The organism is Streptomyces sp. NPDC002574, assembly GCF_042889545.1.
Taxonomy (GTDB): domain Bacteria; phylum Actinomycetota; class Actinomycetes; order Streptomycetales; family Streptomycetaceae; genus Actinacidiphila.
The window spans coordinates 56,541-112,072 of sequence record NZ_JBIARB010000014.1; the positions used below are offsets into that span (position 1 = coordinate 56,541).

A 55,532-nucleotide genomic window follows, 5' to 3' on the forward strand; every position below is an offset into this window, starting at 1 on the left:
CCTGATCCTGGACCGGCAGGGGAAGATCGCGGTGCGCGCCCTGAAGGAGCTGAGCGCCGGGGAGCTGCACAAGGCGCTCGACCCGGTGGTCGCGGAGAAGTGACGTGAGCGCACTCGCCGCAGGCGACGTCAACCAGACCGTGCTCAACGGCGCCTTGCTCGCCGCCGTGCCGGTCGCGCTGCTCGGGGGCCTGGTCTCCTTCTTCTCCCCCTGTGTGCTGCCGCTCGTCCCCGGCTACCTGTCGTACGTGACCGGTGTCACCGGCAGCGACCTCGCCGAGGCGCGGCGCGGGCGCATGCTCGCCGGGGCCTCGCTGTTCGTCATCGGCTTCACCGCCGTCTTCGTCTCCGGCGGCGCGCTGTTCGGCAACTTCGGCTGGACGCTGCAGGAGCACAAGGGCGTCATCACCAAGGTGCTCGGCGCGCTCACCATCGTCCTCGGACTGGCCTTCATGGGCCTGGTCGGCGGCATCACCCAGCGCGAGTTCCGCTTCCACCGCAGGCCGACGATGGGGCTGGCGGGCGCGCCGCTGCTCGGCGTGCTCTTCGGCATCGGCTGGACCCCCTGCATCGGCCCGACGCTGGCCGCGGTCAACGCGCTCGCCTTCAACGAGGCCAGCGCCGGGCGCGGCGCGCTGCTCACCGCCGCCTACTGTGTGGGCCTCGGGCTGCCGTTCATAGTGGCGGCCGTCGCCTTCCGCCGCGCCCTCGGTGCCTTCGGCTGGGTCAAGCGCCACTATGTGTGGGTCATGCGGGCCGGCGGCGCGATGCTCGTCGCGGTCGGCGTCCTGCTCGTCACCGGCGTGTGGGACCACATCGTCTACCAGATGCAGATCTGGTCGTCCGGCTTCACCCCAGGGATCTGATCCATGAGCTCCAAAGACACCACCGACGCGGGCGCGGACCTCGCGGCCGCCGGCGCCCAGCTGTCCACCGCGCCCGTCGAGGAGTTCGGCGAGATCGTGCCGGGCTCGTTCGGCGGTGTGCGCAGACCCGGCCTCACCGGCGGGCTCGGCTGGACCGTCCGCGAGGTGTGGGGCTGGCTGCGCTGGATGTGGCGGCAGCTGACCTCGATGCGGGTCGCGCTGATCCTGCTCTTCCTGCTGTCGCTGGCCGCGATCCCCGGCTCCCTGGTCCCGCAGACCAGCGTCGACGCGGTCAAGGCCCAGGACTTCAAGGACGCGCACACCGCGGTGACGCCGCTGTACGAGAAGCTCGGGCTGTTCCACGTCTACAGCTCGGTGTGGTTCTCGGCGATCTACATCCTGCTGTTCGTCTCGCTCGCCGGCTGCATCGTGCCGCGCAGCTGGCAGTTCGTCGGACAGCTGCGGGCCAAGCCCCCGCTCCCGCCGCGCAACCTCACCCGGCTCCCGGCGTACGCCACCTGGCGCACCGAGGCCGACCCGGACGAGGTGCTCGCGGCGGCGCGGCAGGTGCTGCGCGGCCGGCGCTTCCGGACCCGGGCGGCGGACTCCGCGGTCGCCTCCGAGAAGGGCTACTCGCGCGAGGCCGGCAACCTGCTCTTCCACGTCGCCCTGTTCGGGCTGCTGATCGCCTTCGCGGTGGGCGGGCTGTTCAAGGCCGAGGGCGGCAAGCTGATCGTCGAGGGCGACGGCTTCAACAACACCCTCACCCAGTACGACGACTTCAAGCCCGGCACCTTCTACAACGCCGACGACCTGGCGACCTTCGGCTTCAAGCTGGACGGTTTCACCGCCTCGTACGCCCGCAGCGGCCCCGAGAAGGGCACCCCGCGCACCTTCCGCGCCAACATCCACTACTGGACGGACGCGGACGGCAAGCGGACCCCGTCGGCGATCGAGGTCAACGAGCCGCTGGAGATCGGCGGCTCGAAGGTCTACCTCATCGGCCACGGCTACGCGCCCTCCGTCACCGTCAAGGACGGCAAGGGCAACGTGGTCTTCCAGGGCCCGGTGCCCTTCCTGCCGCAGGACGGCAACCTCACGTCGTCCGGCGTGATCAAGGTGATGGACGCCCGCAACCACGCGGACAAGCGGATCCAGTACGGCTTCAGCGGCCTGTTCACCCCGACCTTCGGGCTGAACGCCACACAGGGCCCGCACTCCACGTTCCCCGCCCTGGACTACCCGGCGCTCGTCCTCACCGCCTACTACGGCGACCTGGGCGTGGACGCCGGCCTGCCGCAGAACGTGTACCAGCTCGACACGACCAACATGAAGCAGTTCAAGGACGCGGGCGGCGAGATCGTCCGCAAGGCCATGAAGACGGGCGACACCCTGACCCTGCCGAACGGCGACGGCACGCTCACCTTCGACGGCGTCAAGACCTGGGCCAGCTTCCAGGTCTCCCACCAGGTCGGCAACGGCTGGGCGCTGGTGAGCGCCGTCGGCGCCATCCTTGGTCTGGCCGGATCGCTGTTCATCCAGCGCCGCCGCGTCTGGGTGCGGGCGGTGCGCGGCGCGGACGGTGTCACCGTCGTCGAGCTGGCCGGACTCGGCCGCAGCGAGTCGGTGCGGATCGCCGACGAACTCGGCGACCTCGCCGCCGACCTCACGACCACGGCACCGTTGCTGCCCGCGGCGGACCCGGAATCCTCAGAAGAACCCCTGCCCGATGACGAAGGAGCGCGCGCGTGACCATCGCTGCCGCGGTCAACGAGAACGTCGCCCATATCAGCAACTACCTGATCTACTCGGCGATGGCGGTCTACACGCTGGCCTTCCTGGCGTACATCGCGGAGTGGGTCTTCGGCAGCCGCAGCAAGGTCGCCAGGACCTCCGCCGCGCTCGCCGCCGAACCCGCCGAGGCCCGGCCCGCGGTCACCGTCACCGTCAAGGGCGGCGGCACCGCCACCCTGCAGCGGCCGACGGTCGTCACCCGCGCCTCCAGCAGTGACCGCGGCTTCGCCGACGGTCCCGGCGCCGCCGGAGGCGACCAGCAGGGGGACTCCTACGGCCGGATGGCGATCTCCCTCACCGCGCTGGCCTGGCTGCTGCACGTGGGCAGTGTCGTCGCCCGCGCGGTGTCGGTGCAGCGCGCCCCCTGGGGCAACATGTACGAGTTCTCCACGACCTTCGGCGCCGTCGCGGTCACCGCGTACCTCGTGCTGCTCGCGCTGGGCAAGAAGGTCCGCTGGATCGGGCTCATCCTGACCACCTCGGTCCTGCTCGACCTGGGCCTGGCCGTCTCCGTCCTCTACACGGACAGCGACCAGTTGGTGCCCGCCCTGCACTCGTACTGGCTGTGGATCCACGTCTCCTGCGCGATCATCTCCGGAGCGGTGTTCTACCTGGGCGCGGTCGCCACGCTGCTCTACCTGCTCCGGGACCACTACGAGACGTCCCTCGCGGCCTCGGGCAAGGCCGAGGGCACCTGGGCGGGCATCATGTACCGGCTGCCCGCCGCCGCGAGCCTGGACAAGTTCGCGTACCGGGTCAACGCGATGGTCTTCCCGCTGTGGACCTTCACGATCATCGCGGGCGCGATCTGGGCCGAGGCCGCCTGGGGCCGCTACTGGGGCTGGGACCCCAAGGAGACCTGGTCCTTCATCACCTGGGTCGTCTACGCGTGCTACCTGCACGCCCGCGCCACCGCCGGCTGGAAGGGCCGCAAGGCCGCCTACCTGGCGCTGCTCGCCTTCGCGTGCTTCCTGTTCAACTACTACGGCGTGAACATCTTCATCACCGGCAAGCACTCCTACGCCGGCGTCTGAGCCGCCGGGCCCGCCCCCGCGGGCTCAGTCGGCGCCGTCCACGCCGATCGCGTCCAGCTTGGCCCTCAGGTACGCGTGCGAGTCCACCGGCTCGTACGCGACTCGGCCGGCGGGCGCGGGCAGCGGGGCGACCCGGGTGCCCGGGTCGCACTCGTAGAACCACACCAGCGACATCAGCTCCTCCGCCGGCGCGTCGGCCGGCGGAGGGAGCACGCGGTGCCGCCCGGAGCGCCAGCGGTCACCGGTCCAGCGGGCCATCAGATCACCGATGTTGACGGTGAGGGCGTCCGGGTGCCACGGGGCGTCCTGCCAGCCGCCGGCGTCGGTGTGGACCTGCAGGCCGCCCTTGCCCCGCTGGCGGTCGAGCACGGTGACCGTGCCGAAGTCGGTGTGCGGGCCGATCCGGAACTGGCCGGGCGCGGGGGCGCCGACGACCTCCGTACCGGGGTACCAGTTGAGGTTCAGGCCCCAGGTGGGATGTCCGGTGTGCCGGGTGAAGAAGTCCCGCGGCGCGCCCAGCGCGGTGGCCAGCAGTTCCAGCAGCCGGTCCGACAGCTCGCGCATCCGCGTCATGTAGTCCGTCACCAGCGGCCGCAGTCCCGGCACCTGGGACGGCCAGACATTGGGCAGGAACCACTCGGCGTCCACGACCGGATCGCCGGTGGGCTCCTCGGCCGCGAAGGACCAGGACTCCTTCAGGTCCGGCGGGGTCGCGGTGCCCTCCGCGTAGCCGTTGGCCTCGGCGCCCGGGCCCAGCCAGCCGCGGCCGCCGACCCGCACCGCGTACGCCTGCTTGGCGGCGGCGGGCAGCAGGAAGAAGCCGCGCGCCGACTCCCGGATGGCGGCGCGCAGTCCCGGATCCACGCCGTGCCCGGTGACCAGCAGGAAGCCGGCGGTGCACAGGGCCTCGTCGACGGTCGCGGCGAGGCGGGCGCGGTCGGCGCCGTCGCCGGTGAGCCAGGGGCCGAGGTCGATGGTGGGGATCACGCGCCGATGTCCTCGTTCCACAGCTCGGGGCGGGCCCCGATGAAGTCCGTCATCAGCCCCACGCACGCGGGGTCGTCCAGCAGGACGATCTCCACTCCGTGCTCGGCCAGCCAGTCGTGGCCGCCGTGGAAGGTGCGGGCCTCGCCGATGACCACCCGGGAGATCCCGAACTGCCGCACCAGGCCGCTGCAGTACCAGCACGGCGACAGCGTGGTCACCATGGTCGTGCCCCGGTAGGTGCGCTGCCGGCCGGCCGCGCGGAAGGCGGCCGTCTCGCCGTGCGCCGACGGGTCGCCGTCCTGCACGCGGCGGTTGTGGCCGCGGCCCAGGACCGTCCGGCCGTCCGCGGCGTACAGCGCGGCGCCGATGGGGATACCGCCCTCCGCGAGGCCGGCCCGGGCCTCGGCCACGGCCGTCGCGAGCATCGCCTGTGCGTTGTCCATGACGGCCAGTGTCCCGCGCGGATCAGCCGCGGGGCGGGGTTTCGTCGTGCGTGCCGCCGGGGCCGTTGTCGCGGCGCCGCAGTTCCTCCTCGCGGCGGCGCAGGTCGGCCTCCCAGCTCTTGAGCAGTTCCTCGTCCCGCTTGTTCTCCTCGCGGAGCGAGTGGAGGAACGCCGGGTTGTCGTCGGGGGCGACCCACTGCGTGCGGTGGTTGCGGTGCCACTCCGCGGGGGTGCTGCCGCCGCCCGGCGCGGTGCGGTGCTTGCCGGCGACCAGCCAGACGATCGGGCCGACCAGGATCTCGCCGAAGAGCAGGATGATGATGATCCACACGACCTTGGGAAGGCCGCGGACCTGCTCCTCGGGGGTGTTGAGGCAGTCGATGAAGGCGTAGATCATCAACGCCAGCACCAGCAGGAACGGGAGAAGCCGGATCATCGCGGGAATGCCCCCCAGGCAGCGACGGCGGGGCATGACAGGGCCCCGGTGACGGGTCAAGAGTAGTGCGTACCGGATACTGGACAGCATGGCTTACGACGATCTTCGCTCGCTGCTGAGGGCCCTGGAGAAGGAGGGCGACCTCAGACGCGTCACCGCCGAGGTCGACCCGTACCTGGAGGTCGGGGAGATCGTCGACCGGGTGAACAAGGCGGGCGGCCCCGCGCTGCTGTTCGAGAACGTCAAGGGCTCCTCGATGCCCCTGGCGATGAACGTGTACGGCACCGACCGCCGGCTGCTGAAGTCGCTCGGCCTCACGTCCTACGCCGACATCAGCGACCGCATCGGCGGGCTGCTGAAGCCGGAACTGCCGCAGGGCTTCGTCGGGGTGCGCGAGGCGTTCGGCAAGCTCGCCGGGATGACCCACGTCCCGCCGAAGAAGGTCAAGGACGCGCCGGTCCAGGAGGTCGTCCTCACCGGCGACGACGTGGACCTCGACGCGCTGCCCGCGCTGTTCACCTGGCCCGAGGACGGCGGCTCCTTCTTCAACCTGGGCCTGACGCACACCAAGGACCCCGGGACCGGCGTCCGCAACCTCGGCCTGTACCGGCTCCAGCGGCACGACCGCCGCACCATCGGCATGCACTGGCAGATCCACAAGGACAGCCGCAACCACTACCAGGTGGCGCAGCGGCGCGGTGAGCGGCTGCCGGTCGCCATCGCCTTCGGCTGCCCGCCGGCCGTGACCTACGCCTCCACCGCCCCGCTGCCCGGCGACATCGACGAGTACCTTTTCGCGGGCTTCGTCGGGGGTAAGCGTGTCGAGATGGTCGACTGCAAGACGGTCCCGCTCCAGGTGCCCGCCCACGCCGAGGTGGTGCTGGAGGGCTGGCTGGAGCCCGGGAAGACGCTGCCCGAGGGGCCGTTCGGCGACCACACCGGCTTCTACACCCCGCAGGAGCCCTTCCCCGCGCTGACCGTCGACTGCGTCACGATGCGCAAGCGGCCGCTGCTGCAGTCCATCGTGGTCGGCCGGCCGCCGACCGAGGACGGCCCGCTGGGCCGGGCCACCGAGCGGTTCTTCCTGCCGCTGCTGAAGATCATCGTGCCGGACATCGTGGACTACCACCTGCCCGAGGCGGGCGGCTTCCACAACTGCGCGATCGTCTCCATCGACAAGAAGTACCCCAAGCACGCCCAGAAGGTGATGCACGCCGTCTGGGGCGCGCACATGATGTCGCTGACCAAGCTGATCGTCGTCGTCGACGCCGACTGCGATGTGCACGACCTGCACGAGGTCGCCTGGCGGGCGCTGGGCAACACCGACTACGCCCGCGACCTGTCGGTCGTCGAAGGTCCTGTGGACCATCTCGACCACGCCTCCTACCAGCAGTTCTGGGGCGGCAAGGCGGGCATCGACGCGACCCGGAAGCTGCCCGAGGAGGGCTACACCCGCGACGGTGGCTGGCCCGAGATGGTGCTCTCCGACCCGGAGACCGCCGCGAAGGTCGACCGCCGCTGGAAGGAGTACGGCCTGTGAGCGCGGAATCCGCGACCCCGGACCTTTTCGGCCCCTCGCCCCGGCCCGACGGCAAAGTCCGCGCGTTCCTGCGGCTGGTGATGATCGAGCACTCGGTCTTCGCGCTGCCCTTCGCCTACATCGCCGCGCTCAGCGCGATGTTCGCGCAGGACCGGAGCGTGCACTGGTGGAAGCTCCTCCTGATCACGGTCGCGATGGTGGGCCTGCGCACCTTCGCGATGGCCTGCAACCGGATCATCGACCGTGAGATCGACGCCCGCAATCCGCGCACCGCGGGGCGCGAACTGGTCACCGGCGCCGTCTCCGTGCGTTCGGCGTGGACCGGCGCGCTGATCGCCGTGGTGTTCTTCCTCGGCGCGGCCGCGCTGCTCAACCCGCTGTGCCTGGCACTCGCGCCGATCGCGGTGGTCCCGATGGTGGTCTACCCCTACGGCAAGCGGTTCACGGACTACCCGCACGCGATCCTCGGACTCGCGCAGGCCATGGGCCCGATCGGCGCCTGGCTCGCGGTCAGCGGGACCTGGTCGTGGGACGCGGTCGTCCTCGGTCTCGCGGTCGGCGTGTGGATCGGCGGCTTCGACCTGATCTTCGCCTGCCAGGACGTCGCCGCCGACCGGGCCCACGGCGTGCGCTCGGTGCCGGCCCGGTTCGGCATCGACGGCGCGCTGTACGGCGCGCGCGTCAGCCACGTGGTGACCACCGTGCTGCTGGTCTGGTACGGACTGGCCGTCGGCGCGGGCGCGTTCTGGTGGGTCGGCATGCTGATCGTCGGCGGCGCCTTCGTCTACGAGCACAGCATCGTCAAGCCCGGCGACCTCAGCCGGCTCAACCGCGCGTTCTTCACGGTCAACGGCTTCATCGGCATGGCGCTGTTCGTGTGCGCGCTGCTGGACCTGACGGTCCGGGGGCTCGGCGTCTGAGCGCCGCCGGGGCCCCCGGCCTCCGGGAAGTCCCGGCCCTGCTCAGATCCGCTCAGCCCTGCTCGGACTTGAGGAAGGGCAGCGCGACGAACCGCGGATAGCGCCACCACTGGCCGCTGTTGGCCTTGGTACTGGCGATGGCGCAGAAGATGATCCCGAGCAGCATGTGGAGCGCGCAGAGCGCGAGCAGGCCGAAGCCGACGATGGCCAGGGCGATCGGGCCGCCGTCCTCGCCGTGCCAGATCACCCCACCGAAGCCGGCGAGGTAACCGACGCCGCCCAGCAGGACGGTGATGGCGGCGGTGATGCCGTAGTTCATCGCCTGCGCGGCGTGGTGGCGGATGAACGGGTCGTACTTGTTCTGCTCGTTGTTGCGGATGATCAGCGGCGGGATCCAGCCCAGCGCCCAGCCGAGGCAGCAGATGCTGGAGCCCACGAGGACCGTGATCAGGGCGCTCAGGTGGGCCCACATCGCCGGACCGGTCGGCGGCCGCATCGGCGGCGGCGGGAACGGCGGCGGGTAACCGGGGGCGCCCGCCCAGCCGGGACCGGGGTGGCCGTACGGCGGGGGCGACGGCGGGTACGGTCCCGCGCCGGGGCCGGGAGCGGCGTACGGGCCGGGTCCGGGCGGCGGCGGGTCCTGCGGGGCTGCCTGCGGCGGCCCTTGCGGCGGTTGCTGAGGTGCCGCGTCCTGCGGCGGTATGCCTTCGTGCTTGCTGAAATCGGTCATGCGCGACCGCCCCCCGTGATCGTGTTTCCCGGATCCTACGGCCTCAGCGGATCAAGCCGTCGGCGGGTCGGTCCCGGAACAGGAACGCCGCCGCCACACCGCCCGCCAGGCCGAAGAGATGGCCCTGCCAGGACACGCCCTGCGCGGTGGGCAGCACGCCCCACAGGATCGAGCCGTACAGCACCGCGACGACCAGTCCGACCGCGATGTCGATCAGCCGCCGGTCCACGAAGCCGCGCACCAGCAGATAGCCGAAGAGGCCGAAGACCAGACCGGACGCGCCCGCGGTGTTGGTGTGCGGCGGCGCGACCAGCCAGACGCCCAGGCCGCTGCACAGGATGATGACGAAGGCCACGCTCAGGAAGCGGCGGGTGCCGCGCAGCGCCGCCAGGAACCCGAGGACCAGCAACGGGAGGCTGTTGGCGGCGACGTGGTCGAAGCCGAAGTGGATGAAGGCCGCCGGCACGATGTCCCGCAGCTCCCCGGGCTCGCGCGGCACGATGCCGAAGGTGTCCAGCGCGTGGTGGGTCATCAGGTCGATCGACTCGATCAGCCAGAGCAGCCCGACCCAGGTGAGCATGAGCGCCCCGGCCGTGCGGGCGCGGACGCCCGGGCCCGGCACCGCGCCGTAGCGGGCGCCGTGCCGGGCGTCACCGGCATCGTGGCCGGCGATGGGTTCGTACGCCACAGGATCCCCCCTCGTGGTGGTCCACCGTCCGTGTGTCCGGCCGGACTTCCCCGGACTTCCCACGGTAGACAACGACATGGGGGTTTGTGGCGGTTCCGCGTCTCAGGCGTCCATTCCACCCGCCATGAGCTGCATCACGGCACCCATGATGTCCTGGGGGTCGAGCGGGGTGGCGCCGGCCGGGGCGGAGACGGGCCGGGCGTCGGGCGCGAAGCCGACGGTCAGCGGCAGCGCGCCGTGGATCTCGTCGCCGGTGTCGAACTGGTCGAGGTCCAGGCTGACTCCCGACAGCGTGCCGTCCTTGATGGCGACGTCCACGCTGACGTCCTTGTCCGGCACCTTCTTCAGGTCGGCGGGCGAGAACCCGTCCGGCAGCTGGTCCGCCAGCGGTTCGAGGGCGCCGGCGAGCGCGTCGGCCGTCTTCCCCGCGGGCACGGTGACCTTGACGTGGTCGGCGCCGTCCTTGCTGCCGGCGTCGGTGAACTTCGCGTTGTGCTCAAGGGCGTCGCGCAGCGCCTTGGTGATCCGCTCCTGCGTCTTGGCGTCCAGCGCCGAGGTGTCCGGCAGCGGCGAGCCGGCCGGGTTGTCCTTGGCCATGCTCTTGAAGAACTCCTCGTAGCCCTTGGGGTCGACGGAGACCCACTTGCCGCCGAGCGCGTCCTTCACGGACTTGAGCGAGGAGGGCAGGTCGTCGGCGGCGTCGAGCATCTGCCGGAAGCCCTGCAGATCGGCCTTGTCCTGCTGGGTGGCGAGATCGTCGGCGAGCGACAGGAACTGCCGCAGGTCCGCCCGGAGATAGGCCTGCTTCCCCGCGAGGCTGCGGATCTCCAGCAGGTCCTTGCCCCGGCCGAGCGAGACCTGCAGCGCGACCGAGGTCTCGTCGCCTTCGTCGCCCTTGACGTCCTTCAGCGGCTTGGCGGCGCTCATGGACAGCGAGACGTCGAGCCCGGCGAGCATCTTCGCGTTGTCCTGGGTGAAACCGTCCGAGCCCTTCAGCGCGGACCAGATCTGCTGCTCGCTGCCGCCGAAGCCGACGGACAGCGTGACGGCCTTCTGCTCTCCGAGCCGGTCCAGCGCCTGCTGGACCTTGGCGCCGGCACTCAGGTTCCCGGCGGTGCCGCACGCGGTGGCGGTGGTGGCGATGAAGGCGGCGCAGCCGGCGGCGGCGATGCCCTTGCGCATGGCGTTGATGGTGTTCTCCCCAACCCCTTGGTCGTTACATGAACACCTCACTGACATGTGAGCCGGCCGGAAGGTTGTACGAGCGGCCGGTTAGGCTCGCCACATGGACGACAGCGGGCATGGGACGCCCTGGGTGGTCGGGGTCTCCGGGGCCTCCGGGACGCCGTACGCGGCCGCCGTGATCCGGTCGCTGCTGGACGCGGGCGAGGCCGTCGACCTGGTGGTCAGCCGGGCCGCGCGGCTCACGGTGCTGGACGAGACCGGGGCCCCCTTCCGGGACGGCCACTGGCGCGAGGACCTGTCCCGCTGGCTGGCCCGCGGCGCCGACGGCACCCCGGACCGCTTCGGGGCCGACGTCACCCGGGTGCGTCACTGGGCCGCCGGGGATCTGGCGGCCGGGCCGAGCTCGGGCTCGTACCCCGTCAAGGGCATGCTGATCGTCCCGGCGAGCACCGCCTGTGTGGCCGGGGTGGCGCTGGGGCTCTCCAAGGACCTGCTGCAGCGCGCCGCCAGTGTCACCCTGAAGGAGCGGCGGCCGCTGGTCGTCGCCGTGCGGGAGACCCCGCTCGGCGGGCAGACGCTCCGGCACCTGGTCGCGCTGGACGACGCGGGCGCCGTGGTGCTGCCCGCGTCCCCGGCGTTCTACGCGGGCGCCCGGCACATCCAGGACCTGGTCGACTTCGTCGCCGGGCGGGTGCTGGACGCCGCCGGGGTGCCGCACAAGCTCTACCACCGCTGGGAGGGGGAGCTGGGGGCCGCGCAAGCTGCTGCCGGGACCGCCGTGACGAGGGACACGGACGAAATGCGCGGGATGGCCGGGATGACCGGGACTGCCGAGGCGGATGACGGCGGATGAGGCTGCGGCCGCTCACTGCGCAAGGCACATGCCCGCCGATGCCTTAGATTCTTGTCCCGACAGCGCAATCACGGCATGAATGAAGGGGTCCAGTCTGATGGACGCGGTGGACAGGCAGCTCATCCAGGCCCTCCGTGAGAACGGCCGGGCCTCGTACGCCGAGCTGGGCCGGCTGGTGGGCCTGTCGGGTCCCAGCGTCACCGACCGGATCAACCGTCTGGAGCAGGCCGGTGTGATCACCGGCTACCGGGCCACCATCCACCCCGCCGCCCTCGGCCTCGGCGTCACCGCCCTGGTCGGCCTGCAGCTCAGCGACGCCGCCGACCACGAGGACGTGGCCACCCGGCTGCGCGATCTCGACGAGATCGAGGACTGCTGGTTCATCGCCGGGGACGACTCCTACATGCTCAAGGTCCGCGTCCCCGACGTGGACGGCCTGGAGCACACGATCCGCCGGCTGTCCGGCACCAAGGGCGTCGCGCGCACCCGCACCACCATCGTGCTGTCCACGAAGTGGGAGAACCGGGTCGGGGAACTGCCCGAGACCATGTAGGCGTAAGGTCGATCGGGTTGTCTGCCGGTCAAGGACAGTATGGAGGCGAGGCGAGGCATGGACGCTGGGCTCAAGCGGGAGCTGGAGGAGAAGGTCCGGGCGGGTGAGCGGCTGACCCGTGAGGACGGCATCGCCCTCTACGAGTCCGACGACCTCGCCTGGCTGGGCGGCCTCGCCCACCACGTGCGGACGCGGAAGAACGGTGACGTCGTCCACTTCAACGTCAACCGTCACCTCAACATGACCAACGTGTGCACGGCCTCCTGCGCCTACTGCTCCTTCCAGCGCAAGCCGGGGGAGAAGGACGCGTACACGATGCGCATCGAGGAGGCCGTGCGGCTGGCCAAGGAGATGGAGGGGGACAACCTCACCGAGCTCCACATCGTCAACGGCCTGCACCCCACGCTCCCGTGGCGCTACTACCCGCGCTCGCTCAAGGCGCTCAAGGAGGCGCTGCCGCACGTCTCCCTCAAGGCGTTCACCGCCACCGAGATCCACCACTTCGAGACGATCTCCGGACTGAGCGCGAGCGAGATCCTGGACGAGCTGATCGAGGCCGGCCTGGAGTCGCTGACCGGCGGCGGCGCCGAGATCTTCGACTGGGAGGTGCGGCAGCACATCGTCGACCACCGCACCCACTGGGAGGACTGGTCGCGCATCCACCGCCTGGCGCACGAGAAGGGCCTCAAGACCCCGTGCACCATGCTGTACGGGCACATCGAGGAGCCCCGGCACCGGGTGGACCACGTACTGCGGCTGCGCGAGCTGCAGGACGAGACCGGCGGCTTCCAGGTCTTCATCCCGCTGCGCTACCAGCACGACTTCGTCGACCTGAAGGACGGCAAGGTCCGCAACACGCTCCAGGCGCGCACCACCATGGCCTCCGGCGCCGACGCGCTGAAGACCTTCGCCGTCTCCCGGCTGCTGTTCGACAACGTCCCCCACGTGAAGGTCTTCTGGGTCATGCACGGTGTGCAGACCGCCCAGCTGGCGCTCCAGCACGGCGCGGACGACATGGACGGCTCGGTCGTCGAGTACAAGATCACTCACGACGCCGACAACTACGGCACGCCCAACAAGCTCACCCGCGACGACCTGCTGGAGCTCATCACGGACGCGGGCTTCCGTCCGGTCGAGCGCAACACCCGCTACGAGATCATCCGCGAGTACCCGGGCCCGGACGCCGCGCGCCGCGAGGCGCCGCAGCCGATGCGCTTCTGACCCGCACCGCGCACCGCGGGGCGGGCCGCGGGCCCCGGGAATCCCGGGGCCCGCGCTTCACGTGAATGTCGCCCGCAGTCCGGACCGGCTTCAGATGCCGTCAGTGCGTGTCCTTACAGTTTTCGCCATGGCACTGCGCTTCACCCTCGACCCCGAGCTCACCGCCGACCTGCGGAACCAGCTCGTGACCCTCTGGACGGACGTCACCAACGCCGGTGGCGCCGTAGGCTTCGTGCCGCCCGTCACCGCCGCCGACGTGGCCCCGCAGGCGCAGGGCCGTTGCGAGGCGATAGCCGAGGGCAGGGCGCATCTGATCGCCGGATTCGAGGACGGGCGCCTGGCCGCGACGGCCTTCATAGCCCTCAACAACCACCGCCTGATGGGCCATTGGGCCTGGCTCTACACCGTCATGGTCGACCCCGCCCACCAGGGCCGCGGTCACGGCGCGGAGTTGCTGCGCGAGGCCGAGAACGCGGCACGCGAGCTCGGCCTGGAAGGACTGCGGCTCACCTGCCGCAGCGGCATGGGCCTGGACCGCTTCTACGCCTCCGTCGGCTACAAGGAGGTCGGCAGGACGCCCGGCGCGATCCGTGTCGCCGCAGGTGACGACCGGGACGAGCTCACGATGTGGCTCCCGCTGCTCTGAGCCCGAAAGCCGCGTGCTTCACTGGTGGGGGAGTACGTCCGGTACGTCCCGCGGACCGGACCGCCGAACACACCGAAGGAAGTGGCATCGCCGTGAGCTGGAAGCCGAGTCCCATGCTGCGCTACTCCCTGATGCGCCTTGGCCTCTTCGCGGCCTGCTTCCTCGTCATCTGGGGGCTGGTCTACGTCCACGTGCTGCCGGCCGGCCTCGGCGACTCCAACCTGCTGTGGGTCATGCTGCTGGCGCTGGTGATCAGCGCGCCGCTCAGCTTCGTCGTGCTGCGCGGTCTGCGCGAGCAGGCCTCCGTGCAGGTCTCGACCCGGGTGGAGCGCACGAGGGCCAACCTCGCCGCCAGCGCCGCCCAGGAGGACGAGGCGGACGACGCCTCGCGCGCGGCGACCGGTAGCTGACCCCGCGGCCCGGGGGCCGGGTTCACAGGAGCCGCACCGAGCCCGTCAGGTGCACACGGGACGGTTCGTCGGCCGAGCGGAGCTCGAACGCACCGGCGTCCACGGCGTGCACGACGGTGGTGGGCAGCAGGACGGGCGCCTTGAACTGCGCGCGCAGGACGACGCCCCGGGCCGTGCCCGGGACCGCCTCGGCCGCGCACCGGGCGACGGTCCACATGCCGTGGGCGATGGCCCGGGGGAAGCCGAGCGGCCGGGCGGTGAGCGGATGCACGTGGATGGGGTTCCAGTCGCCCGAGACCGCCGCGTGCCGGCGCCCCAGGTCGGCGGCGAGCCGCCATCGCGCCACCTCCGGCAGCGGCCGCCGTGCCTCCGGCGGGGCGGCGGTGCGGGCGGGCCCGCCGGTCCGGGCCAGATACGTGCTGCGGTCCTCCCAGACCACCGTGCCGTCGATCCGGGCCTCCGTGACGACGACGACCTCCACCCCGCGGCGGTGGGCGCGCAGCTCCAGCGCGTGGACGGTGATGCCGGGCGTCTCCGCGGGCAGCAGCGGCCGGTGCTGCGTGATCTCGATCGCGGTGTGCACCAGCCCGAGCAGCGGGAGCGGGAAGCGGCGTCGCGCCATCAGCCGCGCCGCGAGCGGGAACCCGAGGATGTGCGGGTAGGTCACCGGCACGGCTGTCTCCGGCGCGGGGAACCCGCACACACGGGCGTAGGCGGCGGCGCGGCCGGGGTCGATCCGGACGGCCGGCGCGGTGAGACGCTCCGGGGGCAGCGGGGAGCCGGCCGCAGGACGCTTGCCGACGCCGGTCAGTACCCCCTTGGCGAGGGTCAGCAGCAGTGGCACGGAACTCCCCCTGGCGAAGGCCGCGGCGCGTTTCAGGTGTGCGTGATGTTACCCGAAGTAACGCTCACCCCTCTGAAATGCCGCGCATCGCCCGCGGCACACGGTCCACGGCCCGCCGACCGTCGCCGGAAAAGGCAGGAGCCCCGCACACAGCGCGGGGCTCCTTGGGTACTGCTAATCGGGTACTACACGTCTGTCCGCAATTAGGCGGGGACGACGTTCTCCGCCTGCGGGCCCTTCGGACCCTGCGTGACGTCGAAGGTCACCGCCTGGTTCTCCTCCAGCGAGCGGAAGCCGCTGGCGTTGATCGCGGAGTAGTGGACGAAGACATCGGGGCCGCCGCCGTCCTGGGCGATGAAGCCGAAGCCCTTCTCGGCGTTGAACCACTTGACGGTTCCGGTAGCCATAAGCCCTCCTTGGGCCAAAGGGTTGCCCTGCTCCAGAACCTGCCCTGCTAACCGCAAGAAGTCTGAAAACTACAAAAGCCCGCGGTCACATGCTCCGCAGGCTTTGTACTGCAAGGGAAACCAAACTGCAACTTGCGACGACAGTAGCACGGAGCATCCTCACCGGGGAAGAGCAACAAGATCCCCATTCACCCGGACCGCCTAAAGCTCGAACACGGGGTGAACCCGTGGCCTCCGGGCAGTGTCCGCCGCGACCCCCCGGCGGGCCCCGGCGAAAGATCGCCGGAGCGGGGGTCTAGCCTCCTGATGTGGACAAATCTGCGCCTCTTCCCTCCGCCGGTGGTGAGCGCCGGACCCGGCCTCGCGTCGGGCACATCCAGTTCCTGAATTGCGTCCCTCTTTACTGGGGGTTGGCCCGAACGGGTGCCCTTCTGGACCTGGAACTCACCAAGGACACCCCCGAGAAGCTGAGCGCCCAGCTCGTGTCCGGCCACCTCGACGTGGGCCCGATCACGCTCATGGAGTACCTGCGCCACTCCGACGAGCTCGTCGCCCTCCCGGACATCGCCGTCGGCTGCGACGGGCCCGTCATGTCCTGCGTGATCGTGAGCCAGGTCCCGCTCGGCAACCTGGACGGCGCCCGGGTCGCCCTGGGTTCCACGAGTCGTACGTCCGTGCGACTCGCGGAGCTGCTGCTGGCCGAGCAGTACAAGGTCGAGCCCGACTACTACACGTGCCCGCCGGATCTGTCGCTGATGATGCAGGAGGCGCAGGCCGCCGTCCTGATCGGCGACGCCGCGCTGCGCGCCTCGCTGCACGACGCGCCGCGGCTCGGCCTGGAGGTCCACGACCTCGGCCTGATGTGGAAGGAGTGGACCGGGCTGCCCTTCGTCTTCGCCGTCTGGGCCGCCCGCCGGGACTACCTGGCCGCGCACCCCGAGGCGGTGCACGAGGTGCACCGGGCCTTCCTCGCCTCCCGCGACCTGAGCATGGAGGAGGTGGAGAAGGTCGCGGAACAGGCCGCCCGCTGGGAGTCCTTCGACGCGGACACCCTGCAGCGCTACTTCACCACGCTGGACTTCTCCCTCGGCCGGGACCAGTTGACGGGTATCGCCGAGTTCGCCCGCCGCGTGGGGTTCCCGTCCGGGGCGCGCGTGCACCTTCTCTGATTTCACCGGCTTCCCGTAGGTTGCCCGGCATATCCGGGGAACTCCCGTTGTTCTTCGACCTTCCGCACCGCGAGAGGCGCGCAGATGCAACCGCTGCAGGCGAACGACCCCACGGCGATCGGTCCCTACCGGCTGCTCGGCCGGCTCGGGGCCGGCGGCATGGGCCGGGTCTACCTCGGGCGCAGCCCGGGCGGCCGGACGGTGGCCGTGAAGGTGGTGCGCTCGGAACTCGCCGACGACCTGGAGTTCCGCACCCGCTTCCAGCGCGAGGTGGACGCGGCGCGCCGGGTCGGCGGCGCGTGGAGCGCCCCGGTGCTCGACGCGGACACCGACTCGCCGGTGCCGTGGGTGGCCACCCGCTACGTCGCCGGGCCCGCGCTGTCCGACGCCGTGAAGACCTTCGGGCCGCTGCCGGAGGACGGCGTGCGGGCGCTGGGCGCCGGGCTCGCCGAGGCATTGGAGGAGGTGCACGGACGGGGCCTGGTGCACCGCGACATCAAGCCCTCCAACGTGCTGCTCTCGCTGGACGGGCCGGTGCTGATCGACTTCGGCATCGCCCGTGCCATGGACGCCACCGCGGCGCTCACCAGCAAGGGCGTGGTGGTCGGCTCGCCCGGCTACATGGCGCCCGAGCAGGTCACCGGCCGGCCGACCGGGCCGGCCGCCGATGTCTTCGCCCTCGGCGCCGTGATCGTGTTCGCCGCGACCGGACAGGGCCCGTTCCCCGGCGACAGCGCGGCCGTGCTGCTGTACAAGGTCGCCCACGAGGAGCCCGAGTTCGACGGCATGCCCGCCGGGCTGCGCGAGGTCGCCGAGTCCTGTCTGGCCAAGGACCCCGCGGCGCGGCCCACGCCCCGTCAGCTCGCCGGCCTGCTCGCGCCGGACGGCGGGGCCGCCTCCCTGGTGCGCGGCGGCTGGCTGCCCGCGGCGCTGACCGAGCGGCTCGGCCGCCAGGCGGTGGAACTGCTGGACCTGGAGCCGACACCGCCGCCCGGGGCGCTGGGCCACGGCACGGACAGCGGTACCGGCGGCACGGGTTCCTCGTACGGCTCCCACCCCTCGTACGGCACCTTCGGCCCGCCGCCGCGGCTGACCGAGCCGCACGACGCGGTGCCGTCCTCGTTCGCCGCCACGCCGCCGCCGGTCAGCACCCCGGCCGTGCCCCGCCGGGGGCGGGCGGCGTCGCTGGCGGGCGCCGGCATCGTGCTGGTCGCGGCGGCGGTGACGCTGGGGCTCGTGCTCCACAGCGGTGGCGCGGACGACGACCAGGGCAAGGGCGGCGGGAACCCGACGACCTCGCGGACCACCTCGTCGTCGGAGGCGTCGGATTCGGGGTCGGGGTCGCCGTCGCACGGCTCGGCGACCCCCTCCGCGCCGCGGCTGGCGTCGCTGCCCGCGGCCTTCGCCGGCACATGGAAGGGCGACACCGTCACCGCCCACGGCCTTCCCGGCACCTTCGAGATCACCATCACCCCCGGCAAGGTCGGCGCGGTCGTCGGCCACGACAAGAGCGTGCTGTCGCTGCTCGGGCAGACCTACGACTGCGGCGGGCAGTGGAAGCTCGCCACGGCCACCGAGCGGTGGATCGTGCTGGACACCAGCGGGGGCACCAACCCGCATCCCGGGGTGTGTTCGGACGGCTCGGCGGACGAGCGTTTCACCCTCGACGACGACGGCTCGCTGCACTACCAATCGGGCGACTCGCTGGCCGGGAACCCCGAAGGCGACCTCAGGAGGCAGGGCGGCTGAACCCCTGGCGTAGGCTGAGCGGGTCCGTCACAACCCCTCGGAAGGGATGCCCGGTGCGCGAGAACGCCGACCTGCAGTCCGTCCTCGACCGTGCCGCCGACGGTGGCCGCATCACCCCCGAGGAGGCGCTCGACCTCTACCGCTCCGCACCCCTGCACGCACTCGGCGCCGCCGCGGACGCGGTGCGCCGCCGTCGCTACGCGGGCGTCGAGCACATCGCGACGTACATCATCGAGCGCAACATCAACTACACCAACGTCTGCGTGACGGCCTGCAAGTTCTGCGCCTTCTACGCCGCGCCCAAGGACACCGCCAAGGGCTGGACCCGCGACCTGGACGACATCCTGCGCCGCTGCGCGGAGACCGTCGAACTCGGCGGCACCCAGATCATGTTCCAGGGCGGCCACCACCCGGACTACGGCGTCGAGTACTACGAGAAGCACTTCAGCGCCATCAAGCAGGCCTACCCCCAGCTGGTCATCCACTCCCTCGGGGCCTCCGAGGTCGAGCACATGGCCCGCATCTCCAAGGTGTCGGTGGACGAGGCCATCACCCGCATCCACGCGGCCGGCCTGGACTCCTTCGCGGGCGCCGGCGCCGAGCTGCTGCCGGCGCGGCCGCGCAAGGTGATCGCCCCGCTGAAGGAGAGCGGCGAGCGCTGGCTGGAGATCATGGAGACCGCGCACAACCTGGGCGTGGAGTCCACCTCCACCATGCTCATGGGCACCGGCGAGACCAACGCCGAGCGCATCGAGCACCTGCGGATGATCCGCGACGTCCAGGACCGTACGGGCGGCTTCCGCGCCTTCATCCCGTACACCTACCAGCCCGAGAACAACCACTTGAAGGGCCGCACGCAGGCGACGCTCTTCGAGTACCTGCGGATCATCGCGATCGCCCGGCTCTTCCTGGACAACGTCGCCCACATCCAGGGCTCCTGGCTGACCACCGGCAAGGAGGTCGGCCAGCTGTCGCTGCACTACGGCGCCGACGACCTCGGCTCGGTGATGCTGGAGGAGAACGTCGTGTCCTCGGCCGGTGCCAAGCACCGCTCGAACCGCATGGAGCTGATCCACCTGATCCGGGCCGCGGGCCGCGTCCCGGCCCAGCGCGCCACCACGTACGAGCACCTCGTGGTGCACGACGACCCGGCGAACGACCCGGTCGACGACCACGTCGTCTCGCACCTGTCGTCGACCGCCATCGAGGGCGGCACGGCGCACCCCGAGCTCAAGCTGATCAGCACCTCCTGACCGGCGCGGGCGGTCCGCGATGCTGACGATCCACGCCGGCGCGGACGGCGCGGCCCTGGTGGTCGACGGCGGCACCATCGCCGCCGTCGGCCCGCTGGACGTGCTGCGCGCGAGCCGTCCCGGAGCCCGCGTCAGGTCCTGGCCCGGCACACTGCGGCCCGGCCTGACCCACGAGGGCGCCCTGCCCCCGGCGCCGAGTCCGCGCGAGCGGGTGCACGCCCTGCTGGGCCGCGGTGTCACGGCCGTGGCGACCGTTCCCGACGACCCCGCGCTGCGCTCCGCGCTGGACCGCAGCGGGCTGCTGCCCGCGCGCCGGGCACCCGAGCCCGCCCCGGGCGCGCGGGCGGACTTCGCCGTCGTCGACGGGAGCGGCGCGTGCCTGGCGACGGTCGTCGGGGGACGGCTGCTGTACCGCAGGGCGTGAGGAGATCACCCGGCCGCCGTACACCGGTGGCCGGCTGACAGGCCGTCGCTTAGGTTCCGGTCATGCCGGACATATCCATACCCCGCGTCATATCCGGCCGCCTCGCGGCCCCGGTGGTCGCCGTGCTCACGGCGATCGCCCTCGTGGCCCTCCCCGCGGCCGCCACCGGTGAGGCGCCCTCAGCGGGGGCGGCGGTGTGCTTCGGCCGCGTGCCGACGATCACCGGCTCCGGCGGCATCCAGGGCACCCCGGGCGACGACGTCATCGTCGGCTCCGCCGGGCCGGACCGCATCGACGGCGGGGGCGGTGACGACCGCATCTGTTCCCTCGCCGGGAACGACCGGGTCAGCGGCGGCCCGGGGAACGACAGCATCGCCACCGGCGCAGGCGACGACCTGGCGGCCGGCGACCTGTTCACCGACAGCGGCGACGCCGTCGGCCAGGGCGACGACCTGCTGATCCTGGGGGAGGGCAACGACCGTGCGGCGGGCGACAACAGCGCCACCGCGGGCGACGCCTTCGGCGGCGGCGACGACCGCATGGACGGCGGTCCCGGCGACGACCTCATGACCGGCGACTCCGCCTCCGACACCGGCAACGCCTTCGGCGCGGGCGACGACGTCCTCAACGGCGGGCCCGGCGCCGACCGCCTGGTCGGCGACAGCTTCGCCTTCCTGAACGCCGTCGGCGGCGGCGGGGACGACCTCCTCGACCTCGGCGCCGACGGCGGCTTCGAGGTCGTCGGCGACAACTTCTCGGTCAGCCGGGGCCGTACCGCCGCGGGTTCCGGCGACGACCGGATCATCGGCGGCTCCGCCGACGAGACGCTCATCGGGGACAACTCGGGCGACCACGTCACCTCGGCGGGCGACGACGTGATCACCGGGCACCGCGGCCGCGACACGATCTTCGGCGACAACACGAACGTCGCCCGGGACGCGAGCAACGGCGCGGCGGGCGGCCGCGATCTGCTGGTGGCCGGTCCCGGTGACGACGTCGTCCGCGCGGGACCGGGCCAGGACCGGATCGACGGCGGCGCGGACCGCGACCTCTGCGACGGCGAGGCCGGCAGCCGCGACCGCGCCGACCACTGCGAGACGTCGCTCGGCATCCCGTGACGGCTCCCCCGGGCCCCTGCGCGGGACCCGGGGCCGCCGGGTGAACAATGGGGGCGTGACCCGAGCCTCCCTGGACAAGCAGCCGCACGAAGTCGCCGCGATGTTCGACGACGTCGCCGCCAACTACGACCTGACCAACGACGTGCTCTCGCTCGGGCAGGACCGGCGCTGGCGCAAGGCCGTCGCGCAGGCCCTGGACGTGCGGCCCGGCGAGCGGGTGCTGGACCTCGGCGCCGGCACGGGCACCTCTTCGCTGCCCTTCCTGCGGGCCGGGGCGAGCGTCGTGCCGTGCGACTTCTCACTCGGCATGCTGCGCGAGGGCAAGCGCCGGCACCCCTCGCTGCCGCTCACCGCGGGCGACGCGACCCGGCTGCCGTTCGCCGACGGGGTCTTCGACGCCGTCACCATCTCCTTCGCGCTGCGCAACGTCCACGACACCGACGCCGCGCTGCGCGAGATGCTGCGCGTCACCCGGCCCGGCGGGCGCGTGGTCATCTGCGAGTTCAGCCACCCCACCTGGGCGCCGTTCCGCACCGTCTACACGGAGTACCTGATGCGGGCGCTGCCGCCGGTGGCCCGCGCGGTCAGCAGCAACCCCGACGCGTACGTCTACCTCGCCGAGTCGATCCGCTCCTGGCCCGACCAGCCCGCGCTGGCCGGACGGATGTCCGGGGCCGGCTGGTCGAAGGTCGCGTGGCGCAACCTGTCGGCCGGGATCGTGGCACTGCACCGGGCGGTGCGCTGACCCGGGGCGCCGCCTCATAGACTCTCAACGCCGATGACCCATACCGACGGGAGATCCCGACCGTGACTGACACGACCGTCGCCTCCGAGCGCAGTGCCGATGTGATCGTCGTCGGGGCCGGTCCCGCCGGTTCGACGACCGCGTACTACCTGGCGAAGGCCGGTCTGGACGTCCTGCTGCTGGAGAAGACCGCGTTCCCCCGCGAGAAGGTGTGCGGCGACGGTCTCACCCCGCGGGCGACCAAGCAGCTCGTCGCGATGGGCATCGACATCTCCGAGGAGGCGGGCTGGCTGCGCAACAAGGGCCTGCGCATCATCGGCGGCGGTGTCCGGCTCCAGCTCGACTGGCCCGACCTGGCCTCGTACCCCGACTACGGACTCGTCCGCAAGCGCGAGGACTTCGACGAGGTCCTGGCCCGCCAGGCCGAGAAGGCCGGTGCGCGGCTGTACGAGCGCTGCAACGTCTCCGGCCCGATCCGCGACGAGCGCACCGGCCGCATCACCGGGGTCGAGGCGAAGCTCGGCGAGGAGAAGACCCCGGTCACCTTCCACGCCCCGCTGGTCGTGGCCGCCGACGGCAACTCCACCCGGCTCTCGCTGGGGATGGGCCTGCACCGCCGCGAGGACCGTCCGATGGGCGTCGCGGTCCGCACGTACTTCACCTCGCCCCGCCACGACGACGACTACCTGGAGTCCTGGCTGGAGCTGTGGGACCGGCGCGTCCCCGGCGACCCCCGGCTGCTGCCCGGCTACGGCTGGATCTTCGGCATGGGCGACGGGACGTCCAACGTCGGTCTCGGGGTGCTCAACACCTCCGCCTCCTTCAAGGAACTGGACTGGCGCGAGATCCTCAAGGCCTGGTGCGCGTCCATGCCCGAGGACTGGGGCTACACCCCCGAGAACATGACCGGCCCCATCCGCGGCGCCGCGCTCCCGATGGCCTTCAACCGCCAGCCGCACTACACCCGCGGCCTGCTGCTCGTGGGCGACGCGGGCGGCCTGGTCAACCCTTTCAACGGCGAGGGCATCGCCTACGCGATGGAATCCGGCCGCATCGCCGCCGACGTCATCGTCCAGGCGCACGCGCGCGGGACCGCGGCGCAGCGGGAGCTGGCGCTGCACAACTACCCGCGCATCCTGAAGGACACCTACGGCGGCTACTACACGCTCGGCCGGGCCTTCGTGAAGCTGATCGGCAACCCGAAGGTCATGAAGGTGGCGACGCAGCGCGGGCTCAGCCACCCGCTGCTGATGCGCTTCACGCTCAAGCTGCTGGCGAACCTCACCGACCCGTCGGGCGGCGACGCGATGGACCGTGTCATCAACGGCCTGTCGAAGGTGGCCCCGCGGTCGTGACGACGTCCGGCTTAACCGTGCGCGCCACCGGCGGGGTGACCGCCGTCGCCGGTGGCAGCGGTGCAGGGAAAACGATTCTTCTGGAGTCGCTGGCGGGGCTCCGCGGCAGTGAGGGCGGCGGAGCGGGCGCCGGCCCGCGCGGCGACGCGATGGGCTTCGTCCCGCAGGACGACATCATCCACCGCGAACTGCCGGTGGGCCGCACGCTGCGGTACGCCGCCCGGCTGCGCATGCCGCCGGGCACGGGCGCCGCCGCCGTGGACGAGGCGGTGACGCGGGTGCTGCGCGAGCTCGGGCTGACCGGGCAGGAGCGGCAGACCGTCGGCACCCTCAGCGGCGGTGAGCGCAAGCGGGTCAGCATCGCCGTCGAACTGCTCACCCGGCCCGGAGTGCTCTTCCTCGACGAACCCACCTCCGGCCTCGACCCGGCCACCGGCGCCGCGCTCGTCGCCACCCTGCGCGAACTGGCCGCCGCCGGGACCACCGTCGTCCTCACCACGCACACCCCGGCCGACCTCGGCCGCGCCGACCGGGTGCTCTTCCTCGCGCCCGACGGGGAGACCGCCTACGACGGCCCGCCGGGGGAGCTGTGCACGGCCTTCGGCGCGGCGACGGTGGAGGAGGTCTACGGCAAGGTCGCGGCCGGCGCGCGGCACCCGGGCGCCGCGGAGTCCGGCGAGCCGCTGCCCTCGGTGACGGACGCCGCCGGGCCGGCCGCCCCGCGGCTCGGCGCGGTGCGGCAGTGGGCGCTGCTGACCCGGCGCAACGCCGAGATCCTGCGGCGCGACCGGCTGTCGCGGGCGGTCCTCGCCGGGTCGCCGGTGATGATCGTGGCGATGTTCGCCCTGCTGTTCAAACCCGGTGCCTTCGACCCGGACGCCCCCATGCCGTCCTCCTCGGCGATGATCCTGTTCTGGATCGCCTTCGGGGCCTTCTTCTTCGGCCTGGCCTACGGACTGCTGCAGATCTGCGCCGAACTGCCCGTCGTGCGCCGGGAGCGGCTGACCGTACTGCGGCTCGGGCCCTATGTGCTGGCCAAGCTGACGGTCCTGCTGCCGGTGCTCGCGGCGGCGGACGTGCTGCTGCTCGCGGTGCTGCGCGCCCTGGACCGGCTGCCGCCGGCGGGGTGGGACGTCTACGGCTCGCTCCTGACCACCACCCTGCTCGCCTCCGCGGCGGCGCTGGCGCTGGGGCTGCTCGCCTCCGCGTGCGTCTCGCAGCCCGCGCAGGCGACGTTGCTGCTGCCGCTGCTCTGCTTCCCGCAGGTGCTCTTCTCCGGCGCCTTCGTGCCCGTCCCGCAGATGGCCTGGGCGGGCCGGGCACTGAGCTACGGGATGACCAACCGCTGGGCGTACGAGGCGCTGGGCAGCGGCATCGGCCTGGAGGAGCTGTGGACGGGCGGCCGTTCACCGCTCGGGCCGCCGCTGCTGGCCTCGTACGGGGACACCTTCGGCCGGCCCGCCGTGCTCGGGGACGCGCTGCTGGCCGGCTTCACCCTGCTCTTCCTCGCCGGGACCTGGATCGTGCTGGCGCGCCGGTGCCGCACAGCGCGGCGGGGATGAAGGAGCACTCACGCCTACACAACCTTCCCCATCTTCCTGCATGATGGGTATGATGCGTAAGCATGGAGCAGGATTGGTACTCGGTCGACCAGGTCGCCGAGCGGCTCGGACTGCATGTGCGGACCGTGCGCGGCTACATCCGCGACGGACGGCTGAAGGCCGTGCGCATCGGCAAGCAGTACCGCGTCGCGCCGGCCGACCTCGACGCGCTCACCGGGTGGCCGGCCCCCGCACCGCCCCCGCGCCGGGCCGAGGTCTCCGCCATCGTCGAACTCGACGGCATCGGGGCGGCGGCCGCCGACCGCCTGGGCACCCTGCTCGCCGCCGGAGCCCGGATGCCGCGCGACAGCGCGGAGCCGGTGCGCATCCAGACGGTGTACGACGCGCCGCGTGCCCGGCTCAAGATCGTGGTGCTGGGCGGGCTCGCCCCCACGACGAACGTGCTGAACATCATCGACGGTGTGCTCGGAGCGGAGAACGGCATGTTCCTCGACGACCCCAAAAGGCCGACGCCATGACCGACGTGGTGACCGAACGCGCGGGCGTGCCCGTCCTGCTGCTGGGGGAGGACGGCCCGAGGATCGCGGGCCCGCAGGACGCCCTCGACGTGATCGGCGCGGCGTTCTCCCGCGCCGAGGTGGTGGCCGTGCCCGTGGCCCGGTTCGACGAGCGCTTCTTCGCGCTGCGCACCGGGGTGGCGGGGGAGATCCTGCAGAAGTTCGTCAACTACCGGCTGCGACTGGTGGTCGTCGGCGACGTGTCCGCGTACACCGGGGCCGGCACGGCACTGCGCGACCTGGTGCGCGAGTCCAACCGCGGCGAGCAGGTGTGGTTCGTGGCCGATCTCGGGGAGCTCGACGCCCGGCTGACGGGCTGATGATTCGTCAGGAAGTCGTTCAGCAGCGCAGTCTCGGGGGCAGACCGGCGGTGTCCGGGACGCGGTCGCGGTAGGTCGCGGCGGCGAAGGCGAGGAACGCGTCCACGTCCGCGCGGTTGGAGGGCAGGCCGAGCGAGAGGCGCACCGCGCCGCCGGAGGGCAGCGCCAGGCGGCCCAGGTAGTCGTCGATCGTGCCGCCGGCGCCCCGGGTTCCCCGGCCCGCCCGGCGCAGTCCCGGCATGCCGATGCCGAACGCGGCCTCGCCGGCACCGGGGTTGCAGAAGCAGCCGGTGCGCAGCGAGATGCCGTGCGCCGCGCTGTCCCGGGCGACCACGCGCTCGTCGACCACCTCCCCGTGGACGTCGAGGAGGTTGAGCGCGACCGTGCCGCCGCGGTCCGCGGTGTCCTTGGGCCCGTACAGCCGGACCATGGGGGCGCCGGAGCTGTGCGCGAGGCCGCTCAGGCCGTCCAGGAGCGCGGCGGTCAGCTCGGCGACATGGCGTCGCACCGTGTCCGCCCCGACGGCGCCGATGAAGTCCAGTCCCGTCTCCACGTCCGGTATGTGGAGGAAGTTGAGCGTCCCGTCCTCGAAGGCGGACTCGTCGTCGGCCATGCGGTGCCACTGCGCCTGCGCGCTGACCACGTGGATCGTGCCGCCGGAGAACCACGGCCGGCGCAGCCGCGGCAGGGCGTCGCGGCGGACGATCAACGAGCCGATGCCGGTGGGGTAGCCGAAGACCTTGTACCAGCTCACCGCCACGAAGTCCGGGTGCACGGCCGACAGGTCCAGCCGCCCGGCCGGCGCGAAGGCGGCCGCGTCCAGCAGCACGTCGAATCCGGCGTCCCGCGCCTCGCCGATCCAGCGCAGCGGGTGCCGCACCCCGGTGAAGTTGCTCTGCGCCGGGTACGCGAACAGCCCGCGGCGGCGGCCGGACAGGGCGGCGCGCACGGCCGCGTCGGAGGTGCGCAGGTCCGGCAGGTCGAGCGGGACGTAGGTGGTGCGGGCGCCGCGCGAGCGGGCGAACTCGCGCAGTCCGTTGACGGAGTTGTGGTTGTCCGTGAGCAGCACCAGGCGGTCGCGGCGGCCGAACGGGTAGGCCTCGCCGACCAGGCGCAGCGCGCCCGTGGCGTTCGCCGTGAAGACCACCGCGTACTCCGCCGGGTCGGCGCGGAAGTGCCGCAGCACGGCGGCGCGGGTCCGGGCGACCAGCTCCTCCGAGGCGGTGGAGGTGGGGTTCTGCGAGTGCGGGTTGCCGTACGCGTCCGAGGTCAACCGGTCGGCGTGGGCGCGGAGCTGGTGCCCGGCGGGGAGGCCGGCGCCGGTGTGGTCGAGGTAGACGTGCTGCTTCTTGTCCAGGTAGGCGTATTCGGTCGCGCGTAACCCGGCGGGGGACACGGTGTCGAACATGTGAACACCATACGGGGCGGGGTCGCGGCGGGACGGCCGTCGAATCTGACATCGATGTCACGTGTGGCGAGGGGGTGTTGGGGTGATCGGCCCGAAATGCGCGGTTCGTGATGGTGTGCCCATACTTTTGCTCACCCCACCGGGGACACCACCCTCAACGGGAGGAAGGCCACACCATGAACACCTTCACGAAGTCCCTTGCGACCGCTGCCGCCGCTGTTCTGCTCGCGGCCGGCGGGATGACTGCCACTGCCTCCGCCACCCCGTCCGGACACGGCTCCGGGCACGGCAAGAAGCTCCACTGCACCTGGCACAAGGGTTACTGGACGTACCGCCACGCCTCCGGCCACGACGGCCGGGGCGACCGGGACCGCCGCGGCGGGTCGTCCCACGGCTCCGTCCGCTGGGAGAAGGTCTGGCACCCCGCCCACAAGGTCTGCGTCCGCCGCTGATCCCCGCCCACGCCCCCGTCACCGTCCCCCTGCCCGGGCCCGGCCCCGCCACCACGGCGGGGCCGGGCCCGGCCCCGTACGGGCGTGTGCACGCCTTCACGAGCCCGGTGCGCGGGTGGGCCGGGGCATGCTGAAGGGCCGCCGGCCGGGTACGGACGGCGGCCCCCCGTGGGGACGGGGCCGCGGGATCAGGCCACGCGGACGGCGGAGGTGGGCATGTAATAGGCCATCTGCTGGATCACGACGCCCTTGCTCGGGTTGGCCGCGTCCAGGTACTGGCCGTCGCCGACGTAGACGGCGACGTGGTAGGCGGAGCCGACTCCGCCCCAGAACAGAAGGTCGCCCGGCTGGACCTCGCTCACGGGGACCTGGGTGCCGAAGGTCGACTGCGACTGGGAGGTGCGCGGCAGCTCGACGCCGATGGTCCGGAACGCGGCCTGGGTGAGGCCGGAGCAGTCGTACGCGCTGGGGCCCGTGGCGCCGTACACGTACGGCTTGCCGACCTGGGCCTTCAGGAAGCTGAGCACGGAGGCGACGCTGCCGCCGGCGGCCGAGCTCGACATCGACGCGACCGACGGGGCGGAGGCGGAGCCGGTCAGCGCGGTGCGCCCGGCCGAGCGGGACGCCGTGGCGGACTCCCGGGCCTCGGCGGCCTTGGCGGCGGCGGCCTTGCGGGCGTCGGCGGCGGCCTTCTTCTTGGCGGCTGCCTTCATCGCCTCGGCGCGGGCCTCGTCGCGGGCCGCGTCCAGCTGCTGTTCGACGACGGTCTCGTCGATCGCGGCGGCGGCCTGAGCGGCGCTCGCCTCGGTGGAGAGGGCGGGGATGACCGGGATGCTCCCGGTGGTCGCCGGGTCGGCGGGCGTCGGTTCCGCGTTCGCGGGGGCGGACATTCCGGTGAGGGCGAGCGTTCCGATGACGCCGCCGGCGACTCCAGCGCGGCGCACCCAGTTGGTGCTCTGCGTGGCGCGTCGCCGGCGGCGTATATGCGAGATCTGAAGGGGCATGCGCTCTTGGGTATCAGGCGGAATCGGTTCCGTTCAACAAAAGTGTGATGCGCCACAGTTGGCGCCACCCCAGTGCTATTGTCCCTTTTTTGATCTTCCTTATTCGGGATGAATCGGATATCCAAGTCCATTTCCTCGTGCGTGCGTTCACGTGCGTTCTGCCGCCGTCAGCACGGACTTTCCCGCCTCACCCGGACGGGCGGCGGCGCGCTATCACGCCGCCCGGGGGAGCTCCAATTTGCTTTGAGCCGCGATGGCCTGATAGTGAGCCACCCCCTCTGGCCAGCGATAACGCGAGCAAATATGACTTCTGGTGATCATTTGAGATACCTGCGTGAGAAGATCACCGCTCATCCGGACAGGGCATCCTTCGACGGGTGGTGTAGATCACAAAGTCCGGTGGGAACCCCGTGTCGCAGATCACAGACCAGGAGGCATAAGATGCGGGCAGTTCGGGCTTGTGAACTGCCTCACATAGAGAGGATCTAGGTGGCGTGGCGCACCCGCCCGGGCACGGTCCGTCATCAGTCATCGTCGACTGGAAGGAGCGGGGACGTGAATGCCTACGCGCCCATCCTCGTGCTGGGCGGCCTCGCGGCCGGCTTCGCGATCTTCTCCGTGGTCATGGCCTCAATTATCGGCCCAAAACGGTACAACAGGGCTAAATTGGAGGCATATGAGTGCGGCATTGAGCCGACTCCGCATCCGGCCGGTGGTGGCCGTTTCCCGATCAAGTACTACCTGACGGCGATGCTCTTCATCGTCTTCGACATCGAGATCGTCTTCCTCTACCCCTGGGCGGTCTCCTTCGACTCCCTGGGGATCTTCGGGCTCGTCGAGATGCTCCTCTTCGTGCTCACCGTCTTCGTCGCGTACGCCTATGTCTGGCGGCGCGGCGGTCTGGAATGGGACTAGGGGCGGAGAAAAGCCATGGGTATTGAAGAGAAGCTGCCGAGCGGATTCCTGCTGACGTCGGTCGAGACCGCCGCGGGCTGGGTGCGGAAGGCGTCGGTCTTCCCGGCGACCTTCGGTCTGGCCTGCTGCGCCATCGAGATGATGACCACCGGGGCCGGCCGGTACGACCTCGCCCGTTTCGGGATGGAGGTCTTCCGCGGTTCCCCGCGCCAGGCGGACCTGATGATCGTGGCCGGCCGGGTGAGCCAGAAGATGGCCCCCGTCCTGCGCCAGGTCTACGACCAGATGCCGAACCCCAAGTGGGTCATCTCGATGGGCGTCTGCGCATCCAGCGGCGGAATGTTCAACAACTACGCAATTGTGCAGGGTGTTGACCATGTGGTCCCTGTTGACATTTATCTCCCCGGATGTCCGCCCCGTCCCGAAATGCTGATGGACGCCATTCTCAAGCTCCACCACAAGATCCAGCACAGCAAGCTCGGCGTGAACCAGGAACAGGCCGCGCGCGAGGCGGAGGAGGCGGCGCTGAAGGCGCTGCCGACGATCGAGATGAAGGGGCTTCTCCGATGACGGATTCCCCGGACACCCCGAACCCGGACAAGGACGTGCAGGCGAGTGGCCTCCCCGGTCAGCGCGGGGACCACGGCGAGGCGATCCGCGTCCAGCACGGCATGTTCGGCGCCAACAACGGCGGCGACACCTCCGGGTACGGACGGCTGGTGCGCACCGTGCGCCTGCCGGGTGCCGCGAACCGCCCCTACGGCGGCTGGTTCGACGAGGTCGCCGACGAGCTGGAGGGCGCCCTGGAGGAGCAGGGTCTCGTCCCGGACAACGCGATCGAGAAGGTCGTCGTCGACCGCGGCGAGATCACCTTCCACGTCGCGCGCGAGCACCTGCTCCTCATCGCCCGGACCCTGCGCGACGACCCGGCGCTGCGCTTCGAGCTCTGCACGGGGGTGAGCGGCGTCCACTTCCCGGAGGACAAGGGCCGCGAGCTGCACGCCGTCTACCACCTGCGTTCGATCACCCACAACCGGCTGATCCGGCTGGAGGTGAGCGTCTCCGACGCCGACCGGCACGTCCCGTCGCTCGTCGAGGTCTACCCGACCAACGACTGGCACGAGCGCGAGACGTACGACTTCTTCGGGATCGTCTTCGACGGTCACCCCGCCCTGACGCGGATCATGATGCCGGACGACTGGCAGGGCCATCCGCAGCGCAAGGACTACCCCCTCGGCGGCATCCCCGTCGAGTACAAGGGCGCCCAGATCCCGGCTCCGGACCAGCGGAGGTCGTACTCGTGAGCACGCATGGCACGTCGCACGCAGCACCCCAGCAGGCCTCGGAGCGGGAGACCACCGAGGGCCGGGTCTTCACGGTCACCGGTGGCGACTGGGACGAGCTGAGCGAGACCGTCGGCAAGGCCGACGACGAGCGCATCGTCGTCAACATGGGTCCGCAGCACCCGTCCACCCACGGTGTGCTCCGGCTGATCCTGGAGATCGACGGCGAGACGGTGACCGAGGCCCGCTGCGGCATCGGCTACCTGCACACCGGCATCGAGAAGAACATGGAGTTCCGTACCTGGACCCAGGGGTCCACGTTCGTGACGCGCATGGACTACCTGACGCCGTTCTTCAACGAGACGGCGTACTGCCTGGCGGTGGAGAAGCTGCTCGGCGTCACCGAGGAGGTGCCCGACCGGGCCTCCGTCATCCGCGTGATGCTGATGGAGCTGAACCGCATCTCCTCGCACCTGGTGGCCATCGCCACCGGCGGCATGGAGCTCGGCGCCACCACGATCATGATCTACGGGTTCCGGGACCGCGAGATGATCCTGGACATCTACGAGCTGATCACCGGCCTGCGGATGAACCACGCGTACATCCGCCCCGGCGGCCTCGCCCAGGACCTGCCGCCCGGCGCCGTGGACCAGATCCGCGAGTTCGTGAAGAAGTTCCGCAAGAACCTCCCGGAGTACGACAAGCTCGCCACCGGCAACCCGATCTTCAAGGCCCGGATGCAGGACGTGGGCTACCTGGACCTGGCCGGCTGCATGGCGCTCGGCGCCACCGGCCCGATCCTGCGCTCCACGGGACTGCCGCACGACCTGCGCAAGTCGCAGCCGTACTGCGGTTACGAGAACTACGAGTTCGAGGTCCCGACCGTCGACACCTGCGACTCCTACGGGCGCTTCCTCATCCGCCTGGACGAGATGCGCGAGTCGCTGAAGATCGTCGAGCAGTGCCTGGACCGGCTGCAGCCCGGCCCCGTCATGGTCGCCGACAAGAAGATCGCCTGGCCCGCGCAGTTGGCGCTCGGCCCGGACGGGCTCGGCAACTCGCTGGACCACATCAAGAAGATCATGGGCACCTCCATGGAGGCCCTGATCCACCACTTCAAGCTGGTGACCGAGGGCTTCCGGGTGCCGCCCGGCCAGGCGTACGTCGCCGTCGAGTCGTCCAAGGGCGAACTCGGGGTCCACGTGGTCAGCGACGGGGGCACCCGCCCCTTCCGCGTCCACTTCCGGGACCCGTCCTTCACCAATCTGCAGACCATGGCGGCGATGTGCGAGGGCGGCCAGGTCGCCGACGTCATCGTCGCGGTGGCGTCCATCGACCCCGTGATGGGAGGCGTCGACCGGTGACTGAGGTATCACTCGGCATCCCCGCGATGCCCGCGCCGGACTTCCCGGCCGACGTACGGCAGCGCCTGGAGACGGACGCGCGCGAGATCATCGCGCGCTACCCCGGCAGCCGCAGCGCCCTGCTCCCGCTGCTGCACCTGGTGCAGGCGGAGGAGGGCTACGTCTCCCGCACCGGAGTCCGCTTCTGCGCCGAGATGCTCGGGCTGACCACGGCCGAGGTGACGGCGGTGTCGACCTTCTACACCATGTACCGCCGGGCGCCGTCCGGCGAGTACCAGGTCGGGGTCTGCACCAACACCCTGTGCGCGGTGCTCGGCGGGGACGCGATCTTCGACGAGCTCAAGGAGCACCTCGGCGTCGAGAACGGCGGCACCACCGAGGACGGCAAGGTCACGCTGGAGCACATCGAGTGCAACGCGGCCTGCGACTTCGCCCCCGTGGTGATGGTCAACTGGGAGTTCTTCGACAACCAGGACCCGCAGTCGGCCAAGCGGCTCGTCGACGACCTGCGCGCCGGCCGGACCGTCGAGCCCACCCGGGGCGCTCCCTTGTGCACGTACAAGGAGACGTCCCGGATCCTCGCCGGGTTCCCCGACGAGCGCCCCGGCGCCGTCGAGGCGAGCGGCGGCGCGGGCCCGGCCTCGCTCGCGGGCCTGCGGCTCTCCCGCGGCGAGGCCCTGCCGGGTTCCGGCGGCGGAGTGCCGCGGCAGACCTCCGCCCCGCCCGGGGACGAGGCGCCGCCGGCGCACGCCAGCTCCCACGACGCCCCGCAGGAGTCCGCGGTCTCCGACCCCGACCACCCCGCCGGGCCCGTCACCGAGCAGCGCACGAACGAAGGCGAGGGGGAGCAGTGACGATGGTTGATTCGGCGGAGAAGGTGCTCGCACCCGTTCTGTCGGCCTTCTGGGACGACCCGCAGTCCTGGACGCTCAGCACCTACCGCCGGCACGAGGGGTACGAGGGCCTGCGCAAGGCGCTCGCCATGCCCCCGGACGACGTGATCGCGTTCGTCAAGGACTCGGGTCTGCGCGGCCGCGGCGGCGCCGGCTTCCCGACCGGGATGAAGTGGCAGTTCATCCCGCAGGGCGACGGCAAGCCGCACTACCTCGTCGTCAACGCCGACGAGTCGGAGCCGGGCACCTGCAAGGACATCCCCCTGCTGTTCGCCAATCCGCACTCGCTGATCGAGGGCATCGTGATCGCCTGCCACGCGATCCGCTCCCAGCACGCCTTCATCTACCTGCGCGGCGAGGTCGTCCCTGTGCTGCGGCGGCTGCACCACGCGGTCGCCGAGGCGTACGAGGCGGGCTTCCTCGGCAAGGACATCCTGGGCAGCGGCTTCGACCTGGAGCTGACCGTGCACGCCGGCGCCGGCGCGTACATCTGCGGCGAGGAGACGGCGCTCCTGGACTCCCTGGAGGGCCGGCGCGGTCAGCCCCGGCTGCGGCCGCCCTTCCCGGCGGTCGAGGGCCTGTACGCGTGCCCGACGGTGGTCAACAACGTCGAGTCGATCGCCTCGGTGCCCGCGATCCTCACCAAGGGCAAGGAGTGGTTCCGCTCCATGGGCAGCGAGAAGTCCCCGGGCTTCACGCTGTACTCGCTGAGCGGCCATGTCGCCAACCCCGGCCAGTACGAGGCACCGCTCGGGGTGACGCTGCGTCAGCTGCTCGGGCTGAGCGGCGGCATGCGGTCGGGTCACAAGCTCAAGTTCTGGACGCCGGGCGGCTCTTCCACCCCGATGTTCACCGACGAGCACCTCGACGTCCCGCTGGACTACGAGGGCGTCGGCGCCGCCGGATCGATGCTCGGCACCAAGGCGCTGCAGTGCTTCGACGAGACGACCTGCGTGGTGCGCGCCGTCACCCGCTGGACCGAGTTCTACGCCCACGAGTCCTGCGGCAAGTGCACCCCCTGCCGCGAGGGCACGTACTGGCTCGTCCAGTTGCTGCGCGACATCGAGGCAGGCAAGGGCACGCTCGCCGATCTCGACAAGCTCGCCGACATCGCCGACAACATCAACGGCAAGTCCTTCTGCGCCCTCGGCGACGGAGCGGCCAGCCCGATCTTCTCCTCCCTGAAGTACTTCCGCGACGAGTACGTGGAGCACCTGGAGGGCCGCGGCTGCCCCTTCGACCCGTCCAAGTCCACGGTCTGGGCCGACAAGTCTCACCTGGAGGTGAACGCGTGACCGTCACCACGAACGCCGCTTCCGGAGAGGCAGCGGTGCCGCCCGAGGACCTGGTGTCCGTCACCATCGACGGCATCGAACTGTCCGTGCCCAAGGGCACGCTGGTGATCCGGGCCGCCGAACTGATCGGGATCGAGATCCCGCGCTTCTGCGACCACCCGCTCCTGGACCCGGTCGGCGCCTGCCGGCAGTGCATCGTCGAGGTCGAGGGCCAGCGCAAGCCCATGGCGTCGTGCACGATCACCTGCACGGACGGCATGGTCGTACGGACCCAGCTCACCTCCGGCGTCGCCGAGAAGGCCCAGCGCGGGGTGATGGAGCTGCTGCTCATCAACCACCCGCTGGACTGCCCCGTCTGCGACAAGGGCGGCGAGTGCCCGCTGCAGAACCAGGCGATGTCCGCCGGCCAGGCCGACACCCGCTTCGCGGGACGCAAGCGGACCTACGCCAAGCCGATGCCGATCTCCACCCAGATCCTGCTGGACCGCGAGCGGTGCGTGCTGTGCGCGCGCTGCACCCGCTTCTCCGAGCAGGTGGCGGGCGACCCGATGATCGAGCTGCTGGAGCGCGGCGCGCTGGAGCAGGTCGGCATCGGGGACGGCGACCCCTTCCAGTCGTACTTCTCCGGCAACACCATCCAGATCTGCCCGGTCGGCGCGCTCACCTCGGCGGCCTACCGGTTCCGCTCCCGCCCCTTCGACCTGGTCTCCTCGCCGAGCGTGTGCGAGCACTGCGCGGGCGGCTGCGCCACCCGCACCGACCACCGGCGCGGCAAGGTCATGCGGCGGCTCGCGCAGGACGACCCCGAGGTCAACGAGGAGTGGATCTGCGACAAGGGCCGGTTCGGTTTCCGCTACGCGCAGCGGCCCGAGCGGCTCACCACGCCGCTGGTGCGCAACGCCGGCAGCGGTGAGCTGGAGCCGGCGAGCTGGCCGGAGGCGCTGGAGGCGGCGGCCCGCGGGCTCGCCGCGGCCGGCGGCCGCACCGGCGTGCTGCCCGGTGGCCGGCTGACCGTCGAGGACGCGTACGCGTACGCCAAGTTCGCCCGCGTCGTCCTGGACACCAATGACGTCGACTTCCGGGCCCGCGCGCACTCCGCGGAGGAGGCCGACTTCCTGGCCGCCGCCGTGGCGGGCCGCGGACGGGACCTGTCGGGCGACGGCGTCACCTACACCCTGCTGGAGAAGGCCCCGGCGGTGCTGCTGGCCGGGCTGGAGGCCGAGGAGGAGGCGCCCGGCGTCTTCCTGCGACTGCGCAAGGCCTGGCGCAAACACGGGCAACGCACCTTCGCGCTGGCCCCGTTCGCCACCCGCGGACTGGGCAAGGCCGGCGGCACGCTGCTGCCCGCCGCGCCCGGCACCGAGACCGAGTGGCTGGACGCGCTCGCCGGTGGTGTGGGCCTGGAGGCCAACGGCCGCGCGGCGCACGAGGCGCTGCGTGCCGAGGGCGCGGTGGTCCTGGTCGGTGAGCGGCTGGCGGCCGTGCCCGGCGCGCTGACCGCGGTGCTCCGGCTGGCCGAGGCCAGCGGCGCCCGCCTGGCGTGGATCCCGCGCCGGGCCGGTGAGCGCGGCGCGGTCGAGGCGGGCGCCCTGCCGGGGCTGCTGCCCGGCGGCCGCCCGGTGCTCGACCCGCGCGCCCGCGACGAGGTCGCCGCGGTCTGGGGCGTGGCCACGCTCCCGTCCCGCTTCGGCCGCGACACCGCCGCGATCGTCGAGGCGGCGGCGGCCGGCGAACTCGGCGCGCTGCTCGTGGGCGGCGTGGAGGTCGCCGACCTGCCCGACCCGGCCAAGGCCCGTGAGGCCCTGGACGCGGTCGGCTTCGTGGTGAGCCTGGAGCAGCGGCCGAGCGAGGTCACGGCGCGGGCGGACGTCGTCCTTCCGGTGGCCGCGGTCGCCGAGAAGGCCGGCACCTTCCTCAACTGGGAGGGCCGGGTGCGGCTCTTCGAGACCGCGATCAAGCCGGCCCAGCAGGTCCAGCGCCACCAGTTCCCGGACGCCCGGGTGCTGACGATGCTGGCCGACGCGCTCGACGTCCCCCTCGGCCTCGCCGATGTGAAGGCGGCGCGCGCCGAACTCACCCGGCTCGCCCCGTTCGACGGCCCGCGCGCCACCGCGCCGCGCGAGACCGGCCGCCCGATCCCCAAGCCGGGCGTCGGCGAGGCCGTCCTCGCCGGTCACCGGCTGCTGCTCGACCAGGGCCTGCTCCAGCAGGGCGACGACGCCCTCGCCGGCACCCGCCACCCGGCGGTCGCCCGCCTGTCGGCGGCCACGGCGGAGGAGATCGGCCTCATCGACGGTGCCGAGGCCGAGATCACCGGCCCCGCCGGTGCCGTACGGCTCCCGCTGATGGTGACCGAGATGCCCGACCGCGTCGTGTGGCTGCCGCTGAACTCCGTGGGCGGCGGCCTCGTCTCGGACACCGGTGCCCTGCCCGGCCAGGTCGTCAAGGTGGCCGCGCCCACGAAGGAGGTGGCCCAGTGATGACGATGTCCGTCGAGGACCTGTCCATGTTCGGGCGGGACCCGTGGTGGCTGATCGCCATCAAGGCGGTCTTCTGCTTCGCGTTCCTGATGCTGACCGTGCTGTTCTCCATCGTGTGGGAGCGCAAGGTCGTCGCCTGGATGCAGCTGCGCATCGGCCCCAACCGGCACGGGCCCTGGGGCATGCTCCAGTCGCTCGCCGACGGCGTGAAGCTGATGCTCAAGGAAGACCTGATCGTCAAGAAGGCCGACGCGGTCGTCTACGTGCTGGCCCCGATCGTGGCGGCCATCCCGGCGTTCATGGCGATCGCGGTGATCCCCTTCGGTCCGGCCGACAACGAGGTCTCGATCTTCGGCCACCGCACGCCGATGCAGCTCACCGACCTGCCGATCGGCATCCTGTTCATCCTGGCCACCGCGTCCGTCGGCATCTACGGCATCGTGCTGGCCGGCTGGTCGTCCGGCTCGACGTACCCGCTGCTCGGCGGCCTGCGCTCCTGCGCGCAGATGATCTCGTACGAGATCGCGATGGGCGTCGCCTTCGCGTCGGTGTTCCTCTACTCCGGCTCGATGTCGACCTCGCAGATCGTCGCCCAGCAGCACGACCGCTGGTACATCGTGCTGCTGCCGGTGTCCTTCATCATCTACATCGGCACGATGGTCGGTGAGACCAACCGCGCCCCCTTCGACATGCCGGAGTCCGAGGGCGACCTGGTCGGCGGCTTCAACACCGAGTACTCCTCGATCAAGTTCGCGCTCTTCATGCTCGCCGAGTACGTGAACATGGTGACCGTCTCGGCGGTCGCGACCACCCTCTTCCTGGGCGGCTGGCGGGCCCCGTGGCCGATCAGCACCTTCTGGGAGGGCGCCAACCACGGCTGGTGGCCGCTGCTGTGGTTCGTGGTCAAGGTCCAGCTGCTGCTCTTCCTCTTCATCTGGCTGCGCGGCACGCTGCCCCGCGTGCGCTACGACCAGCTGATGAAGCTGGGCTGGAAGGTGCTCATCCCGGTCTCGATGGTGTGGCTGATGCTCGTCGCCACCGTCCGGGCACTGCGGAACGAGAACTACGGCTTCCAGTCGATCCTGCTCTACGTCGGCGGTGCCGTCGTCCTGCTGCTCCTGGTCTCGCTCGCCTTCGACGTCCTGCGGGACCGCGGCGACAAGGACAAGGAGGCGGCCGCCGAGGCGGGGCCGCCGGAGCCGTTCGACCCCATGGCGGGCGGGTACCCCGTGCCGCCGCTGCCCGGCCAGGAGCTGCCGCACGTCCCGCGGCGGCCGTCCCGTGCGGAGCGTCAACTCGTAGGCAAGGAGGCCGACGATGCCTGAGTTCCTGGGCCCGGTCGCGGGCTTCGGCGTGACCTTCAAGGCCATGTTCAAGAAGCGGCTGACCGAGCAGTACCCCGAGGAGAAGAAGCCGACCGCACCGCGGTTCCACGGCCGTCACCAGCTCAACCGTCACCCGGACGGGCTGGAGAAGTGCGTCGGCTGCGAACTGTGCGCCTGGGCCTGCCCCGCCGACGCGATCTACGTCGAGGGCGCCGACAACACCGACGAGGAGCGCTACTCGCCGGGAGAGCGCTACGGCCGCGTCTACCAGATCAACTACGCCCGCTGCATCCTGTGCGGGCTGTGCATCGAGGCCTGCCCGACGCGGGCGCTGACGATGACCAACGAGTACGAACTCGCCGACAGCAGCCGCGAGTCGCTGATCTTCACCAAGGAGCAGCTGCTCGCCGGCCTGGACGAGGGCATGGTCGAGGCCCCGCACTCGATCTTCCCCGGTACCGACGAGGGCGACTACTACCGCGGCGTGGTCACGCACGCGGCCCCCGGCACCGTCCGGCAGGTCGCGGTCTCCAAGGGCGAGAAGCCCGACGAGACGGTGCAGGACGAGCCGGAGGGCGACGGGACGGGCGACGTGCGGGTCCCCGCGACCGGCGGCACCGCTCCGGCCGGGACGGGAGACGAGGCATGAACGGGCTGACCACGCTGGCGGCCGGGTACACCACCTCCACCGGGGAGGCGGTCCAGTTCTGGGTGCTGGGCACCGTCGCGGTGCTGGGCGCACTCGCGACCGTGCTGATGAAGAAGGCCGTGCACAGCGCACTGTCGCTCGCCGGGACGATGATCGTCCTGGCGGTCTTCTATCTGGCCCAGGGCGCGTACTTCCTCGGCGTCGTGCAGATCGTCGTCTACACCGGCGCGATCATGATGCTCTTCCTCTTCGTCGTCATGCTGGTCGGCATCACCGCCGCCGACTCGCTCAAGGAGACGCTGAAGGGGCAGCGCTGGCTCGCCGCCGCGGCCGGGATCGGCTTCGGCGTCCTGCTGATCGCGGGCATCGCCAATGCCTCGCTCAAGCAGTTCACCGGGCTCGGCCAGGCCAACGCCGGCGGCAACGTCGAGGGACTGGCCTCGCTGATCTTCACCAAGTACGTGTGGGCCTTCGAGATCACCGGCGCGCTGCTGATCACCGCGGCCATCGGCGCGATGGTCCTCACCCACCGCGAGCGCACCGAGGCCCGCGCCACCCAGCGCGAACTGGCCGAGCGGCGGGTGCGCGAGGGCAAGCAGCTCCCCCCGCTCCCCGCACCGGGCGTCTACGCCCGCAACAACGCGGTCGACGTCCCCGGCCTGCTGCCGGACGGCACGGTCTCCGAGCTCAGCGTCAGCCCGACGCTGCGCGGGCGCGGCCAGTACCGCGACGTCTCCGCCGAGGCGGTCGCCAAGGTCGCCGAGCTGGAGCAGCGCACTGAGGAGGCGTCGAAGTGAACCCGGTCAACTACCTGTACCTGGCGGCGCTGCTGTTCACCATCGGCGCGGCCGGGGTGCTGATCCGGCGCAACGCGATCATCGTCTTCATGTGCATCGAGCTGATGCTGAACGCCTCCAACCTGGCGTTCGTCACCTTCTCCCGGATGCACGGCAACCTCGACGGCCAGATCATCGCCTTCTTCACGATGGTCGTCGCCGCCGCGGAAGTGGTCGTGGGCCTCGCGATCATCGTGACGATCTTCCGCTCCCGCCACTCGGCCTCGGTCGACGACGCCAGCCTGATGAAGCTCTAAGGGGTAGCGACAGTGGACTACTTGATCGGATGGCTCGTCCTCCTGCCGCTGCTGGGCGCCGGTGCGCTGCTCACCGGCGGACGGAGGCTGGACCGTACGGGCCACTGGATCGGCACCGTGCTCGCGGCCGCGTCCTTCGTCGTCGCGGCGGTGCTGTTCTTCGACATGCTCGGCCGCAGCGGGGAGCAGCGCGCGCTGCACTCGACCGCGTTCACCTGGATCTCGGTCGGCGGTTTCCATGCCGACGTCGCCTTCCAGCTCGACCAGCTGTCGATGACCTTCGCCCTGCTGATCACCGGTGTGGGCACGCTGATCCACATCTACTCGATCGGCTACATGGAGCACGACGAGCGGCGCCGCCGCTTCTTCGGCTACCTCAACCTCTTCCTCGCGGCGATGCTCCTGCTGGTGCTCGCCGACAACTACCTGCTGCTGTACGTCGGCTGGGAGGGCGTGGGCCTGGCCTCGTACCTGCTCATCGGCTTCTGGCAGCACAAGCCCAGCGCGGCGACGGCGGCCAAGAAGGCGTTCATCGTCAACCGCGTCGGTGACGTCGGCCTGTCCATCGCGATCATGCTGATGTTCACCACCTTCGGCACCTTCACCTTCGAGCCGCTCTTCGGCCAGGTGGACAAGGCGGGCGAGGGGATCCTGACCGGCATCGGCCTGATGCTGCTGCTCGCCGCCTGCGGCAAGTCGGCCCAGGTCCCGCTGCAGTCCTGGCTCGGCGACGCGATGGAGGGCCCGACCCCGGTCTCGGCCCTGATCCACGCGGCGACGATGGTGACCGCGGGCGTCTACCTGATCACCCGCTCCGGCGTGATCTTCAACGCCGCGCCCACCGCCCAGGTGGCCGTGGTCACGGTCGGCGCGGTCACGCTGCTCTTCGGTGCGATCGTCGGTTGCGCGAAGGACGACATCAAGAAGGCGCTGGCCGGCTCCACGATGTCGCAGATCGGCTACATGGTGATGGCCGCGGGCCTCGGCCCGATCGGCTACGTCTTCGCGATCATGCACCTCGTCACCCACGGCTTCTTCAAGGCCGGACTCTTCCTCGGCGCCGGATCGGTCATGCACGGCATGAACGACGAGGTGGACATGCGCAAGTACGGCGCGCTGCGGAAGTACATGCCGATCACCTTCGTCACCTTCGGGCTCGGCTACCTGGCCATCATCGGCTTCCCCGGCCTGTCCGGCTTCTTCTCCAAGGACAAGATCATCGAGGCCGCCTTCGCCAAGGGCGGCACCGAGGGCTGGATCCTCGGCGGCGCGGCCCTGCTGGGCGCGGCGATCACCGCGTTCTACATGACCCGCGTGATGCTGATGACCTTCTTCGGCGAGAAGCGCTGGCAGCCCGACGCGGAGGGCCACGAGCCGCACCCGCACGAGTCGCCCCGGTCGATGACGATCCCCATGATCGTCCTGGCCTTCGGCTCGGTCTTCGCGGGCTTCCTGTTCAGCTTCAACGAGTCCTTCGTGAAGTGGCTGGAACCCGTCACCGGCCACGAGGAGGGGCACTCGCCGATCGGCGCCGGCGCCGTCACCGCCGCGACCCTCGTGGTGATGCTCCTCGGTGTGGGCCTGGCCTGGGCCGTGTACGGCCGCCGCCCGGTCCCCGCCGTCGCCCCGCGCGGCAACCTGCTGACCCGCGCCGCCCGGCGCGACCTGCTCCAGGACGACTTCAACCACGTCGCCCTGGTGCTGCCCGGCGAGTACCTCACCCGCGGCCTGGTCTACGTGGACCACAAGGGTGTGGACGGCGTCGTGAACGGCACCGCGGCCGCCGTCGGCGGCCTCTCCGGCCGGATGCGGCGCCTCCAGAACGGCTACGTACGCAGCTACGCCGTGTCGATGCTGGCCGGCACCGCGGTGCTGGTGGCGGCGACGCTGCTGATGCGGGGGGTGGCGTGATGCGGCTCCACCGGCCCGGCACGGCAGCCGTACCCGTCCTCCCGGCCGCCCAGCGGCTCCCGCTCATGAGGGGTGTTGCCTGATGTCCTTCCCCCTGCTCACCGTGACCGCCGGGCTCCCGGCGCTCGGGGCGATCGCCACGGCCGCCGTCCCGGCGGCCCGGCGAGGGACCGCGAAATGGCTCGCGCTGGGCGTGTCCCTGGCCACGTTCGTGCTCGCCGCGCTCGTGGTCGCCCGCTTCGAGCCGGGCGGCGCGCGCTACCAGCTGACCGAGTCGCACCCCTGGATCGCCAGCTTCGGCGTCCGCTACGAGCTGGGCGTCGACGGCATCGCGGTCGCGCTCATCGGGCTCACCGCGCTGCTCATCCCCTTCGTCATCGCGGCCGGCTGGCACGACGCGGACCCGCTGGAGGAGAAGAACCCCAACCGCCGCTGGCGGCCGACGCAGGGCTTCTTCGCGCTGATCCTGCTGGTCGAGGCGATGGTGATCATCTCCTTCGAGGCCACCGACGTCTTCCTCTTCTACATCTTCTTCGAGGCCATGCTCATCCCGATGTACTTCCTCATCGGAGGCTTCGGGGACCGTGCCCACGAGCACGGCGAGGAGGAGGCGGCCCGTCAGCGCTCGTACGCGGCCGTGAAGTTCCTGCTCTACAACCTGGTCGGCGGACTGATCATGCTGGCCGCCGTCATCGGGCTGTACGCGGTCACCGCCGACCAGCTCGGTCAGGGCACCTTCTCCCTCCAGGAGATCCTGAACGCGCGGGCGGCGGGCAAGCTGGACATGTCCGCCACCGCCGAACGCGCCCTGTTCCTCGGCTTCTTCTTCGCCTTCGCCGTCAAGGCCCCGCTGTGGCCGCTGCACACCTGGCTGCCCAACGCGATGGGGGAGTCCACGGCGCCGGTCGCCGTGCTCATCACCGCGGTCGTCGACAAGGTCGGCACCTTCGCGATGCTCCGCTTCTGCCTCCAGCTCTTCCCGGAGGCCAGCAAGTGGGCGACGCCGGTGATCCTGGTGCTGGCGGTGATCAGCATCATCTACGGCGCCCTGCTCGCCATCGGCCAGCGGGACATCAAACGGCTGGTCGCCTACGCGTCGATCTCGCACTTCGGTTTCATCGTGCTCGGCATCTTCGCGATGACGACCCAGGGCCAGAGCGGGTCGACGCTCTACATGGTCAACCACGGCATCTCCACGGCCGCGTTGATGCTGGTCGCGGGCTTCCTGATCTCCCGGCGCGGCTCCCGGCTCATCTCCGCCTACGGCGGCGTGCAGAAGGTCGCCCCGGTCCTGGCCGGCAGCTTCCTGATCGGCGGTCTGGCCACCCTGTCACTGCCGGGGCTCGCGCCCTTCGTCAGTGAGTTCCTCGTCCTGGTCGGCACGTTCAGCCGCTACCCGGCGCTCGGCATCATCGCCACCGTCGGCATCGTGCTCGCCGCGCTGTACGTCCTCGTCCTCTACCAGCGGACGATGACCGGTCCGGTGAAGGCCGAGGTCGAGGGCATGCCCGACCTCAAGGTCCGCGAGGTCGCCGTGGTGGCCCCGCTGATCCTGCTGCTGGTCTTCCTGGGCGTCTACCCCAAGCCGGTGACCGACATCGTCAACCCGGCGGTCCAGCAGACGCTGTCCGACGTGCACAAGACCGACCCCAAGCCGGCGCTGGAGGCCTCCAAGTGAGCAGCACAGGTGCTGTCCACAGCCTGTGGACAACGGCGGCCCCGCTCGCCGCCGACAAGATCACCGCGCCGAAGATCGAGTACGCCCAGCTGGCGCCGGTGCTGATCGTCTTCGGTGCCGCCGTCCTCGGCATCCTCGTCGAGGCCTTCCTGCCGCGCCGGGCGCGCTACACCGCCCAGGTGGGGCTCGCCGTCCTCGGCATGGCCGCCGCCTTCGCCGCGATCGTGGCACTCGCGGCGGGCGGCTACGCGACCACGAAGGCGCACATCGCCGCCATGGGCGCCGTCGCCGTCGACGGCCCCGCGCTCTTCCTGCAGGGCACCATCCTGCTGGTGGGCCTGGTCGGGGTGTTCACCTTCGCCGAGCGCCGCCTCGACCCCAAGGCGCACGGCCGGCACGTGGACTCCTTCGCCGCGCAGGGCTCCGCCGTACCCGGCAGCGAGCAGGAGAAGGACGCCGTCCGGGCGGGCTTCACCACCACCGAGGTCTTCCCGCTGCTGCTGTTCGCGGTCGGCGGCATGCTGGTCTTCCCGGCCGCCAACGACCTGCTGACGCTCTTCGTGGCGCTGGAGGTCTTCTCCCTGCCGCTGTACCTGCTCTGCGCCCTGGCGCGGCGCCGGCGCGTGATGTCGCAGGAGGCCGCGGTCAAGTACTTCCTGCTGGGCGCCTTCTCCTCGGCCTTCCTGCTGTTCGGCATCGCCCTGCTGTACGGCTACGCGGGCACCGTCTCGTACTCCGGCATCGCCTCGGTCGTGGACGGCACCGCCAAGCTCACCCCGGCGCTCGCCGGCTCCTCGGGCAACGACGCGCTGCTGCTGATCGGCTCCGCGCTCGTCGGCATGGGCCTGCTGTTCAAGGTCGGCGCCGTGCCCTTCCACATGTGGACGCCGGACGTCTACGAGGGCGCCCCGACCCCGGTCACCGGCTTCATGGCCGCGGCCACCAAGGTCGCCGCCTTCGGCGCGCTGCTGCGCCTGCTGTACGTCGTGCTGCCCGAACTGCGGTGGGACTGGCGGCCGGTGCTGTGGGGCGTCGCGATCCTCACCATGCTGGTCGGCGCGATCGTGGCCGTCACGCAGACGGACGTGAAGCGCCTGCTGGCGTACTCCTCCATCGCCCACGCGGGATTCATCCTGGCCGGTGTCATCTCGACGTCGAAGGAGGGCGTCTCGTCGGTGCTCTTCTACCTGGCGGCCTACTCGTTCGTCACGCTGGGCGCCTTCGCGGTCGTCACGCTGGTGCGCGACGCGGGCGGCGAGGCCACGCACCTGTCGCGCTGGGCAGGCCTGGGGCGGCGGTCCCCGCTGGTCGCCGCGGTCTTCGCGGTCTTCCTGCTGGCCTTCGCGGGCATCCCGCTCACGTCGGGCTTCGCGGGGAAGTTCGCGGTCTTCAAGGCCGCCGCGGAGGGCGGCGCGATGCCCCTGGTGATCGTGGGTGTCCTGTCGTCGGCGATCGCGGCCTTCTTCTACATCCGCGTCATCGTGCTGATGTTCTTCAGCGAGCCCAAGGCGGACGGCCCCTCGGTCGCCGTGCCGTCGCCGCTCACGTCGACCGCGATCGCCATCGGCGTCGCCGTCACCGTGGTGCTGGGTGTGGCGCCCCAGTACTTCCTGGATCTGGCCAACCAGGCGGGCACGTTCATCCGCTGACCCCCCGTACCGCCCCCGACGCGCCCCGGAGCCCCGCTGGCTCCGGGGCGCGTCGTCGTGTGCGGGACCCAGGACGCCACCCGGAGCGTGCCCGGCCTCCGCGCGCCCCTCCGGGCCGGCCGCCACCGCACCGCTGTGACCTGCGACGGAGCGTCGGCCAACGGCCCCTGCGGCATTGCCTAAAGAGTTCGCAATGTCCGGAAAAGTCTTGCCGACGCGGTCAATTCGGGCTTAGCTTCCTTTCAGGTCACGGTCGGGGTGGGCCGATGAAACCGTGATCATTGGGGGGATTACGTGGTGAGGTCCGCGTTCGCGATCGATCCTGCCGTGCCCGGATTGATCGTGAAAATCGGTAACTATCCGCTGCACCATGGCGGGGTGGGAGCGATCCGGAGTCTGGGGAGGCTCGGCGTCCCCATGTACGCCGTCACCGAGGACCGGCGGACGCCTGCCGCCGCCTCACGGTATCTGCGCGACCGTTTCGTCTGGCCGACCACCGGACTGGAGCCCGCGGAACAACTGGTCGAGGGGTTACGCGGCATCGGGCGCCGGATCGGGCGCCCGACGGTGCTCATCCCGACCGATGAGGAGGCGGCCGTGCTCATCGCCGAGCACGCCGACGAACTCGCGGAACACTTCCTGTTCCCGCGCACCGAGGACCCGGGGCTGTCACGGCGCCTGGCGAGCAAACAGGGGCTGCACGAGCTGTGCGTCCAGTACGGCGTGCCGTCGCCGCAGGCGGCCTTCCCGGACTCCTACGAGGACGTGGAGAAGTTCGCGGCCACCGCCCGCTTCCCCGTCGTCGCCAAGAACCGGGAGGCCTTCGTGCGGCGGCGGGCACCCGCCGTACCCGGCACGACCCGGATCGCCGGGCCGCGGGAACTGCTGGACCTGGCGCGCGGCTGGGGGCCGAGGCCCGGCGTCATCCTCCAGGAGTACCTGCCGCGCGAGGAGGCCGAGGACTGGATCGTCCACGCGTACTTCGGCGCGGGCGCGGCCGAGCCGGTGCTGTTCACCGGGGTCAAGGTCCGTTCCTGGCCACCGCACGCCGGGATGACCGCCTGCGCGTACGTCGTGGCCAACCCCGAACTCGCGGAGCTGGCCGCGCAGTTCTGCAAGAGCGTCGGCTTCCAGGGAATCGCCGACCTGGACTGGCGCTACGACCGCCGCGACGGGCGCTACAAGCTGCTGGACTTCAACCCGCGGATGGGCGCCCAGTTCCGGCTCTTCGAGTCGGCGGCCGGGATCGACGTGGTCCGGGCCCAGCACCTGGACCTCACCGGCCGGGAGATCCCGCGCGCCGGCCAGCTGGAGGGCCGCCGCTTCGTCGTGGAGAACATCGACCTGCCCGCGCTGCTCGCCTACCGACGCAGCGGCTACACCACGCCCCACGCGCCCGCCCGCGCCAGCGGCACCGAGCTGGCGTGGCTGGCCGCCGACGACCTCAAGCCCTTCGTCACCATGCTCGCCCGCTTCGTCCGCCCGGGCGCGCGGCACCTGATCCAGATGTACCGGTCACGACGTCGAACCGCGTTGCGAAAGGACCCCTCATGACGACGCCCGTAGCCGTGATCGGAGCCGGGCCGTACGGCCTGTCCATCGCCGCCCACCTGCGTGAACGCGGTGTGCCCGTCCGCACCTTCGGTGATCCGATGGTCAGCTGGCGGGAGAACATGCCGGCCGGCATGGTCCTGAAGTCCACCCCGCCCGCCTCCAACATCTCCACCGGCCGGAAGGGGTACACGCTGCCGGACTTCTGCCGGGAGATGGGGGAGCGGCCGCTGGTCACCGACTGGGACCTGATCCCCTCGGAGACCTTCGTCCGCTACGGACAGTGGTTCCAGCAGCAGCTCGTGCCGGACCTGGAGCAGGTGCGCGTCGTGTCCGTCGACCGGCGGCGGGGCGGCGGCTTCGATCTCAAGCTGGACTCCGGTGAGCAGTTCCAGGCGCGGGCCGTGGTCGTCGCCAGCGGTCTGCTCGGCTTCGCCCACACCCCCGACCTGCTGCGCGGCCTGGCCCCGGACGGGCCGTCGGCCACCGCGCCGGTCTCGCACAGCTCCCAGCACACCGACCTGGGCCGGTTCGCCGGGCGGGAGGTGACCGTGGTCGGCGCGGGCCAGTCCGCTCTGGAGAGCGCCGCGCTGCTGGCGGAGGCCGGCGCGACCGTGCGCCTGCTGGCCCGTGGCCGCCGAGCGGTCGGCTTCGGCGACCCGCCGGACCGCCAGCCGCGGCTGCGGCCCGAGTCGCCCTTCGGGCGGGCCTGGTCGCTGTACGCCTTCTCGTACCACGCCCAGTACTTCCGCCCGCTGCCCGCGTCGCTGCGGCTCTACCTCGTGCGGCGCGTCCTGGGGCCGCTGGGGGCCTGGTGGCTGCGGGAGCGCTTCGAGGGGAAGGTCACGGTCAGCGAGGGCCACGCGCTGCGCAGTGCCCGTCTCGACGGCGAGGGCAAGGTCGTGCTGTCCACGGCGGCGCCCGGCGGGCGGGCCGCCGAGTTCGCCGCCGACCACGTCATCGCCGCCACCGGCTACCGCGTCGACCTGGACGCCCTGGACTTCCTCGCACCGGAGCTGCGTGCCGCGCTGACCCGCACGGGCGGGTCCCCGCGACTGGGCGCCGACTTCTCCTCCTCGGTGCCGGGGCTGTACTTCACGGGGCTGCCGGCGGCGGCCACCTTCGGGCCGGTGCTGCGCTTCGTGTGCGGCACGGAGTGGGCGTCGCCACGACTGGCCCGGGCGGTGACGGCGGCGTACGGGCGCTAGTTGTTCCGTTCACACGGCGGGCCGGGTCAGGACTCCTGACCCGGCCCGCCGCCGTCCGCCCGCACGTCCGCCCGCACGTCCGCCCGCAACGAGGCGTCCGCTGCTGCCCGCTGGTCCTCACCGGATGCGGGGAGGCGCGGAACCGCGGCTCATCCGGGTGGCCCAGTGCGCCCGCCCGGTCGCCGTGCCCGTCCCTCCGGCGCCGGACCCGCCGTCCGGGTGGTCGCCGCCGGACTCGGGCCGCCCTGCGGCCCCGTGGCCCCCGCCGTGGCCCCCGCCGTGGCCCCGAACGGCATGGCCCGGAGCGGTGCCGTGCCTGGCCGGTGCGCATGCGGACGCCCTGCCGGGGAAGGCGCGACAACGGCGACCGGGGGCCCGGCGGCCCGAACAGGCGGGCAAAACCGGCCGTAGTGGCCCGAGGGGGCCATGCCCTCGCAGTGATCGAGAGGCGACCGGTTACGCTGCCGGTGTAGTGCTGCGCCATGCCACACGCCGCAGAAGTGATCTCAGCGACAGGAGAATCCCAGGTGACGACCGTCGTCGGGCCCTTCGGGCTGAGTGTTATGGACGAGGGACTCGAGGCCGACGTCCGGGCCGGGCTGTCGGCCGTGGAGGAAGGCATCCTCGAGGCGACCAAGAGCGATGTGCCCTTCATCACAGAGGCGGCGCGGCATTTGGTGCACGCCGGTGGAAAGCGGTTCCGGCCACTGCTGGCGATGCTGGCCGCGCAGTTCGGCGATCCGCACGCGCCGAAGATCGTGCCCGCGGCCGTGGTGGTCGAGCTCACCCACCTGGCGACGCTCTACCACGACGACGTCATGGACGAGGCGGCGGTCCGGCGCGGTGTGCAGAGCGCCAACGCCCGCTGGGACAACTCGGTTGCCGTACTCACCGGCGACTTCCTGTTCGCCAAGGCCTCGCACATACTGGCCGACCTCGGGCCGGAGGCCGTACGCATCCAGGCCGAGGCCTTCGAGCGGCTGGTCACCGGACAGATCCTGGAGACCGTCGGCCCGCGTGACGGGCGTGACCCCATCGAGCACTACCTGGAAGTCATCGCCGGCAAGACCAGCTCCCTGATCGCCGTCTCGTGCCGCTTCGGCGCGATGATGTCGGGCGCGGGCGAGGCGGTGGTCGACATCCTCACCCAGTACGGGGAGCGGGTCGGCACCGCCTTCCAGCTCGCCGACGACGTTCTGGACATCGCCAGCGACACGCACGAGTCCGGCAAGACCCCGGGCACGGACCTGCGCGAGGGCGTGGCGACCCTGCCGGTGCTGCATCTGCGTGCGGCCGTGGCCAAGGCCGACGGTTTTGCGCCGGCCGACGACCGCCGGCTGTGCGAGCTGCTCGACGGGGATCTGACGGACGACCTGCGGCACGCCGAGGCGCTCGCCCTGATGCGCGCCCACCCCGCGCTGCAGCAGGCCCGCCGGGACACCGTCCGGTACGCGGACGAGGCGCGGGCGCTGCTGGCGCCGCTGCCGGACTGCGCCGCCAAGCGGGCCCTGGAGGGGCTCTGCGACGCGGTGGTGCACCGCGCGGGCTGACCCGTGCCCGCTCCCGTTCGGACGCGGGGGGCCGGACCGCGCCCTGAGCCGTTGTCAGGGACCTCATCCCTGAGGTGTACGCCGAGTTGATCCCGCCGGGCGATGTGCTCGACCGGCCGGATTGATGGGATAAGAGGCACCACCACACGGCGGATCGGGTGACAATGGCCCAAGAGGTGGACGAGTGCGACGCTGACGACAACCCGCCGTTGACGACGGAGGTAGGGACGTAATGGCACCGATCCAGCCCTTGGACGACGACCGGGACCGCCGGCGCCGGACCAAGGCGATACGTTACGCGGTTCCGGTCCTGGCGGCCGGCGCCGCCGCGGCCACCATCGGGCTCGTACCCGCGCTCGCGAGCGCGGGCAGCCCCGAGTTGCCGAAGATCACCGCCGAGGAGCTGATCGCCAAGATCGCGGCCTCGGACACCCAGACGGTCTCCGGTTCCGTCCGGATCACCACCGACTTCGGGCTCCCGTCCTTCATGAACGGGGCGGGCGGCTCCGCCGGCCCCTTCGGCGGCGGCGGACGCGGCGAGAGCCGCGGCGGGGACGCTTCCTCCGCCGAACCCCAGGAGCAGCTGCCGCAGCTCCTGGCCGGCTCCCACACGCTGCACATCGCGGGCGACGGCCCCGACCGGCAGAAGGTCTCCATCGTCCAGGACGCCGCCGAGTACAGCGTCATCCACAACGGCGACGAGGTCTGGGCCTACGACAGCGCCACCAACTCGGCCTACCACCTCACCGATGTGCCGCAGGAGCGGGGCGCCGCCAAGGACAAGGGCGAGCACAAGCTGCCCGAGGGCTGGCCCACCAGCCCGCAGGGAGCCGCCAAGCAGCTCCTGGACGCGGTGGACGACACCACTTCGGTGTCGGTGGACGGCACGGCCCGTGTCGCGGGCCGCAGCGCCTACCAGCTGGTGATCACGCCCAAGGCCGAGGACTCCACGGTCGGCTCCGTCCGGATCGCGGTCGACTCCGCCACCGGCGTGCCCCTGAAGTTCACGCTGGCGCCCAAGGGCGGCGGCAAGGCCATCGTCGATGTCGCCTTCACGAAGGTGGACTTCGCCAAGCCCACGGCCGCCACCTTCGACTTCACCCCGCCCAAGGGCGCCAAGGTGACCACGGAGAAGGCGGGCGAGCACGCCGCGGACGGCGCGCACGGCACCCACCCGGCGCCCGGCGAGCTCTCCGGCCTCGACGGGCTCGGCGGCGTCGACGTCCTGGGCAAGGGCTGGGACTCGATCGCCGAGCTCCAGCTGCCGAAGGACGCGCTGAACCAGGGTCCCGGCAAGGGCGAGGGCGAGAGTCAGGGCTTGGAGGGTCCGTCGCTGCTCAGTTCCTTCGGCAAGGACGTCAAGGGCGACTTCGGCACCGGCACGGTCGTCGGCACCCGCCTGGTCAACGCCCTGATCACCGACAGCGGCAAGGTCTACGTGGGCACCGTGAACCAGGACGCCCTGATCAAGGCCGCCAACGCCGGGGCGAAGTAAGCCACGTTCAGCGAGCAGGTCAGCGAGCGAGGGAGCGCCGATGGGAGAACCGTCCGCCGACGCCCGTGAGGACGCGATCTCCACGAGCGGACTCACCAAGCGGTACCGCGGTGGGCAACTCGCCGTCGACGGCCTCGACCTGACCGTCCCGCGCGGCAGCGTGTTCGGCTTCCTGGGGCCCAACGGCTCCGGGAAGACGACCACGATCCGCATGCTGATGGGCCTGATCGAGCCGACCTCCGGCACGGCGCGGGTGCTGGGCGAGTCCATGCCCCGCGCCGTGCGCAGCGTGCTGCCCCGGGTCGGCGCGCTGATCGAGGGCCCGGCCCTGTACGGCTTCCTGTCCGGCCGGGACAACCTGCTGCGCTTCGACTCGGCCGACCCGACCGCCGACCCGCGCAGCCGCGGGTCCCGAGTCGGCGAGGCACTGGAGCGCGTCGGGCTGTCCGCGGCGGCGGGCAAGAAGGCGCGCGCGTACTCGCTCGGGATGAAGCAGCGGCTCGGCCTGGCCGCGGCCCTGCTGCGGCCGCGCGAGCTGCTGGTGCTGGACGAACCGACCAACGGCCTGGACCCGCAGGGCATGCGGGAGATCAGGGCCCTGGTCCGCGAACTGGCGGCGGACGGCACCACGGTCTTCCTCTCCTCCCATCTCCTCGACGAGATCGAACAGGTCTGCACGCACGCCGCCGTGATGTCCCGCGGCCGGCTGATCACCCAGGGCCCGGTCGAGGCACTGTCCTCGGGCGGCCGGCTGGTGGTCGCCACGCCCGACCCCGCCGACGCCGTGCGCGTGCTCAAGGAGCAGGGCGTGACCGGCCTGGCCGCCGACGGCGAGCGGGTCACCGGCGAGCTGCCGGCCGACCCGTCGACGGCGCCGGATCTCGCCGACCTCAACGCGGCGCTGGTCGGGGCCGGCGTACGGGTGCGCGGCTTCGGCGTCGAACGCGCCTCACTGGAGGACGCGTTCGTCGCCCTGACCGGAGAGGGATTCGATGTCGCAGGCTGACACCGCCGCCGGGACCCCGCCCGAAGGGGCCGGCAGGGCCGACAGGGCCGGAAAGGCGGCCCGCGCGGCCGGAGGGGCGGCCGGGACCGCACGGCGGCCGCTGTGGTCGCTCGGACTGCTCCGCAACGAGCTGGTCACCGTGCTGCGCCGCTGGCGCACCCTCGCCCTGCTGGCCGTCCTTGCCGGGGTGCCCGTCCTCATCGGCATCGCGGTGAAGATCGAGACCGGCGACGGCGGGAGCGCGGGAGGCGGGGGCGGCGGCCCCGCCTTCATCGCGCTGATCACCAACAACGGCCTGTTCCTGGTCTTCACCTCGCTCGCCGCGACCTTGCCGTTCTTCCTCCCGATGGCGATCGGGGTCGTCGCGGGCGACGCCATCGCCGGCGAGGCCAATGCCGGCACCCTGCGCTACCTACTGGTCGCCCCGGCCGGGCGCACCCGGCTCCTGCTCTCCAAATACGCCTCCGTTCTCGCCTTCTGCGTGCTGGCGACCCTCGTCGTGGCGGCCTCGGCCCTGATCACCGGCGCGCTGCTGTTCCCGCTCGGTGATGTGACGCTGCTGTCCGGCACGAGCGTGTCCTTCTCCGAGGGTCTGCTGCGCGCGCTGCTGGTCGCCCTGGCCGTCGCCGCCTCCCTCACCGGGATCGCGGCGCTCGGCCTGTTCATCTCGACGCTCACCAACAGCGGCATCGCCGCCATGGCGACCACCGTCGGTCTGCTGATCACCGTGCAGATCGTGGACACGATCCCCCAGCTGCACGGCATCCAGCCCTACCTCTTCCCGCACTACTGGCTGAGCTTCGCCGACCTCGTCCGCGACCCGGTCTACTGGGACGACCTGCGCAGCAACTTCGAGCTGCAGGCCCTGTACGTCGCCGTGTTCGGCTCCGCGGCCTGGGCCCGGTTCGCCGCCCGCGACGTCACGGCCTGACGCGGCGGGCGGCGGCCTCCTGGGTGTCGTCAGGCGAAGAATGCCTTCGCCCGGCCCAGCGCCGCGGTGTCCCGCAGCACGTCCCCCGGCCGTTTCCCGTACCCGAGCAGCGCTCCGCCCCAGCGCATCCCCGCGTACGCCGCGGTGTGGCGCAGCGTGCACACCAGGGGCGCCGCCGTCGCCGGGTCCTGGCCGCCGTGCACGGTCACCGACCACATGGTCTTGCCGCGCATCCGCTCCAGGAAGTCCAGCCCGGGTACCCGCATCCAGTCCGACCAGTGGTCCAGGTAGAGCTTGGTGCTGGTCGAGACGGTGTACCAGTGCAGCGGTGACACGATCACCAGGTCGGTCGCCCGCAACGTGGCGTCGAGCAGCGTCGCGGCGTGCCCGGTCGGCGCGGGGCTGACGCCGTCCCCGTCGTGCCGGTGGTCCTCGAAGAGCGGCAGCGGCAGATCCCTCAGGTGCACCCACCACCGGTCCACCCCGGGAGGCAACTGCTCGGCGGCCCGCCTCGCCAGCGTCTCCGTGTTCCCCTCGGCGCGAGTGCTCCCCACCAGGAACAGGAACGTGCGCTCTGTCTCCGACAACCCGTCATCTCCTTGCGCATGCATAAATTGCGTATGCATGGAGACCTTTTCACCGCGGCCGTCCCGGCGTCAAGGCGCGCGGTCAGGAGGGCCGTCGGTGCCGTGCGAGGGCGTGGAGGTTGCACCGATCGGCCGCCCGCGGCCTACTGGACGTCGAACTCGTTGCCCTCCGGATCGGCCATCGTGACCCACTCCCCGGAAGGCTCCTTTATCCGCCGCAGCACGGTCGCGCCCAGCCCCTCCAGTCGTGCGACCTCGGCGTCCATTCGCCCCGGCCCCGGATGGAGGTCCATGTGCAGCCGGTTCTTCACCGTCTTGGACTCGGGTACGTGCTGGAACAGGATGCGCCGCCCCAGTCCCATGCCGCTCTCCTCCTCGTACGGGTCCTCGGGGTGGCGCACCGCCGCGAGTTCCCGCCAGGCCCTGCGGCCGCCGGCTTCCGTGAGCAGGTCCTGCGTCACCGCGCCGGCCCCCAGCAGTCGTTCGATGAGCGCGCTGTGGTCCTCGGTCTCGTAGTCGAGCGCCGCCGCCCAGAAGGCGGCCTGCCCGTGCGGGTCGACCGCGTCGACCACCAGCTTCCAGTGCATCGCCATGATTCGCTCCCCTGTTCGATGTGGAACCAGTTGTATGGGTTCCCCGCAGGGGCGCGCAATGGGGCTGGTGCTTCATTCACCCGAAGGGATGGCCCATCGCTTCGGTCCCGGCGCGCGGGCCCGGAGCCGCTGCCCGCCGAGGGCGGAGTTCAGCTCGCGACCGCCCCGCGCGGGGCGGCCTCGTCGGCCACCACGGCCGCGTCGCGCAGCGCGATCCGTCCCCGGTGGGCCGTGCGCAGCGCGTCCCAGGTGAGCAGCGCCAGGGCCAGCCACACCAGGGCGAAGCCCGCCCAGCGCTCGGCCGGCATCTCCTCGTGGAACCAGAGCAGGCCGAGCAGGAACTGGAAGACCGGCGCGAGGTACTGGAGCAGACCGATCATGGTCAGCGGGATGCGGATCGCGGAGGCGCCGAAGAAGATCAGCGGCACGGCGGTCACGATGCCGCACAACGCCAGCAGGGAGGCGTGGCCCGCGCCGTGCGAGCCGAAGGTGGCCTCGCCCCGGCTGCCCAGCCACAGCAGGAAGCCCATCGCGGGCAGGAACTGCAGGGCGGTCTCGGCGGCCAGCGACTCCAGGCCGCCCATGCCGACCTTCTTCTTCACGAAGCCGTACGTGGCGAAGGAGCAGGCCAGTGTCAGCGCGATCCACGGCAGCCGGCCGTAGCCGAGGGCCAGCACCAGTACGGCAGTGGCGCCGATGCCGACCGCCGCCCACTGCGCGGGCCGCAGCCGCTCGTGCAGCACGAGGACGCCGAGCCCGATGGTGACCAGGGGGTTGATGAAGTAGCCGAGCGAGGTCTCGACGACGTGGCCGCTGTTGACGCCCCAGATGTACAGGCCCCAGTTGACCGAGATGACCGCCGCCGCCAGGGCGAGCAGGGCGAGCTTGCGCGGCTGCCGCAGCAGCTCGGGTATCCAGGCCCAGCGGCGCGTCGCGAGCAGGATCAGGGAGACGACGGCCAGCGACCAGACCATGCGGTGGGCGAGGATCTCGCCCGCGCCCGCGGGCTCCAGGAGCGGCCAGTAGAGGGGGAAGAGCCCCCACAGGCCGTAGGCGGCGAATCCGTACAGCAGTCCCGCGCGCTGCTCGCTCACTCGATTCCTCCCCTGGGCGCCGTCCGACTGCTGCGAAGGTAGCGCGGGGGAGTTCATTCGTCATCTGCGTATCGCATGACGGTCATGACAGGCGGACGGTGGCAGGGCCGATGGTGCGGGTGACGGTGCGCCGAGGCGCGGGCCCCGCGGCCGGAGGGGAATCCGCCGCGGGGCCGGCCCGGGCCCCGGGCCTCCTCGTCAGCCCTGGAGTGCCTCCGCGATCGTGTCCGCGAGCGGCGTGGTCGGGCGGCCGATCAGCCGGCTCAGGTCGCCGCTGCCGCCCTCCAGCTGACCGGCCGCGATGCCGTT

56 protein-coding genes (2 of these 56 cut by a window edge) are annotated in these 55,532 nt (G+C 71.5%); 42 read left to right on the forward strand and 14 right to left on the reverse strand.

From position 1 onward, the window contains the following. The 4 genes in view from ACFYXS_RS30630 to ccsB are tightly spaced (at most 3 nt apart) and all read left to right on the forward strand, a layout consistent with a single transcriptional unit that may run on beyond the window. Positions 1–103, forward strand: the end of a protein-coding gene (locus tag ACFYXS_RS30630; RefSeq protein WP_389254033.1) for a TlpA family protein disulfide reductase. It extends 515 nt beyond the left edge of the window; the window shows 103 of its 618 coding nt (coding positions 516–618); its start codon lies off the left edge, out of view; the stop codon is at positions 101–103. A 1-nt stretch (position 104) separates the two neighbouring features. After that, positions 105–866 carry a cytochrome c biogenesis protein CcdA gene (locus ACFYXS_RS30635; protein ID WP_319658370.1) on the forward strand — a complete coding sequence of 254 codons (762 nt, stop codon included), beginning with the start codon at positions 105–107 and terminating at the stop codon, positions 864–866. A 3-nt stretch (positions 867–869) separates the two neighbouring features. Further along, a complete protein-coding gene (locus ACFYXS_RS30640) occupies positions 870–2,618 on the forward strand; it encodes a cytochrome c biogenesis protein ResB (protein WP_389254035.1) in 1,749 nt (582 codons plus the stop codon). After that, on the forward strand, positions 2,615–3,694 hold the full coding sequence (gene ccsB, locus ACFYXS_RS30645) for a c-type cytochrome biogenesis protein CcsB (RefSeq protein WP_389254037.1): 1,080 nt from the start codon (positions 2,615–2,617) through the stop codon (positions 3,692–3,694). Before ACFYXS_RS30640 ends, ccsB begins: the two co-directional genes overlap by 4 nt. Positions 3,695–3,718: 24 nt before the next feature. Here ccsB and ACFYXS_RS30650 read toward each other — a convergent pair whose 3' ends face one another. The 3 genes from ACFYXS_RS30650 to ACFYXS_RS30660 are packed head-to-tail and all read right to left on the reverse strand — an operon-like array spanning position 3,719 to position 5,560. Further along, positions 3,719–4,681, reverse strand: coding sequence for an isopenicillin N synthase family dioxygenase (locus tag ACFYXS_RS30650; protein ID WP_389254039.1), 963 nt, complete (start codon positions 4,679–4,681; stop codon positions 3,719–3,721). Continuing rightward, positions 4,678–5,124, reverse strand: coding sequence for a nucleoside deaminase (locus tag ACFYXS_RS30655; RefSeq protein WP_389254041.1), 447 nt, complete (start codon positions 5,122–5,124; stop codon positions 4,678–4,680). The genes ACFYXS_RS30650 and ACFYXS_RS30655 overlap by 4 nt, the downstream gene beginning before the upstream one ends. Positions 5,125–5,146: 22 nt before the next feature. Continuing rightward, positions 5,147–5,560 carry a PLD nuclease N-terminal domain-containing protein gene (locus ACFYXS_RS30660; protein WP_389254043.1) on the reverse strand — a complete coding sequence of 138 codons (414 nt, stop codon included), beginning with the start codon at positions 5,558–5,560 and terminating at the stop codon, positions 5,147–5,149. Positions 5,561–5,648: 88 nt separating this feature from the next. Between ACFYXS_RS30660 and ACFYXS_RS30665 the strand changes: the two genes are divergently transcribed. Both ACFYXS_RS30665 and mqnP read left to right on the forward strand, forming a co-directional pair. Further along, a complete protein-coding gene (locus ACFYXS_RS30665) occupies positions 5,649–7,100 on the forward strand; it encodes a menaquinone biosynthesis decarboxylase (RefSeq protein WP_389254046.1) in 1,452 nt (483 codons plus the stop codon). Then, positions 7,097–8,020 (forward strand): menaquinone biosynthesis prenyltransferase MqnP, encoded by a 924-nt coding sequence (gene mqnP / locus ACFYXS_RS30670; protein ID WP_389254048.1) that lies wholly within the window; start codon positions 7,097–7,099, stop codon positions 8,018–8,020. The genes ACFYXS_RS30665 and mqnP overlap by 4 nt, the downstream gene beginning before the upstream one ends. Before the next feature lie 52 nt (positions 8,021–8,072). Here mqnP and ACFYXS_RS30675 read toward each other — a convergent pair whose 3' ends face one another. From ACFYXS_RS30675 to ACFYXS_RS30685, 3 genes are all read right to left on the reverse strand, one after another. Continuing rightward, entirely contained in the window at positions 8,073–8,750 is a 678-nt protein-coding gene (locus ACFYXS_RS30675) for a DUF4870 domain-containing protein (protein WP_389254050.1), read from the reverse strand. Between the two features lie 43 nt (positions 8,751–8,793). Beyond that, a complete protein-coding gene (locus ACFYXS_RS30680) occupies positions 8,794–9,330 on the reverse strand; it encodes a rhomboid family intramembrane serine protease (RefSeq protein ID WP_389254375.1) in 537 nt (178 codons plus the stop codon). 210 nt (positions 9,331–9,540) lie between these two features. Beyond that, positions 9,541–10,620 carry a hypothetical protein gene (locus tag ACFYXS_RS30685; RefSeq protein ID WP_389254052.1) on the reverse strand — a complete coding sequence of 360 codons (1,080 nt, stop codon included), beginning with the start codon at positions 10,618–10,620 and terminating at the stop codon, positions 9,541–9,543. A 103-nt stretch (positions 10,621–10,723) separates the two neighbouring features. On the opposite strand from ACFYXS_RS30685, the gene ACFYXS_RS30690 reads away from it, so the two are divergent. The 5 genes from ACFYXS_RS30690 (at position 10,724) to ACFYXS_RS30710 (ending at position 14,306) form a co-directional block, all read left to right on the forward strand. Further along, positions 10,724–11,476 carry a UbiX family flavin prenyltransferase gene (locus ACFYXS_RS30690; protein ID WP_389254054.1) on the forward strand — a complete coding sequence of 251 codons (753 nt, stop codon included), beginning with the start codon at positions 10,724–10,726 and terminating at the stop codon, positions 11,474–11,476. A gap of 97 nt (positions 11,477–11,573) precedes the next feature. Further along, positions 11,574–12,029 carry an Lrp/AsnC family transcriptional regulator gene (locus tag ACFYXS_RS30695; RefSeq protein ID WP_319658381.1) on the forward strand — a complete coding sequence of 152 codons (456 nt, stop codon included), beginning with the start codon at positions 11,574–11,576 and terminating at the stop codon, positions 12,027–12,029. A gap of 57 nt (positions 12,030–12,086) precedes the next feature. Further along, positions 12,087–13,250: an aminofutalosine synthase MqnE gene (mqnE, locus tag ACFYXS_RS30700; protein WP_389254056.1), complete on the forward strand. Its 1,164-nt coding sequence runs from the start codon at positions 12,087–12,089 to the stop codon at positions 13,248–13,250. A gap of 127 nt (positions 13,251–13,377) precedes the next feature. Next, a complete protein-coding gene (locus ACFYXS_RS30705) occupies positions 13,378–13,896 on the forward strand; it encodes a GNAT family N-acetyltransferase (RefSeq protein WP_389254058.1) in 519 nt (172 codons plus the stop codon). A gap of 113 nt (positions 13,897–14,009) precedes the next feature. Next, positions 14,010–14,306: a DUF4229 domain-containing protein gene (locus tag ACFYXS_RS30710; protein WP_389254377.1), complete on the forward strand. Its 297-nt coding sequence runs from the start codon at positions 14,010–14,012 to the stop codon at positions 14,304–14,306. Positions 14,307–14,328: 22 nt separating this feature from the next. Here ACFYXS_RS30710 and ACFYXS_RS30715 read toward each other — a convergent pair whose 3' ends face one another. Both ACFYXS_RS30715 and ACFYXS_RS30720 read right to left on the reverse strand, forming a co-directional pair. Continuing rightward, positions 14,329–15,150 carry a MaoC family dehydratase gene (locus ACFYXS_RS30715; RefSeq protein WP_389254060.1) on the reverse strand — a complete coding sequence of 274 codons (822 nt, stop codon included), beginning with the start codon at positions 15,148–15,150 and terminating at the stop codon, positions 14,329–14,331. 203 nt (positions 15,151–15,353) lie between these two features. Continuing rightward, complete coding sequence (locus tag ACFYXS_RS30720) at positions 15,354–15,557, reverse strand: cold-shock protein (RefSeq protein WP_018558781.1); 204 nt, start codon at positions 15,555–15,557, stop codon at positions 15,354–15,356. A gap of 308 nt (positions 15,558–15,865) precedes the next feature. Between ACFYXS_RS30720 and ACFYXS_RS30725 the strand changes: the two genes are divergently transcribed. The 10 genes from ACFYXS_RS30725 (at position 15,866) to ACFYXS_RS30770 (ending at position 25,809) form a co-directional block, all read left to right on the forward strand. Continuing rightward, complete coding sequence (locus ACFYXS_RS30725) at positions 15,866–16,726, forward strand: menaquinone biosynthetic enzyme MqnA/MqnD family protein (RefSeq protein WP_389254063.1); 861 nt, start codon at positions 15,866–15,868, stop codon at positions 16,724–16,726. Between the two features lie 84 nt (positions 16,727–16,810). After that, positions 16,811–18,475, forward strand: coding sequence for a protein kinase (locus ACFYXS_RS30730; RefSeq protein WP_389254065.1), 1,665 nt, complete (start codon positions 16,811–16,813; stop codon positions 18,473–18,475). 53 nt (positions 18,476–18,528) lie between these two features. After that, the gene (mqnC, locus tag ACFYXS_RS30735) at positions 18,529–19,728 is read left to right on the forward strand and encodes a cyclic dehypoxanthinyl futalosine synthase (protein WP_389254067.1); all 1,200 of its coding nucleotides are present in this window, start codon (positions 18,529–18,531) and stop codon (positions 19,726–19,728) included. Positions 19,729–19,747: 19 nt separating this feature from the next. Beyond that, positions 19,748–20,152, forward strand: coding sequence for a hypothetical protein (locus ACFYXS_RS30740; RefSeq protein WP_389254069.1), 405 nt, complete (start codon positions 19,748–19,750; stop codon positions 20,150–20,152). Positions 20,153–20,214: 62 nt separating this feature from the next. Next, positions 20,215–21,270: a calcium-binding protein gene (locus tag ACFYXS_RS30745; RefSeq protein ID WP_389254071.1), complete on the forward strand. Its 1,056-nt coding sequence runs from the start codon at positions 20,215–20,217 to the stop codon at positions 21,268–21,270. A 55-nt stretch (positions 21,271–21,325) separates the two neighbouring features. Next, a complete protein-coding gene (locus ACFYXS_RS30750; protein WP_389254073.1) occupies positions 21,326–22,015 on the forward strand; it encodes a demethylmenaquinone methyltransferase in 690 nt (229 codons plus the stop codon). A gap of 62 nt (positions 22,016–22,077) precedes the next feature. Beyond that, the gene (locus ACFYXS_RS30755; protein ID WP_319658391.1) at positions 22,078–23,370 is read left to right on the forward strand and encodes a geranylgeranyl reductase family protein; all 1,293 of its coding nucleotides are present in this window, start codon (positions 22,078–22,080) and stop codon (positions 23,368–23,370) included. Further along, a complete protein-coding gene (locus tag ACFYXS_RS30760) occupies positions 23,367–24,932 on the forward strand; it encodes an ABC transporter permease (RefSeq protein WP_389254076.1) in 1,566 nt (521 codons plus the stop codon). The genes ACFYXS_RS30755 and ACFYXS_RS30760 overlap by 4 nt, the downstream gene beginning before the upstream one ends. Positions 24,933–24,994: 62 nt before the next feature. After that, positions 24,995–25,450, forward strand: coding sequence for a helix-turn-helix domain-containing protein (locus tag ACFYXS_RS30765; protein ID WP_389254078.1), 456 nt, complete (start codon positions 24,995–24,997; stop codon positions 25,448–25,450). Next, positions 25,447–25,809: a DUF4180 domain-containing protein gene (locus ACFYXS_RS30770; RefSeq protein ID WP_389254080.1), complete on the forward strand. Its 363-nt coding sequence runs from the start codon at positions 25,447–25,449 to the stop codon at positions 25,807–25,809. Before ACFYXS_RS30765 ends, ACFYXS_RS30770 begins: the two co-directional genes overlap by 4 nt. Before the next feature lie 19 nt (positions 25,810–25,828). Here ACFYXS_RS30770 and ACFYXS_RS30775 read toward each other — a convergent pair whose 3' ends face one another. Then, positions 25,829–27,217, reverse strand: coding sequence for an aminotransferase class V-fold PLP-dependent enzyme (locus ACFYXS_RS30775; protein WP_389254083.1), 1,389 nt, complete (start codon positions 27,215–27,217; stop codon positions 25,829–25,831). A 176-nt stretch (positions 27,218–27,393) separates the two neighbouring features. Between ACFYXS_RS30775 and ACFYXS_RS30780 the strand changes: the two genes are divergently transcribed. Next, complete coding sequence (locus ACFYXS_RS30780) at positions 27,394–27,669, forward strand: hypothetical protein (protein ID WP_389254085.1); 276 nt, start codon at positions 27,394–27,396, stop codon at positions 27,667–27,669. Between the two features lie 188 nt (positions 27,670–27,857). Here the strand turns inward: ACFYXS_RS30780 and ACFYXS_RS30785 are convergent, their stop codons facing one another. Then, positions 27,858–28,673, reverse strand: a complete 816-nt coding sequence (locus ACFYXS_RS30785) for a C40 family peptidase (protein ID WP_389254087.1) — start codon at positions 28,671–28,673, stop codon at positions 27,858–27,860. A gap of 555 nt (positions 28,674–29,228) precedes the next feature. Here ACFYXS_RS30785 and ACFYXS_RS30790 point away from each other — a divergent pair. From ACFYXS_RS30790 to ACFYXS_RS30885, 20 genes are all read left to right on the forward strand, one after another. Then, positions 29,229–29,588: an NADH-quinone oxidoreductase subunit A gene (locus ACFYXS_RS30790; protein WP_360902808.1), complete on the forward strand. Its 360-nt coding sequence runs from the start codon at positions 29,229–29,231 to the stop codon at positions 29,586–29,588. 15 nt (positions 29,589–29,603) lie between these two features. After that, positions 29,604–30,158, forward strand: a complete 555-nt coding sequence (locus ACFYXS_RS30795; protein ID WP_319658399.1) for an NADH-quinone oxidoreductase subunit B family protein — start codon at positions 29,604–29,606, stop codon at positions 30,156–30,158. Next, positions 30,155–30,892 carry an NADH-quinone oxidoreductase subunit C gene (locus ACFYXS_RS30800; protein WP_389254090.1) on the forward strand — a complete coding sequence of 246 codons (738 nt, stop codon included), beginning with the start codon at positions 30,155–30,157 and terminating at the stop codon, positions 30,890–30,892. The genes ACFYXS_RS30795 and ACFYXS_RS30800 overlap by 4 nt, the downstream gene beginning before the upstream one ends. Then, positions 30,889–32,235, forward strand: coding sequence for an NADH-quinone oxidoreductase subunit D (locus ACFYXS_RS30805; protein WP_389254092.1), 1,347 nt, complete (start codon positions 30,889–30,891; stop codon positions 32,233–32,235). Before ACFYXS_RS30800 ends, ACFYXS_RS30805 begins: the two co-directional genes overlap by 4 nt. Before the next feature lie 26 nt (positions 32,236–32,261). Beyond that, positions 32,262–33,089 carry an NADH-quinone oxidoreductase subunit NuoE gene (gene nuoE / locus ACFYXS_RS30810; protein WP_389254379.1) on the forward strand — a complete coding sequence of 276 codons (828 nt, stop codon included), beginning with the start codon at positions 32,262–32,264 and terminating at the stop codon, positions 33,087–33,089. A gap of 2 nt (positions 33,090–33,091) precedes the next feature. Next, positions 33,092–34,423, forward strand: a complete 1,332-nt coding sequence (gene nuoF / locus ACFYXS_RS30815; RefSeq protein ID WP_389254094.1) for an NADH-quinone oxidoreductase subunit NuoF — start codon at positions 33,092–33,094, stop codon at positions 34,421–34,423. Then, the gene (locus tag ACFYXS_RS30820) at positions 34,420–36,903 is read left to right on the forward strand and encodes an NADH-quinone oxidoreductase subunit G (RefSeq protein WP_389254096.1); all 2,484 of its coding nucleotides are present in this window, start codon (positions 34,420–34,422) and stop codon (positions 36,901–36,903) included. Before nuoF ends, ACFYXS_RS30820 begins: the two co-directional genes overlap by 4 nt. Then, a complete protein-coding gene (nuoH, locus tag ACFYXS_RS30825; protein WP_389254099.1) occupies positions 36,903–38,228 on the forward strand; it encodes an NADH-quinone oxidoreductase subunit NuoH in 1,326 nt (441 codons plus the stop codon). Before ACFYXS_RS30820 ends, nuoH begins: the two co-directional genes overlap by 1 nt. Beyond that, a complete protein-coding gene (gene nuoI / locus ACFYXS_RS30830; RefSeq protein ID WP_389254101.1) occupies positions 38,221–38,877 on the forward strand; it encodes an NADH-quinone oxidoreductase subunit NuoI in 657 nt (218 codons plus the stop codon). Before nuoH ends, nuoI begins: the two co-directional genes overlap by 8 nt. Beyond that, on the forward strand, positions 38,874–39,674 hold the full coding sequence (locus ACFYXS_RS30835; RefSeq protein ID WP_389254103.1) for an NADH-quinone oxidoreductase subunit J: 801 nt from the start codon (positions 38,874–38,876) through the stop codon (positions 39,672–39,674). Before nuoI ends, ACFYXS_RS30835 begins: the two co-directional genes overlap by 4 nt. After that, entirely contained in the window at positions 39,671–39,970 is a 300-nt protein-coding gene (nuoK, locus tag ACFYXS_RS30840; protein WP_319658407.1) for an NADH-quinone oxidoreductase subunit NuoK, read from the forward strand. Before ACFYXS_RS30835 ends, nuoK begins: the two co-directional genes overlap by 4 nt. A gap of 12 nt (positions 39,971–39,982) precedes the next feature. Then, positions 39,983–41,881 carry an NADH-quinone oxidoreductase subunit L gene (gene nuoL, locus ACFYXS_RS30845; protein WP_389254105.1) on the forward strand — a complete coding sequence of 633 codons (1,899 nt, stop codon included), beginning with the start codon at positions 39,983–39,985 and terminating at the stop codon, positions 41,879–41,881. 82 nt (positions 41,882–41,963) lie between these two features. Further along, on the forward strand, positions 41,964–43,559 hold the full coding sequence (locus ACFYXS_RS30850) for an NADH-quinone oxidoreductase subunit M (RefSeq protein WP_389254107.1): 1,596 nt from the start codon (positions 41,964–41,966) through the stop codon (positions 43,557–43,559). Further along, positions 43,556–45,208 (forward strand): NADH-quinone oxidoreductase subunit NuoN, encoded by a 1,653-nt coding sequence (nuoN, locus tag ACFYXS_RS30855; RefSeq protein ID WP_389254109.1) that lies wholly within the window; start codon positions 43,556–43,558, stop codon positions 45,206–45,208. Before ACFYXS_RS30850 ends, nuoN begins: the two co-directional genes overlap by 4 nt. 378 nt (positions 45,209–45,586) lie before the next feature. Continuing rightward, a complete protein-coding gene (locus ACFYXS_RS30860; RefSeq protein ID WP_389254111.1) occupies positions 45,587–46,762 on the forward strand; it encodes an ATP-grasp domain-containing protein in 1,176 nt (391 codons plus the stop codon). Continuing rightward, on the forward strand, positions 46,759–47,967 hold the full coding sequence (locus ACFYXS_RS30865; RefSeq protein ID WP_389254113.1) for an NAD(P)-binding domain-containing protein: 1,209 nt from the start codon (positions 46,759–46,761) through the stop codon (positions 47,965–47,967). Before ACFYXS_RS30860 ends, ACFYXS_RS30865 begins: the two co-directional genes overlap by 4 nt. Positions 47,968–48,530: 563 nt before the next feature. Further along, the gene (locus ACFYXS_RS30870; protein ID WP_389254115.1) at positions 48,531–49,517 is read left to right on the forward strand and encodes a polyprenyl synthetase family protein; all 987 of its coding nucleotides are present in this window, start codon (positions 48,531–48,533) and stop codon (positions 49,515–49,517) included. A gap of 232 nt (positions 49,518–49,749) precedes the next feature. Then, positions 49,750–51,012, forward strand: a complete 1,263-nt coding sequence (locus tag ACFYXS_RS30875; RefSeq protein ID WP_389254117.1) for an outer membrane lipoprotein carrier protein LolA — start codon at positions 49,750–49,752, stop codon at positions 51,010–51,012. A gap of 40 nt (positions 51,013–51,052) precedes the next feature. Then, the gene (locus tag ACFYXS_RS30880) at positions 51,053–52,018 is read left to right on the forward strand and encodes an ABC transporter ATP-binding protein (protein WP_389254119.1); all 966 of its coding nucleotides are present in this window, start codon (positions 51,053–51,055) and stop codon (positions 52,016–52,018) included. Further along, a complete protein-coding gene (locus tag ACFYXS_RS30885) occupies positions 52,005–52,949 on the forward strand; it encodes an ABC transporter permease (RefSeq protein WP_389254121.1) in 945 nt (314 codons plus the stop codon). Before ACFYXS_RS30880 ends, ACFYXS_RS30885 begins: the two co-directional genes overlap by 14 nt. A gap of 29 nt (positions 52,950–52,978) precedes the next feature. Here ACFYXS_RS30885 and ACFYXS_RS30890 read toward each other — a convergent pair whose 3' ends face one another. The 4 genes from ACFYXS_RS30890 to ACFYXS_RS30905 form a co-directional block, all read right to left on the reverse strand. Beyond that, positions 52,979–53,536: an NAD(P)H-dependent oxidoreductase gene (locus ACFYXS_RS30890; protein ID WP_389254123.1), complete on the reverse strand. Its 558-nt coding sequence runs from the start codon at positions 53,534–53,536 to the stop codon at positions 52,979–52,981. 143 nt (positions 53,537–53,679) lie between these two features. After that, a complete protein-coding gene (locus ACFYXS_RS30895; RefSeq protein ID WP_389254382.1) occupies positions 53,680–54,123 on the reverse strand; it encodes a VOC family protein in 444 nt (147 codons plus the stop codon). Positions 54,124–54,278: 155 nt separating this feature from the next. Beyond that, entirely contained in the window at positions 54,279–55,280 is a 1,002-nt protein-coding gene (rarD, locus tag ACFYXS_RS30900; protein ID WP_389254128.1) for an EamA family transporter RarD, read from the reverse strand. A 141-nt stretch (positions 55,281–55,421) separates the two neighbouring features. Then, positions 55,422–55,532 carry the end of an SDR family oxidoreductase gene (locus ACFYXS_RS30905; protein WP_389254130.1) on the reverse strand. It continues 765 nt past the right edge of the window, so 111 of the gene's 876 nt are visible here — the last part of the coding sequence; its start codon lies off the right edge, out of view — the gene reads right to left on this strand; the stop codon is at positions 55,422–55,424.

Excerpts from the sequence above, each read along its gene's own strand:
- ACFYXS_RS30640 (WP_389254035.1), top strand. The coding sequence starts at position 870 with ATGAGCTCCAAAGACACCACCGACGCGGGCGCGGACCTCGCGGCCGCC.
- ACFYXS_RS30655 (WP_389254041.1), bottom strand. The coding sequence starts at position 5,124 with ATGGACAACGCACAGGCGATGCTCGCGACGGCCGTGGCCGAGGCCCGG.
- ACFYXS_RS30660 (WP_389254043.1), bottom strand. The coding sequence starts at position 5,560 with ATGATCCGGCTTCTCCCGTTCCTGCTGGTGCTGGCGTTGATGATCTAC.
- ACFYXS_RS30665 (WP_389254046.1), top strand. The coding sequence starts at position 5,649 with ATGGCTTACGACGATCTTCGCTCGCTGCTGAGGGCCCTGGAGAAGGAG.
- ACFYXS_RS30675 (WP_389254050.1), bottom strand. The coding sequence starts at position 8,750 with ATGACCGATTTCAGCAAGCACGAAGGCATACCGCCGCAGGACGCGGCA.
- ACFYXS_RS30680 (WP_389254375.1), bottom strand. The coding sequence starts at position 9,330 with ATGCTCACCTGGGTCGGGCTGCTCTGGCTGATCGAGTCGATCGACCTG.
- ACFYXS_RS30685 (WP_389254052.1), bottom strand. The coding sequence starts at position 10,620 with ATGCGCAAGGGCATCGCCGCCGCCGGCTGCGCCGCCTTCATCGCCACC.
- ACFYXS_RS30690 (WP_389254054.1), top strand. The coding sequence starts at position 10,724 with ATGGACGACAGCGGGCATGGGACGCCCTGGGTGGTCGGGGTCTCCGGG.
- ACFYXS_RS30695 (WP_319658381.1), top strand. The coding sequence starts at position 11,574 with ATGGACGCGGTGGACAGGCAGCTCATCCAGGCCCTCCGTGAGAACGGC.
- mqnE (WP_389254056.1), top strand. The coding sequence starts at position 12,087 with ATGGACGCTGGGCTCAAGCGGGAGCTGGAGGAGAAGGTCCGGGCGGGT.
- ACFYXS_RS30705 (WP_389254058.1), top strand. The coding sequence starts at position 13,378 with ATGGCACTGCGCTTCACCCTCGACCCCGAGCTCACCGCCGACCTGCGG.
- ACFYXS_RS30710 (WP_389254377.1), top strand. The coding sequence starts at position 14,010 with ATGCTGCGCTACTCCCTGATGCGCCTTGGCCTCTTCGCGGCCTGCTTC.
- ACFYXS_RS30720 (WP_018558781.1), bottom strand. The coding sequence starts at position 15,557 with ATGGCTACCGGAACCGTCAAGTGGTTCAACGCCGAGAAGGGCTTCGGC.
- ACFYXS_RS30730 (WP_389254065.1), top strand. The coding sequence starts at position 16,811 with ATGCAACCGCTGCAGGCGAACGACCCCACGGCGATCGGTCCCTACCGG.
- ACFYXS_RS30740 (WP_389254069.1), top strand. The coding sequence starts at position 19,748 with ATGCTGACGATCCACGCCGGCGCGGACGGCGCGGCCCTGGTGGTCGAC.
- ACFYXS_RS30745 (WP_389254071.1), top strand. The coding sequence starts at position 20,215 with ATGCCGGACATATCCATACCCCGCGTCATATCCGGCCGCCTCGCGGCC.
- ACFYXS_RS30765 (WP_389254078.1), top strand. The coding sequence starts at position 24,995 with ATGGAGCAGGATTGGTACTCGGTCGACCAGGTCGCCGAGCGGCTCGGA.
- ACFYXS_RS30770 (WP_389254080.1), top strand. The coding sequence starts at position 25,447 with ATGACCGACGTGGTGACCGAACGCGCGGGCGTGCCCGTCCTGCTGCTG.
- ACFYXS_RS30775 (WP_389254083.1), bottom strand. The coding sequence starts at position 27,217 with ATGTTCGACACCGTGTCCCCCGCCGGGTTACGCGCGACCGAATACGCC.
- ACFYXS_RS30780 (WP_389254085.1), top strand. The coding sequence starts at position 27,394 with ATGAACACCTTCACGAAGTCCCTTGCGACCGCTGCCGCCGCTGTTCTG.
- ACFYXS_RS30785 (WP_389254087.1), bottom strand. The coding sequence starts at position 28,673 with ATGCCCCTTCAGATCTCGCATATACGCCGCCGGCGACGCGCCACGCAG.
- ACFYXS_RS30795 (WP_319658399.1), top strand. The coding sequence starts at position 29,604 with ATGGGTATTGAAGAGAAGCTGCCGAGCGGATTCCTGCTGACGTCGGTC.
- ACFYXS_RS30800 (WP_389254090.1), top strand. The coding sequence starts at position 30,155 with ATGACGGATTCCCCGGACACCCCGAACCCGGACAAGGACGTGCAGGCG.
- nuoE (WP_389254379.1), top strand. The coding sequence starts at position 32,262 with ATGCCCGCGCCGGACTTCCCGGCCGACGTACGGCAGCGCCTGGAGACG.
- nuoF (WP_389254094.1), top strand. The coding sequence starts at position 33,092 with ATGGTTGATTCGGCGGAGAAGGTGCTCGCACCCGTTCTGTCGGCCTTC.
- nuoH (WP_389254099.1), top strand. The coding sequence starts at position 36,903 with ATGACGATGTCCGTCGAGGACCTGTCCATGTTCGGGCGGGACCCGTGG.
- nuoI (WP_389254101.1), top strand. The coding sequence starts at position 38,221 with ATGCCTGAGTTCCTGGGCCCGGTCGCGGGCTTCGGCGTGACCTTCAAG.
- ACFYXS_RS30835 (WP_389254103.1), top strand. The coding sequence starts at position 38,874 with ATGAACGGGCTGACCACGCTGGCGGCCGGGTACACCACCTCCACCGGG.
- ACFYXS_RS30850 (WP_389254107.1), top strand. The coding sequence starts at position 41,964 with ATGTCCTTCCCCCTGCTCACCGTGACCGCCGGGCTCCCGGCGCTCGGG.
- ACFYXS_RS30865 (WP_389254113.1), top strand. The coding sequence starts at position 46,759 with ATGACGACGCCCGTAGCCGTGATCGGAGCCGGGCCGTACGGCCTGTCC.
- ACFYXS_RS30870 (WP_389254115.1), top strand. The coding sequence starts at position 48,531 with ATGGACGAGGGACTCGAGGCCGACGTCCGGGCCGGGCTGTCGGCCGTG.
- ACFYXS_RS30875 (WP_389254117.1), top strand. The coding sequence starts at position 49,750 with ATGGCACCGATCCAGCCCTTGGACGACGACCGGGACCGCCGGCGCCGG.
- ACFYXS_RS30880 (WP_389254119.1), top strand. The coding sequence starts at position 51,053 with ATGGGAGAACCGTCCGCCGACGCCCGTGAGGACGCGATCTCCACGAGC.
- ACFYXS_RS30885 (WP_389254121.1), top strand. The coding sequence starts at position 52,005 with ATGTCGCAGGCTGACACCGCCGCCGGGACCCCGCCCGAAGGGGCCGGC.
- ACFYXS_RS30895 (WP_389254382.1), bottom strand. The coding sequence starts at position 54,123 with ATGCACTGGAAGCTGGTGGTCGACGCGGTCGACCCGCACGGGCAGGCC.
- rarD (WP_389254128.1), bottom strand. The coding sequence starts at position 55,280 with ATGAACTCCCCCGCGCTACCTTCGCAGCAGTCGGACGGCGCCCAGGGG.